General features: G+C 50.6%; 48 protein-coding genes and 1 pseudogene (2 of these 49 running past the window's edge). 25 read left to right on the top strand and 24 right to left on the bottom strand.

Annotated features, from left to right (window positions below):
- The 6 genes from ACTVJH_RS05065 to ACTVJH_RS05040 all read left to right on the top strand — a co-directional run.
- Window positions 1-1,600: the 3' portion of a tetratricopeptide repeat protein gene (locus ACTVJH_RS05065; RefSeq protein ID WP_455988114.1), read on the top strand. Its footprint begins 206 nt before the window's first position; 1,600 of the gene's 1,806 nt are visible here — the last part of the coding sequence; its start codon lies off the left edge, out of view; the stop codon is at window positions 1,598-1,600.
- Between the two features lie 81 nt (window positions 1,601-1,681).
- A complete protein-coding gene (locus ACTVJH_RS05060; protein ID WP_455988112.1) occupies window positions 1,682-2,827 on the top strand; it encodes a hypothetical protein in 1,146 nt (381 codons plus the stop codon).
- A gap of 104 nt (window positions 2,828-2,931) precedes the next feature.
- A complete protein-coding gene (locus ACTVJH_RS05055) occupies window positions 2,932-4,641 on the top strand; it encodes a uracil-xanthine permease family protein (RefSeq protein ID WP_455988110.1) in 1,710 nt (569 codons plus the stop codon).
- A gap of 395 nt (window positions 4,642-5,036) precedes the next feature.
- Entirely contained in the window at window positions 5,037-6,239 is a 1,203-nt protein-coding gene (locus tag ACTVJH_RS05050; protein ID WP_455988108.1) for an argininosuccinate synthase, read from the top strand.
- A gap of 239 nt (window positions 6,240-6,478) precedes the next feature.
- Complete coding sequence (gene argH, locus ACTVJH_RS05045; protein ID WP_455988106.1) at window positions 6,479-7,888, top strand: argininosuccinate lyase; 1,410 nt, start codon at window positions 6,479-6,481, stop codon at window positions 7,886-7,888.
- On the top strand, window positions 7,885-8,220 hold the full coding sequence (locus ACTVJH_RS05040; protein ID WP_455988104.1) for a hypothetical protein: 336 nt from the start codon (window positions 7,885-7,887) through the stop codon (window positions 8,218-8,220). Before argH ends, ACTVJH_RS05040 begins: the two co-directional genes overlap by 4 nt.
- Before the next feature lie 136 nt (window positions 8,221-8,356).
- Here the strand turns inward: ACTVJH_RS05040 and ACTVJH_RS05035 are convergent, their stop codons facing one another.
- The 7 genes from ACTVJH_RS05035 to ACTVJH_RS05005 form a co-directional block, all read right to left on the bottom strand.
- On the bottom strand, window positions 8,357-9,337 hold the full coding sequence (locus ACTVJH_RS05035) for a patatin-like phospholipase family protein (RefSeq protein WP_455988102.1): 981 nt from the start codon (window positions 9,335-9,337) through the stop codon (window positions 8,357-8,359).
- Window positions 9,338-9,520: 183 nt separating this feature from the next.
- Window positions 9,521-11,446: a PEP/pyruvate-binding domain-containing protein gene (locus ACTVJH_RS05030; protein ID WP_455988100.1), complete on the bottom strand. Its 1,926-nt coding sequence runs from the start codon at window positions 11,444-11,446 to the stop codon at window positions 9,521-9,523.
- Window positions 11,443-13,533, bottom strand: coding sequence for an ATP-binding protein (locus ACTVJH_RS05025; RefSeq protein WP_455988098.1), 2,091 nt, complete (start codon window positions 13,531-13,533; stop codon window positions 11,443-11,445). Before ACTVJH_RS05025 ends, ACTVJH_RS05030 begins: the two co-directional genes overlap by 4 nt.
- On the bottom strand, window positions 13,530-14,456 hold the full coding sequence (locus ACTVJH_RS05020; RefSeq protein ID WP_455988145.1) for a phosphate/phosphite/phosphonate ABC transporter substrate-binding protein: 927 nt from the start codon (window positions 14,454-14,456) through the stop codon (window positions 13,530-13,532). Before ACTVJH_RS05020 ends, ACTVJH_RS05025 begins: the two co-directional genes overlap by 4 nt.
- Window positions 14,457-14,604: 148 nt before the next feature.
- Window positions 14,605-15,177: a hypothetical protein gene (locus tag ACTVJH_RS05015; RefSeq protein WP_455988096.1), complete on the bottom strand. Its 573-nt coding sequence runs from the start codon at window positions 15,175-15,177 to the stop codon at window positions 14,605-14,607.
- A 135-nt stretch (window positions 15,178-15,312) separates the two neighbouring features.
- The gene (locus ACTVJH_RS05010; RefSeq protein WP_455988094.1) at window positions 15,313-16,470 is read right to left on the bottom strand and encodes a sulfite exporter TauE/SafE family protein; all 1,158 of its coding nucleotides are present in this window, start codon (window positions 16,468-16,470) and stop codon (window positions 15,313-15,315) included.
- A gap of 163 nt (window positions 16,471-16,633) precedes the next feature.
- Window positions 16,634-17,404 carry a DUF169 domain-containing protein gene (locus ACTVJH_RS05005; RefSeq protein WP_455988092.1) on the bottom strand — a complete coding sequence of 257 codons (771 nt, stop codon included), beginning with the start codon at window positions 17,402-17,404 and terminating at the stop codon, window positions 16,634-16,636.
- 536 nt (window positions 17,405-17,940) lie between these two features.
- Here ACTVJH_RS05005 and ACTVJH_RS05000 point away from each other — a divergent pair.
- The 5 genes from ACTVJH_RS05000 to ACTVJH_RS04980 all read left to right on the top strand — a co-directional run bounded on the left by ACTVJH_RS05000 (window position 17,941) and on the right by ACTVJH_RS04980 (window position 22,906).
- Window positions 17,941-18,303, top strand: coding sequence for a response regulator (locus tag ACTVJH_RS05000; protein WP_455988090.1), 363 nt, complete (start codon window positions 17,941-17,943; stop codon window positions 18,301-18,303).
- 86 nt (window positions 18,304-18,389) lie between these two features.
- Window positions 18,390-20,807 carry a PEP/pyruvate-binding domain-containing protein gene (locus ACTVJH_RS04995; RefSeq protein ID WP_455988088.1) on the top strand — a complete coding sequence of 806 codons (2,418 nt, stop codon included), beginning with the start codon at window positions 18,390-18,392 and terminating at the stop codon, window positions 20,805-20,807.
- Window positions 20,804-21,859, top strand: a complete 1,056-nt coding sequence (locus ACTVJH_RS04990) for a phosphatase domain-containing putative toxin (protein ID WP_455988086.1) — start codon at window positions 20,804-20,806, stop codon at window positions 21,857-21,859. Before ACTVJH_RS04995 ends, ACTVJH_RS04990 begins: the two co-directional genes overlap by 4 nt.
- 41 nt (window positions 21,860-21,900) lie before the next feature.
- A complete protein-coding gene (locus tag ACTVJH_RS04985) occupies window positions 21,901-22,395 on the top strand; it encodes a DUF456 domain-containing protein (protein WP_455988084.1) in 495 nt (164 codons plus the stop codon).
- Between the two features lie 34 nt (window positions 22,396-22,429).
- Window positions 22,430-22,906 carry a CinA family protein gene (locus tag ACTVJH_RS04980; protein ID WP_455988082.1) on the top strand — a complete coding sequence of 159 codons (477 nt, stop codon included), beginning with the start codon at window positions 22,430-22,432 and terminating at the stop codon, window positions 22,904-22,906.
- A 332-nt stretch (window positions 22,907-23,238) separates the two neighbouring features.
- Here ACTVJH_RS04980 and ACTVJH_RS04975 read toward each other — a convergent pair whose 3' ends face one another.
- Complete coding sequence (locus ACTVJH_RS04975) at window positions 23,239-23,721, bottom strand: hypothetical protein (RefSeq protein WP_455988080.1); 483 nt, start codon at window positions 23,719-23,721, stop codon at window positions 23,239-23,241.
- 188 nt (window positions 23,722-23,909) lie between these two features.
- Between ACTVJH_RS04975 and ACTVJH_RS04970 the strand changes: the two genes are divergently transcribed.
- Window positions 23,910-24,527, top strand: coding sequence for an L-threonylcarbamoyladenylate synthase (locus ACTVJH_RS04970; RefSeq protein WP_455988078.1), 618 nt, complete (start codon window positions 23,910-23,912; stop codon window positions 24,525-24,527).
- Window positions 24,528-24,753: 226 nt separating this feature from the next.
- Here ACTVJH_RS04970 and ACTVJH_RS04965 read toward each other — a convergent pair whose 3' ends face one another.
- Window positions 24,754-25,707, bottom strand: a complete 954-nt coding sequence (locus ACTVJH_RS04965; protein WP_455988076.1) for a glycosyltransferase family 9 protein — start codon at window positions 25,705-25,707, stop codon at window positions 24,754-24,756.
- A gap of 286 nt (window positions 25,708-25,993) precedes the next feature.
- Here ACTVJH_RS04965 and glgA point away from each other — a divergent pair, with 286 nt between their 5' ends.
- The 12 genes from glgA to ACTVJH_RS04905 all read left to right on the top strand — a co-directional run bounded on the left by glgA (window position 25,994) and on the right by ACTVJH_RS04905 (window position 41,675).
- On the top strand, window positions 25,994-27,469 hold the full coding sequence (gene glgA, locus ACTVJH_RS04960; protein ID WP_455988074.1) for a glycogen synthase GlgA: 1,476 nt from the start codon (window positions 25,994-25,996) through the stop codon (window positions 27,467-27,469).
- Between the two features lie 18 nt (window positions 27,470-27,487).
- Window positions 27,488-27,796, top strand: coding sequence for an isoamylase early set domain-containing protein (locus ACTVJH_RS04955; protein ID WP_455988072.1), 309 nt, complete (start codon window positions 27,488-27,490; stop codon window positions 27,794-27,796).
- A gap of 359 nt (window positions 27,797-28,155) precedes the next feature.
- Entirely contained in the window at window positions 28,156-28,716 is a 561-nt protein-coding gene (locus tag ACTVJH_RS04950; protein WP_455988070.1) for a helix-turn-helix domain-containing protein, read from the top strand.
- A 159-nt stretch (window positions 28,717-28,875) separates the two neighbouring features.
- Window positions 28,876-30,486 (top strand): AMP-binding protein, encoded by a 1,611-nt coding sequence (locus ACTVJH_RS04945; RefSeq protein ID WP_455988143.1) that lies wholly within the window; start codon window positions 28,876-28,878, stop codon window positions 30,484-30,486.
- Between the two features lie 399 nt (window positions 30,487-30,885).
- Window positions 30,886-32,475 (top strand): glycosyltransferase family protein, encoded by a 1,590-nt coding sequence (locus tag ACTVJH_RS04940; RefSeq protein ID WP_455988068.1) that lies wholly within the window; start codon window positions 30,886-30,888, stop codon window positions 32,473-32,475.
- A gap of 43 nt (window positions 32,476-32,518) precedes the next feature.
- The gene (glf, locus tag ACTVJH_RS04935; protein WP_455988066.1) at window positions 32,519-33,652 is read left to right on the top strand and encodes a UDP-galactopyranose mutase; all 1,134 of its coding nucleotides are present in this window, start codon (window positions 32,519-32,521) and stop codon (window positions 33,650-33,652) included.
- Between the two features lie 402 nt (window positions 33,653-34,054).
- The gene (locus ACTVJH_RS04930) at window positions 34,055-35,614 is read left to right on the top strand and encodes a glycosyltransferase (RefSeq protein WP_455988064.1); all 1,560 of its coding nucleotides are present in this window, start codon (window positions 34,055-34,057) and stop codon (window positions 35,612-35,614) included.
- A gap of 42 nt (window positions 35,615-35,656) precedes the next feature.
- Window positions 35,657-36,874: a CDP-glycerol glycerophosphotransferase family protein gene (locus tag ACTVJH_RS04925; protein ID WP_455988062.1), complete on the top strand. Its 1,218-nt coding sequence runs from the start codon at window positions 35,657-35,659 to the stop codon at window positions 36,872-36,874.
- Between the two features lie 45 nt (window positions 36,875-36,919).
- Window positions 36,920-37,594 carry a phosphocholine cytidylyltransferase family protein gene (locus tag ACTVJH_RS04920; RefSeq protein WP_455988060.1) on the top strand — a complete coding sequence of 225 codons (675 nt, stop codon included), beginning with the start codon at window positions 36,920-36,922 and terminating at the stop codon, window positions 37,592-37,594.
- A gap of 67 nt (window positions 37,595-37,661) precedes the next feature.
- Complete coding sequence (locus ACTVJH_RS04915; protein ID WP_455988058.1) at window positions 37,662-38,711, top strand: radical SAM protein; 1,050 nt, start codon at window positions 37,662-37,664, stop codon at window positions 38,709-38,711.
- Window positions 38,712-38,770: 59 nt separating this feature from the next.
- Entirely contained in the window at window positions 38,771-40,399 is a 1,629-nt protein-coding gene (locus tag ACTVJH_RS04910) for a glycosyltransferase (RefSeq protein ID WP_455988056.1), read from the top strand.
- Between the two features lie 103 nt (window positions 40,400-40,502).
- Window positions 40,503-41,675, top strand: a complete 1,173-nt coding sequence (locus ACTVJH_RS04905; protein WP_455988054.1) for a glycosyltransferase family 2 protein — start codon at window positions 40,503-40,505, stop codon at window positions 41,673-41,675.
- A 72-nt stretch (window positions 41,676-41,747) separates the two neighbouring features.
- On the opposite strand, the gene ACTVJH_RS04900 is transcribed toward ACTVJH_RS04905, so the two are convergent.
- The 10 genes from ACTVJH_RS04900 to ACTVJH_RS04855 form a co-directional block, all read right to left on the bottom strand.
- The gene (locus tag ACTVJH_RS04900; protein ID WP_455988052.1) at window positions 41,748-42,893 is read right to left on the bottom strand and encodes a tetratricopeptide repeat protein; all 1,146 of its coding nucleotides are present in this window, start codon (window positions 42,891-42,893) and stop codon (window positions 41,748-41,750) included.
- Window positions 42,894-43,127: 234 nt separating this feature from the next.
- Window positions 43,128-43,328 carry a hypothetical protein gene (locus tag ACTVJH_RS04895; protein WP_455988050.1) on the bottom strand — a complete coding sequence of 67 codons (201 nt, stop codon included), beginning with the start codon at window positions 43,326-43,328 and terminating at the stop codon, window positions 43,128-43,130.
- Window positions 43,329-43,472: 144 nt separating this feature from the next.
- Window positions 43,473-44,594 carry a hypothetical protein gene (locus ACTVJH_RS04890; protein WP_455988048.1) on the bottom strand — a complete coding sequence of 374 codons (1,122 nt, stop codon included), beginning with the start codon at window positions 44,592-44,594 and terminating at the stop codon, window positions 43,473-43,475.
- Window positions 44,594-45,547 carry an NAD-dependent epimerase/dehydratase family protein gene (locus ACTVJH_RS04885; RefSeq protein WP_455988046.1) on the bottom strand — a complete coding sequence of 318 codons (954 nt, stop codon included), beginning with the start codon at window positions 45,545-45,547 and terminating at the stop codon, window positions 44,594-44,596. The genes ACTVJH_RS04890 and ACTVJH_RS04885 overlap by 1 nt, the downstream gene beginning before the upstream one ends.
- Window positions 45,544-47,172: a lipopolysaccharide biosynthesis protein RfbH gene (rfbH, locus tag ACTVJH_RS04880; RefSeq protein ID WP_455988044.1), complete on the bottom strand. Its 1,629-nt coding sequence runs from the start codon at window positions 47,170-47,172 to the stop codon at window positions 45,544-45,546. Before rfbH ends, ACTVJH_RS04885 begins: the two co-directional genes overlap by 4 nt.
- Window positions 47,173-47,188: 16 nt before the next feature.
- Window positions 47,189-47,446, bottom strand: coding sequence for a hypothetical protein (locus ACTVJH_RS04875; protein WP_455988042.1), 258 nt, complete (start codon window positions 47,444-47,446; stop codon window positions 47,189-47,191).
- A complete protein-coding gene (gene rfbG / locus ACTVJH_RS04870; RefSeq protein WP_455988040.1) occupies window positions 47,433-48,554 on the bottom strand; it encodes a CDP-glucose 4,6-dehydratase in 1,122 nt (373 codons plus the stop codon). The genes ACTVJH_RS04875 and rfbG overlap by 14 nt, the downstream gene beginning before the upstream one ends.
- Window positions 48,555-48,600: 46 nt before the next feature.
- The gene (gene rfbF / locus ACTVJH_RS04865; RefSeq protein ID WP_455988038.1) at window positions 48,601-49,371 is read right to left on the bottom strand and encodes a glucose-1-phosphate cytidylyltransferase; all 771 of its coding nucleotides are present in this window, start codon (window positions 49,369-49,371) and stop codon (window positions 48,601-48,603) included.
- A gap of 13 nt (window positions 49,372-49,384) precedes the next feature.
- Complete coding sequence (locus ACTVJH_RS04860; protein WP_455988036.1) at window positions 49,385-51,451, bottom strand: glycosyltransferase family protein; 2,067 nt, start codon at window positions 51,449-51,451, stop codon at window positions 49,385-49,387.
- A 146-nt stretch (window positions 51,452-51,597) separates the two neighbouring features.
- Complete coding sequence (locus ACTVJH_RS04855) at window positions 51,598-53,265, bottom strand: hypothetical protein (protein WP_455988034.1); 1,668 nt, start codon at window positions 53,263-53,265, stop codon at window positions 51,598-51,600.
- Window positions 53,266-53,448: 183 nt separating this feature from the next.
- Between ACTVJH_RS04855 and ACTVJH_RS04850 the strand changes: the two are divergent.
- A pseudogene (locus tag ACTVJH_RS04850) lies at window positions 53,449-53,633 on the top strand (IS66 family transposase); the annotation flags it as partial.
- A gap of 181 nt (window positions 53,634-53,814) precedes the next feature.
- Here the strand turns inward: ACTVJH_RS04850 and ACTVJH_RS04845 are convergent.
- The 5 genes in view from ACTVJH_RS04845 to ACTVJH_RS04825 are tightly spaced (at most 44 nt apart) and all read right to left on the bottom strand, a layout consistent with a single transcriptional unit that may run on beyond the window.
- On the bottom strand, window positions 53,815-54,726 hold the full coding sequence (locus ACTVJH_RS04845) for a sulfotransferase (RefSeq protein WP_455988032.1): 912 nt from the start codon (window positions 54,724-54,726) through the stop codon (window positions 53,815-53,817).
- A 44-nt stretch (window positions 54,727-54,770) separates the two neighbouring features.
- Window positions 54,771-55,571, bottom strand: a complete 801-nt coding sequence (locus ACTVJH_RS04840; RefSeq protein ID WP_455988030.1) for an SDR family oxidoreductase — start codon at window positions 55,569-55,571, stop codon at window positions 54,771-54,773.
- On the bottom strand, window positions 55,568-56,278 hold the full coding sequence (locus ACTVJH_RS04835; protein WP_455988028.1) for an acylneuraminate cytidylyltransferase family protein: 711 nt from the start codon (window positions 56,276-56,278) through the stop codon (window positions 55,568-55,570). The genes ACTVJH_RS04840 and ACTVJH_RS04835 overlap by 4 nt, the downstream gene beginning before the upstream one ends.
- Entirely contained in the window at window positions 56,260-57,186 is a 927-nt protein-coding gene (locus tag ACTVJH_RS04830; protein WP_455988026.1) for a Gfo/Idh/MocA family protein, read from the bottom strand. Before ACTVJH_RS04830 ends, ACTVJH_RS04835 begins: the two co-directional genes overlap by 19 nt.
- Window position 57,187: 1 nt before the next feature.
- Window positions 57,188-57,671, bottom strand: the 3' portion of a protein-coding gene (locus ACTVJH_RS04825) for a nucleotidyltransferase family protein (RefSeq protein WP_455988024.1). The gene runs 581 nt beyond the window's last position; 484 of the gene's 1,065 nt are visible here — the last part of the coding sequence; the start codon falls outside the window, past its right edge — the gene reads right to left on this strand; it ends in the stop codon at window positions 57,188-57,190.

Genomic DNA, 57,671 nt, shown 5'->3' with positions numbered 1-57,671 from the left:
GGGGATCGTGCAGATGCGGCGGGGCGAACTCAGGGCGGCCTTTGCCAGTTTCACCAAGGCAGCAGAGCTCGATCCTCAGGATCAGGATGTCCAGCTCAGACTGGCGACTTTCCACATGCTGGGCAGAGATTTCTCCCGTGCCCTGGACATTCTCGACAATGTTCTTGCCAAGGAACCCGCAAACATCGAGGCCCTGTTTCTCAAAGGATCGCTCATGGTCCAGCAAAAAAAACTGCGCCAGGCCAAAACCTTGTTCAAAGAGATCATTGAACTCGATCCCTCCCAGATCCGGGCCTATCTCGCCCTGGTCAAGACCCTGGCGGTTCTCGGCGAGACTGAAGAGATCACCACCCTGCTCCATGCGGGCATGGAAAATAATCCCCATTCCCTGGATCTCAAACTGGCCCTGGTCGACCGCTATCTTGGCGAAGGCAAGATCACCGATGCCAAGGGTGTGCTCCTGGACGCGCTGCAGCACGATCCCGGCAATCCCAATCTTCAGGAGATCCTTGGCACCTTTTATTTCCGCATCGGCCAAATGGACATGGCCGAGTCGGCCTACAGGGAAGCGGTCAAACTCTCACCCATGCAGGTCGGCCCGCTCATGCATCTGGCCAGGTTTTACGATCTGATCGGCAACGAAGACAAGGCCGCCCAGTCCTATGAACGGGCCTTGAAGATCGCTCCGGACAACGTTCAGGTGCTGGACACGGTCTCCCGGTTCTACGCCCATACGGACAAGCTCGAACTGGCTGAAAAATATGTGATTCAGGCCCTGGAGGCCAACCCCTCTTTTTTGCCGTCCCGCATCCTGCAGACAGAACTGGCCCTTGAGCGCGGCGATTTTCAAACCACGCTGGACCTTTCCCAGGCCCTGCTCGATACCAACCCAAACCTGCCCAAGATCAATTATCTCAAAGGCATGGCTTTGCTGGCCACGGGCGAACTGGAAAATGCCGACAAGGCGCTCACAGCTGCTCTTGATGCCTGGCCCCGTTTTGTTCCGGCACGAATGGGCCTGGCCAGGGTGTTGCGTGATCGAGGCAACCCCGATCAGGCCCGGGCCCATGCATTGGTGGTCCTGGAACAGGCTCCCGCTGACATCGAGAGCAGATTGTTTTTGGGAACCCTTGCCGAAACCAGAGGCGATCTTGCGGCAGCCGAAAAATGGTATCGCGAGATCCTCGAGCTGGACCCGGGCTATGGACCCGCTGCCAACAATCTCGCCTATATCCTGGTCAGACAGGATGACCATCTGAGCGAGGCGCTGCAACTGGCCACCCTGGCCCTGGAAAAAATGCCCGATGATCCCCTGGTGCTGGATACCATGGGACTGATCCTGCTGCGTCAGGATAAAGCAGCCTCGGCCCTTGATTATCTCTCACGCAGTGTGGACCGGGATCCTGAAAATCCTCTTTTTCTCTATCATCTGGGACTTGCCCATTTTCAGGAACATAACCTGGACCAGGCCAGACAGGCCCTTTCCGGTGCACTGGAGTTCAATGCGACCTTTCAGGGAAAGGAACATGCCCGAGACATTCTGGATCGTCTTCAAGAAGATGACAGATCCACCCGTGGGGAGGCTGTGACCGGTGAATAGTCGTGTGTCCGAAGGGGCCTGGTTTTTGTTTCCGAGGGGGGATTGTCGCATCCGGAAAAGGGATTGCATCCGGAGGCAGGGATGAAATTTTTTCCTTTCAGAGTGCTCATTCTGTGTATCCTGCTGCCGTCGGTGTTGTACGTCGCCTCCCTGCAGGGCATCTCCTCGGGGTTGGAAAAAAAGTATCTTTCCGATCTGACCAGTGTCTATCTGGGAGACACCACAGTCCTTTTACAGGGAAAGGCCAGGCTCCGGGACATGGTCAACCGGAATATCAATGAATATTTCAGCGACAGCAATGCCCTGTACTGGGGGGTGAAACCCAATGTTCTGGTGACGACCAAGGACAATGAGATCATCTATCCGTCCTCATTTGACACCCAGGCCCGCATCACTCCCGAGGATACCCTGGATATCGCCCAGGAAAACTATGAATTGTTGAACAAGGGGCTGAGTCTGCGTGTCAATCTCTCCCTTTCCCCGGTATCTCTGGCCGGCCTTGTGTTGATGGCCCTGTATGTTTTCGTGGCTATCGGCATTCTTTTCGGCGTCTACAAGAGAGGGCTTGCGCGGGCCTTGCGCGAAGAGGCCCAGAAGGATTCCAGGATCAGGGAACTCAGGGACAAGGAGCAGCGTTTTGCCGAGCGGATCGAGGAACTCGACACCCTCAAGGGGGATCTTGAGTCCAAGGTCGATCGGGTCAAAACAGAGCTTCTTCAGGAGCGAAAACAGGCCTCGGTCAACGAGGACGGGCTTCTGGACGAGATCGTCACCCTGGAGGAGCAGCTGCACAAGACCCGGACGCTTCAGGAGAGTCAGCGGGCTGAAATCGACAAACTCCGGGAGCAGATCGACGAGCTGAGTGCAAAACCGGTCAGCAAGCCGGTCAAAAAGTCAAAAACAGGGGACAATCTGGAAAAACGGCTCCGCGTTCTGTACAAGCATCTGGACATCCATGACAAAACCATCCAGGGCATCGGCGATATGGCCGAGGATATGCGCATCAAGGCTGAAGAAGTCATCCTGCAATTGCATGTCGATCCCTCCCTGGTGACGATCAAGAGAAAGGTTTTTGGCAAGGGACGTAAGACCAAGGTGTTGGAAGTGGCCTTCGGGTACAATGGGAGACTTTATTTCCGTCACAAGCCAGGAGGCGGTATCGAGGTGCTTTGTGTGGGAACCAAAAACTCCCAGACCAAGGATCTGGAGTTTCTGGATCGGGTGTAAGGAGATACGTACGCAGTACGCAGTGCGCAGTTCGCAATGGGTTGGGCAGCAATGTGTGTATGTTCTGGAAAAAATGATGGGAGATTCAAGAGGATGAAATGGTCATGACCGAAGACCGCCTGCGGTATGACGTGGATGAGGAACCTCCGGTTCTCTTGGCCTTTGTTCTGGCATGCACCCATGTTCTGCTCATTTTCGACGCGATTATTTTTGTGCCCAATATTCTCGGCAAGGTCAGTGATGTGCCCCATGAGACGCTTCGGTTTGCCACCTTCGGGATCATTCTGATCGCAGCCCTGTTCACCTTTCTGCAGTCCCGGCATACATACCGTTTCGGGGCCGGGGCCATCCTTTTCACCGGGTCGTACAGTGCCTTTCTTGCCTGTTCCATCGATGCCGTAAACATGGGCGGAATGGGCCTGCTGGCCACCATGTCCATTCTGAGCGTTCCCATTGTCTTTTTATACACCTATTTCATCAGATTTTTTCGTCATATCATCACCCCGGCCGTGGGCGGGGTGGTCATCCTGCTCATCGCTGTCTCGCTCATCCCCTTGGCTGTTGATTTGTGGACGGGTGAGGCCGGACTCCCCAGGTCGGTGATCTCCTCCCGATTCATGGTCGGGGGGTTGACCGTGGCCGTTTTGATCGGGCTCATGTTGTTTGGCCGGGGTGCGATCCGCATGTGGAGTCCGCTCATCGGCGTTGCCAGCGGGTACGTGGCCGCGGCCAGTGTCGGACTTCTGGAACTCGACCATTCGGCCCATGCACCCTGGATCGGTCTGCCGGAATTCGCCTGGCCGGGACTGGAGATGGGGTTTTCCGGGTACCATGTACCCCTTTTTCTGGCCTTTTGCATGGCCATGCTTGCCAGTGTGATCGAAAATACCGGCAATCTGATGCTGGTGCAGCAGGTTTCCCTGCGAGATTTCAGACGGGTTTCCTACGATCGGATTCAGGGAGGGCTCTATTGCGATGGGGTCAGCAAGGTAGCGGCCGCATTGTTTGGTACGGCTGTGCCCTCGATCTATTGCGATAACATCCCCCTTATCGAGATGACCGGGGTCTCCTCGGCCCGGGTCGGTCGGATTGGAGCCCTGATCCTTCTCTGTCTGGCCTTCATGCCCAAGGTGAGCGGGTTTGTTCTGGATATGCCCGCACCGGTCATCGGGGGATTTCTGCTCGTTATCGCGGCCTTGCTGTTTCAGGCCGGACTCGGATTGGTGACCATGAATTCCTTTGGGACCCAGAACGGGCTCATCCTAGGTATTTCTCTGACTGTCGGGCTTGTTGCGGAGAGCGGCAACATTTTTCCGGAAATAGTCCCAGCATCCCTTGCCCCCGTGCTCCAGAACAGCGTGGCCATTGGGGGCTTCACCGCATTTATTCTGAGTACCTTGGCCTATATCGCTCCCAAGAAACGCCTTCAGGGGGTTTTTGCGGCCCATGCCGAGAGTTTTCACGATCTGCGGGATATGATCGACAACGGGCGGGAAAAGCTGGGCATATCCGAAGAGAAAAAATTTTCCCTCATGCTCTGCTGCGAGGAGATGTTTTTTTATATGGTCGGCAAGGGCGAAAACCATGAACGGCTGCTGAACATCCGGATAACCAGGACCGAGGAAGGTATTTTTACCGAGGCCATCTGCGGCCATCAGATGGATGACATCAATAATTTCGCCATGCCCGACAGCCTGTTTCGGGCGGGTCCCGAGGAACTCGACAATCTGGGACTGATCCTGTTTTCAAAATATGCCCGTGAGGTAAAGCATATGGAGATTTCGGGCTATTCATACATTTCTTTTTTTGTCTAAGCCGGCAGCCACGTCAAACGTGTTTTCACCCAAACGTTTGAACGCTCACGTCCGGTCAACCCTGTCGGGAGCGGATTGAAACTCCCTCGCCGGCCTCGTACCATCAAACCGTTGCTCGATACCGGCTGGAAATTCCAAAAAGGTGGCAGACAACGGCTTGATGCACGATGCCTGACTCGGTCAGACAGTCAATTCACCCCCGACAGGGCTGCCCGGCAGTGAGTACAAATCAGCTCCGGCCCGGCCGCGGCCTGCATTGACACCCCGGCTGCTTGGCAATATCGTGCTTTCTGCTGCAAACATTTGTTCCCGGCATGTCGGAAGTCTCCAACATGCCCTTTTTTTATTCGACCCTGGCTGTGATGTGACCTTCAATCAAACACGCGGAGATATATATGAGTGACATCAAGAAAGTGGTTCTCGCCTATTCCGGCGGCCTGGACACCTCTGTGATCCTCAAGTGGATCCAGACGACCTATGATTGCGAAGTGATCACCCTGACAGCAGATCTCGGTCAGGAAGAGGAGCTCGACGGGCTCGAGGAAAAGGCCCTGTCAACCGGTGCCTCCAAGGCCTATATCCTGGATCTGCAGGAAGAATTCGCCCGGGACTTCATTTTTCCGGCCTTTCGTTCCGGGGCTATCTACGAGAGTCGCTATCTGCTCGGTACCTCCATTGCCCGGCCGCTCATCTCCAAGAAGCTGGTGGAGATCGCCCGCCAGGAAGGGGCCCAGGCCCTTGCCCATGGGGCCACCGGCAAGGGAAATGACCAGGTCCGCTTCGAACTTTCGGCCATGGCCCTGGCACCGGAACTGGTGACCATTGCCCCGTGGAGGGACTGGGATCTTGGTTCGCGAACCGCTTTGATCGCCTTTGCCAAGGAACACGGCATCCCGGTTCCCGTGACCAAGGAGAAACCCTATTCCTGTGACCGCAATCTCCTGCACCTGAGTTTCGAGGGCGGTGAACTCGAAGATCCGGGCAACGAGCCCGCTTCCGGAAGCCATCAATTGTGTGTCCCCATTGAAGAGGCGCCAGACACCCCCGAGATCGTGACCATTGATTTTGAAAAGGGCGATCCCGTGGCTGTGAACGGGGAACGCATGAGCCCGGCCGTCTTGATCAAACATCTGAACAGGCTGGGCGGCAGACACGGCATCGGCCGGCTGGACATGGTCGAGAATCGTTTCGTGGGCATGAAGTCCAGAGGTGTGTACGAGACCCCCGGGGGGACGATCATCCACGCCGCGCATCAGGATCTCGAAGGGCTCTGCCTGGATCGTGAACTGGTGCATCTGCGCGATACCCTCATTCCCAGGTATGCGGAAATGGTCTACAATGGATTCTGGTACTCGCCCGAGCGCGAGGCCCTGCAGGCCTTCATGGACAAGGCCCAGGAATGTGTCACCGGCCAGGTGAGGTTGAAATTGTACAAGGGCGGTGTATGGCCCCTGTCCCGGACCTCTCCCAACTCCCTGTACAATCCGGAACTGGCCACCTTTGAAGAGGACGATGTCTACAATCAGGCCGATGCCGCCGGTTTCATCCGTCTGCAGGGACTCAGGCTCATGGCCTATAACAAGGTTCATGGGAAATAAGATTTTAGAAATTTTAGAGATTTTAGAGATTTTAGAGATTTTAGAGATTTAAGGGATTTAAGGGATTTAAGGGATTTAAGAAATTTAAGAGATTTAAGAGATTTAAGAGATTTTAGAGAGTTGAGGGGTTGAGAGATTTCAGGGAGTTTGGAAGTGCTGGGAGATGCGAATGTGGTTTTCAAGTTTTGAAATTTCTTAACGTATCCAATTTCTTCAATGAATTGATTCAAGGACGGATCATGGCAGCAGATGTGAAGACGCAGAAAAAATTGTGGGGCGGGCGGTTTGAGCAGTCCACCGCCCCCCTGGTGGAAGAATATACGGTTTCCGCAACCTATGACAGGCAGCTTTTTGCCCAGGATATCTCCGGTTCCAAGGCCCATGCCCGTATGCTGGCCAAGCAGGGGGTATTGACTTCTGAAGAGGCTGCAACCCTTGTCAGCGGCCTGGACGCGGTGGCCGGGGAAATCGAGGCCGGTACCTTTGATTGGCGGGCCGATCTCGAAGATGTGCACATGAATATCGAGAACCGTCTGACGGAAATTGTCGGACCTGTCGGCCAGAAGCTGCATACCGGTCGCAGTCGGAACGATCAGGTGGCGCTGGATTTCAGGCTCTTTGTGGTCGATCGCCTCCAGGTGTGGAAGGATGGGCTCAAGAAACTTGTCGAGTCCCTTGTCTCCCAGGCCAGGAACCATCAGGATACCATCCTGCCCGGATATACCCATATGCAACCGGCCCAGCCCGTATCCCTGGCGCACCATCTGCTCGCCTATTGCCAGATGTTTGTGCGTGATCTCGGGCGGGTGGAGGATTGTGCCAAACGGGCCTCGGTCTCTCCCCTGGGTGCGGCCGCTTTGGCCGGTACCACCTATCCCCTTGATCCCGGGTTCGTTGCCCATGAGCTTGGACTCGAAGGTGTTTTCGCCAACAGCATGGACGCTGTTTCCGACAGGGATTTCGTGCTCGAGTCGCTTTTTGTGGGCTCCCAGATCATGGCCCATCTCTCCCGCCTCTGCGAGGAGATCATCATCTGGTCCAACCCCGGATTCGGGTTCATCAAGCTCCCGGATGCCTTTGCCACGGGATCCTCCATCATGCCCCAGAAGAAGAATCCCGATGTGGCCGAACTCATGCGTGGGAAGACCGGACGGGTTTTCGGGGATCTCATGGGTATGCTCACGACAATGAAGGGGCTTCCCTTGGCCTACAACCGTGACATGCAGGAAGACAAGGAACCCTTTTTCGACACGGACAGGACCGTGTCGTTGTCCGTGGTCATCATGGGCCAGATGGTCGCTGCACTGACTTTCAATCCCGAGGCCATGCACGCTGCCCTGCGCAAGGGATTTTTGAACGCCACCGAATTGGCCGATTATCTGGTCGGCAAGGGGATTCCCTTCAGGCAGGCCCACCACATAACCGGCAATGCCGTGGCCTATGCCGAGAAAGAGAACAAGTGCCTGGAGGATTGTTCCCTCGAGGAACTCAAGGCCTTCAGCGACCTGGTTGACGAGGATGTTTTCGAGGTTCTGGCCTACGAGGCCGCGGTCAAGAGAAGGGAGGTCCCCGGCGGTACGGGTCCCCTGTCAGTGGCCGCACAAATCGAAGCCCTGGAGCAGTGGCTGGAAAAGGACGTGCAGGAATGAGTTCGTTTGCCAAGGACCGACCCGAGGTCCCCGAAGAACTCATCAAGGAAAACAAATATGTCACTGCCGAGATGAAGTCGAACCTCGAGGCCGCCCTGACCTGGATCAAGCCCCGGTGGGAGGAGCTCCTTGGTCGCGGATGGACCTGGGACAGGCTTTTTTACATGGGCAACCTGCCCTATCCCCTGGGCAAATGGGGGGTGGCCTGGTTCAGTCTGTGGAGCAAGGAGAACCGGGAGATCGATTTTTCCAGCACGGGTGATCTGGTCTGCACCCTGAATGAACCGGGCGGCACGGTGATTCAGACCATGCGCAAGGATCTCATCACCTGATCGGGCAGCCCACCGTTACGCTGTATGTGGTATCCGCAATACCGAGAGCGGGTCGATCTTGTATTCAGATACGAACGCCCACCGGGTTTATCCTGGTGGGCGTTCGTGTTGTGATCGGTCCGCAGCAACGGGCCTGTCAGCTCGCCTGGGAGTCATTGTCCTCATCGCCGATGGCCGCCATCATCCTGCGTACGCTTTGCTTGCCCGCCTCCATGGCCTCGTTGGCCAGGTGGATGTCCAGGAAGCTGATCTGCTTTGTATCCGGACGCAAAAGGATATCCGGCGGGTCTTTGGCCAGGCGGGTCTCCTTGAGGGTGTTTTCCAGGATGTCGATGGAGTTGGAGAGGATCTCGAACAGGGAAATGTCCAGGGCCGCCTGGTTGTTTCTGCGCGGGACAAGTTTGCTGAAAAACTGGGTCGGGAAAAAATCATGTTCCTCCAGGCGTGCTGCCCAGGAGGAGATAAAGGTCTGCTGACTCAAAAAACCTGTTTGGGGTTTGTTTTTAGTTTTTCCCTGGATCTTTTGTTTGATGAATTTGGAATTGACATCCACCGCAATGACCAGATCCGCGCCCATTTGGCGGCAGATATCTACCGGCAGGGGATTGACCAGGGCGCCATCGAGCAGGATCCGCCCGTTCTCCCGGGCAGGGGTGATAAAGCCCGGAACCGAGATGGTTCCCCGCAGCGCCTTGGTGATGGAGCCCGACCGGACCACGATTTCCTCGCCGCTTCGGGCATCGGTCATGATCATGGCCATGGGGATGTCGCAGTCCTCGAATGTGGGCATGTTCAAATATTCCTGAAGGAATTCGATGAACTTGCTTCCCTCGATCAGACCGGATCGGGGCAGCACAGGGTCCAGGATGTTCAGGGTGTCCTTGCGGGTCCATTGACTGAGCCGGGCGGTATAGGCGTCGAATCTTCCGGCCACGTACATGGCGCCCATGATCGCGCCGACACTTGTTCCGGCGATGCAAAAGGGTTTGATGCCCAGGGTGTCCAGGGTCTTGAGAACACCGATATGACTGATCCCCCGGGCAGCACCACTTCCAAGGGCGAGGCCGATTTTCGCGGAATCAAGATCGTCCCTGGATATATGTCGGTAGAAATGCATAGGGGTGGTTTTAGGTTTTAAGTTTTACGTTTTAGGTTTTAGGATGTGCCTGCACAAAGTATTTTTTGCAGGGGGTTTTAGTATTTTCCTCAGAATGTTCTGTTATAAAAAAAACAAGAAAATTTTATAATCGCTTGAACTTAAAGCTTAAAACCTAAAACTTAAAACTGCGGCCTGGCCGCATTAGGTTGTACGTTTTCCGGCAATCAGTCTGCCTAGAACGGCGAGTCGTTTCTGGGTCTGGGTTTCCTCATATCCTTCGCACCACGCCTCGATCATGTTTCCCAGGAGTTTGGTGGTGAAACCATGTTGGTCGAGCATGTCCTGCATACCAACGATGACTTGATCTGGTGGTGGAAAACCAGTTGATTTATAGCGGAAACCAATATGATTGCGTGTCGATTCCCGGCCGCAGACCGTATCGATCTCGGCAAAATCGGGACCGGAATGGACGCTCATGTGCAGATAGGTCCGGGAAAGGATGGCGTGACCGAAAAGGTGGGGCTGCGGACCTTCGTCGCCGGTATGGTCAAAGGCGGTTGCCGGTTCGATGGTGGATTCCATGCCGAACCACAGGGCCCACATGGGGATTGATTTGAGTTCGTTGGGACCCACAGCGTTTTTTCCCGCAGCCGTGGGAAAAAACCCGTCGGCCAGGTTGAGAATCCAGATCCTGGCGGGCGGTTCGTCCAGAATCTTGGCCCCTTCAATGCCCAGTCCGGAGCGGTTGACCAGGCTGAACATCTCCTCGACGCCCTTTTCCCTGGCAAAAGAGATCAGGTCGTACATGGATTTGATCCGCTCGGGTGATACATCTTTTTCCTGACCTGCCGGGGCCAGAGTCGATCGTCCGGTTATGGTCAGTGCCTTGTCAAAACGGCGGATTTTGGGTTGGCCTTCGAGGTTTGGAACGACCGAGGTTATCCAGTATCTGTGGCGAGTGTCCAGAACCCAGCCAATGCTGTGCGGGGTATCGAGCAGATCCTGGATGGCCAGTCCCTGGATGGTCAGTTGCTTGGCATTGCGCGGGCTCATGAACGGGGTTTCCGGGTTGAGCAGGACCCGGTGCCCTTCATCCTTTGCCAGGAGCATGGTTGTCTCTTCCTCGGGGGAAGGGGATTCAAGGGTGATGGAAACCATGTCCCTGTTCCGGGTTCGTTCGGGCAGCAGATCCACGGCGCCGGTAGGTTCGGGCCTGAAGACACCGGATGCAACATGGGCAGGGAGAACCTGAACCGTTACCACCATGGGAACCTCGCAATCGGCCAGGCCCTGGCCGATACGTTCGGCAATGGATTGCGGTCGGTATTTGGCCAGGATGCATTGCTTCCAGGCCTGGAGCGCTTTTGAAAGCGTGATTGCAGAGATTCTGATTCGATGGGCCTCGAGTCCCAGGGTGGCAGGGGTGCGTCGCGGGTCAGCCTCCATGTCCACGCTCCCCGATCCACCCACGAGATCCAGGATGGCTATCTCTATGGCATCGGCAACGCTGTCCGGAATGGGAGCCTGGAGGATGAGTTCCTGGATCTCCTGAGAAATGTGCTCGATTCCCTCTGGGTGGTGAAGATTTATTCCCCGGAGTATTTTATCCAGCCGGGGTCGCAGGTCGTTGGCCTCGATAAAATAGTGATAGGCACTCGATGAAATGACAAACCCTTGAGGCAGGGGCAGGGAGAGGGAGGCATTGGCCATGATTCGGGCCAGGGTGGCAGCGGCGTAATTGGCGTGTTTTTTTCGCGTCAAGGCCTCGCTCAAGGGAAAGACAAAGGGAGGGCTTATTTCCGGATCGTCCACGCTGACAGCCATGCGCATGTAAAAGCTGGTCTTTGAAACATAGTCCATGAGGTCCATGAATCTGACCGGATTGATCCGCTGGAGATGTTCAAGCATCTTGCGCACATGAATATCGAGTCTGTAGGTAAGGTAGAGGATTCTCGACCAGTCGGCCATGGGACGACGGGCATGGAGTTCCTCGATTTCCGCAATGATCGCCAGGCAGGTTTCATCCTCCCGGATGAGTCGGGCAAAGGCATTGTATTTGGAACGGAGAATAGCCCCGGGCGGAAAGGTCTCATAGGTCCAGTGCGCGAAGATGTTCCGCAAACTCATGACTTGTCCTTTTCGTCCACAGGCGGGTAGACACAGTATACAGATCCTGATTCCTGCTCAGGCTCCAGCGGCAGGGTGACCTTGAACACTGTTCCCGGACCGCTGTCCTCGGGCATGTCCTTGCTGAATTCTGCAGGCAGCGGACTGGTCGCCTCGATGGATCCATGGTGATCCTTGATGATCCCAAACGAGACGGACAGACCCAGGCCGGTTCCTTTGCCTGTAGGCTTGGTACTGAAAAAGGGATCAAAGATGGAATTGATCTTCTTGGCCGGGATGCCGCAGCCCGAATCGGCGATCCAGAGGGTTATGGTCATGTTTATGCTGTCGAGCAGGGTTTTGACCTTGATCACCCCGCCGTTTTCCAGGGCATCCAGGGCGTTGGACAGCAGATTCATCCATACCTGTTTGAGCTTTTCCGGATCGCCCTGGATGATGGGAAAGCGGTCGTCGAGTTCGGTGACAATCTGTACGTGTTCGATCTGAAAACTGTGCCGTACAAGATGGATGACCTCCATGATGGAGTTGTTGAAACACATGATCACCTTCTCACTCTGGCTCTGCCGGGAAAACCCGAGCATATCGGCAACGATTTTCTTGCAGAAGTGGATCTGCTTGATGATGATCTCCAGATCATTGTAGAGGGGACCGTCCTTTTCCACATCTTCCTGAAGGAGCTGGGCATATCCGAGGATGATCCCGAGCGGGGTGTTGATCTCGTGGGCCATGCCGCCTGCAAGTTTGCCCAGGGATTGGAGTTTCTGCGATTGAATGAGCTGGTCCTGATAGCTCTTGAGCATGCTGATGTCCCTGGCGGTGGAGAGCACCCCGGTGATCTTTCTGTTCTGGTCACGCATGGGCACTCTGATGACATGGAACCAGCGCGAGGATTCTCCATCGTGTTCAGGGAGAAGCTGTTCTTCGTTGATGACCGCACCGGTGAGCAAGATATCCTGGGCCTGGGCCATGCGCGATGCGGCAATTTCCTGGGGAAAGAGATCCTCATCCGTGCATCCGACAACCGTGTCCACGGTCCTGCCCACGAATTTGGCAAAGGCGGCATTGGCGGTTGTGTAAGTGTGATGGGGTCCGGTCAACCCGATGAGGTCCGGTGATACATCGAGAATGGTGCGCAGAAATTTTCGCTGCCGGGCCATGTTCTGTTCGGCCTGTTTGAGATCGTCGATGTGCGAACGCATGGTCAGAGCCATGATGTCGAAGGTCTCCATGAGTTCCTGGATCTCATCCCCGCTGCGGTTTTTAAAGACCGGACATTTACGGCATACAGCGAGTTTGTCCGGAAATGGCATGCCCTTGCATTCGGGACATTGGGTGTTGGACAGACACCAGCATCTGTATCTTTCATTCCCCCAGGCCACGCAGGATGTACGATGACAATGTCTGATCTCCCAGCATTTGGTCACGGGTCCGGGGTAATTGGGCTGTTGATCCAGGTTGCCTTTGACAATGGTCTCGGCATGTTGCTGGAGCAGGCCGATCCGTGAGGTGATCCGCCTGGAGAAAAGGGCTGCGAGAATGAACGCTGCGAACAGGGTCAGACCGGCGATCAGGACGATGGTCAGGATGAGACCGCGGATGACCTGTTGGATCTTGTTCTGGGAGAGGCCGATCCTGACCGTGCCCAGGCGTTTGCTGTCGATGGTTACAGCGGTTGCAAAATCATAGATTCTTTCCGTCCCGGTATCGACGGTCACGATCTCTGTCGTGCCGGTGGTATCGACCCGATTGGCTGTCTTGAGATCCGAGGGGAATCCCTGATTGAACGTGTGCACCAGAATACGGTCGTGTTCATCCTGGATAAAGGCGTAGGCAACATCGACATCAACGGTCATGAGTTCATCGATCATGCCTTTGAGGGCGAGCATATCCGTTGCCAGGAGCGGATCGGTGGATCGCAGGGCGAGATTGCCGGCCATGACCCTGCCCTGCTTGAGAAACTCGTCGATCAGGGCCCTGGAGGTGATCGGGGTGACGGAAAAGGTGACCACCAGGGAGGAGAACAAAACGATCAGGGCGATGCCGAAGTTGACCTTGGTCCGAACGCGCATGCGGGAAAAGGTTTTCATGAGGATCCTCCCTTGTTGTCTGTTTCCGAACAGGGGGTAACAGGGGAGGGATCGTCAAGTTTGAGACGTTCTGAAAGACGCCGGATAGGATCGTAGTCCTCGTCTTTGGTCGGGATGATTCCGGCCATGCCCGCGGTTTCCAGAATGCCGGCCTGCTCGGGATCGTCCGGGGACAGAACGAACATGGCCCTGGCAATGCGGTCCACGATCTGCTGGTCAAGGCCTTTGCGGGCCGAGTAGACCCAGCTCGGATAGGGAGGGGTGGTGGCGATGATCTTGATCGATCCCGGCTCGATCTGGTTGCTGACAACCCCGAGGGTTCCTTCCCGGATGGAGGCGATGTCGTATTTGCCGGCATAGACGGCCAAAACGGCCTTTTCCTGTTTGCCGGCCGGTCCTGGAGCGAAATCAATGCACGCGAAGCTGTTTCTCGTGATCCCGTGATCGATGAAATAGCCCAACGGAAGGAGGTAGCCTCCGGTCGAGAGCGGATCCACCGCTATCCATCGTTTTCCCACGCAGTCGGACAGACGGGAGACAAACGGGTTGTCGGCCCGGGCGATGATCTGTCCTCTGAACGTTGGTTTGCCTGAAAAGGGCTCGATGATCCGGGCGAAGGCACGGGCACCCGTTTCGGCCAGGCGGATATAGACCATGGGATTGGAAAAGGAGATATCGATTTTGCCCTGCCTGACCATTTCCAGATGTTCGTCAAAGGTGTTGGGAAAGACCTGGCGGATGGCCAGACCGGTTTCCCGGGCAAGATGGCGCACTAGAAGGTTGTGCCGTTTATAGGAGACCGTGTGGGAGTACTGGGGAAGATAGGCGTAGGTCAGGGCCGCGTCCTGCTGCGGCCGTTGAATGGTCTCCCGCTTGTCCATGTCCACGTAAACGACCTTTTCGTCCCGGTCACAACCAAACATGCTCAGGAGTGTGGACAATGCGACAAGGAACAGAAGATAGCAGCCTGTCTGTCTTGAATGACGGGCCATGAATCGGGTGCAGGTGCGTGAGCAGGTGAAAGGGGTCATGGCGGGTGCGTGGGTTTGGGGTTCTTGATGTGCGGTCGTATCAATCATTCCACGAAGTCAGGGTTTCCGAGAGTCGGGCATCTTCCTTGTGCATGGCATCGATCTTCGAGAAAACAGGGAGTCGGTACTTGATGCGTGAAAACAGGATCCGCAGCACAATATAGCCCCCGATCATGGCAAAGGGATATTCCAGTTCCCAGCCGACTCCGGGAACAGTGGCGATGGTGATCCCGGAAAAACGCTCCTGCATCCAGCCGAGCACAAAGGGCAGCGGCCACAGCGAAACAGCGAACAGGGCCGCCTGGGAAAAGAAGACCTTGCCGAAATACTCGTTGGCCCAGGAATTGGCCGCCTTGTACACGGATTTGTTTTTCTGTTTGATGGCGTCCACCGAGATGTTATGCATCCTGACCATCTCCTGATTCAACCGTGCATAATAGCTGCGGTTAAACCGATAGACCAGGGCCATGCTCAATTCCCCCAGGATGATGCAGCCAAGGGCGAGGGCCTGGGTGCCGAACCAGAAGGCCAGGTCGGGTGAAGTCGCAAAGATCCTGTAGGGTGCAATGAGCACGGGATCGAGAAAGGAAAGAATGGTGGTCCAGGTTATCATAATGGTATCGGGGTCAGTAAAAATTGAACTGGAAGAGGTGTAAATCTTCCCGCGTTTGAGGTCAAAAGAAAACGGCCCGGTTTGCCATTGCGGTGAACCGGGCCGTTTTGCATCCTTTTTAAGTCAGTCCGCCGTCTAGAACGGAGGGAGAAGGCTGAATCCCAGAAATCCCTTGGAGGTGTATCTGATACCCACGTAAAGTGCCAGGACGACGAAGAGGCGCTTGAGCCAGATGTCAGGGATGTACTTGGATGTCCGCGGACCAATGAAGGAACCCACCAGGACGCCCAAAAGCTCGATGCCGATCAGGGGCCAGAATACCGGGGTTCCCTTGACCACCATATAGGTGAAGATGGAGGTGACCATACCCACGAGCACGGCAAAGGAAGATGTCCCGGCCACCAGGTACATGGGCAGTCCGGCGATGCTGGTCAGAAAGGGAACCAGGAGAAATCCGCCGCCAACTCCGAGAAAGGAAGCCAGTCCCGCGATGACAAAGCCACCACAGATGGGGACCAGCGGATTGAAGGAGAATTCGACACCATAGAAGGTAAAGGAACAATGCTTGATACTGAAGCTGAGAACCTTGACACCCTGATCCTTGGTGGCTTCCACATTTTTGTTCTTGCCCATATTGGCTTCTTCAAAGGCCTTGGCTGCGGCGCGGGCCTTTTTCTTTCCGGCCTGTCCCTTGGGGGTGGTTTCATAAAAGAGATAACAACCCAGAAAAAGAACGAAAAGGCCAAAGTAGCCGATATAGGCTTTCAGTGAAATCTTCCCTGCAGTCAACCAGGGAATCAGATAGGAGCCGGCAATGGAGCCAGCCGCCAGGCAGAGGCCCAGAGGGAGAACCAGACGACCCATTTTATAATAGTTGAATGATCCCGAGGCAGCTGAGGTTCCCACAAGCCACTGGTTGGATACCCGGATGGAGTCGGTGACAAGCTTGTTCATGACCGGATTCGTTTTTTTGAAACCGGATGCATAGTTGCCCAGCCCGAAAATGGTGATATGACCAACACCCGCCATGATTCCGCCAAAGGCGCCAACGGTTGAGAAGATCCAGCCCACCCAGATCGCCCAGGCAAAGGCAACGATCAGGTTGATACTCGGACCTCCCGGAATGCCCAAAAATCCTGCCGGAGCAGAGGGGTCAATCTGGCCGGGATCGGTTCCCTTGGGGGTTGCGTTGATGGCATCCTGCAGGCGGTCGGCCCAGACGGGATCGAACCAGATGGCAACGGCCACCAGGGCCAGAGCAATGATGATGCAATGTTTTCTGGACGTCAGCATGGTTTCTCCTTGAAAGGTTTTATAACGTTGTAGGTGATACACTTGAGCAAGGGCACCCCCTATGGGTGTCCATCTTATACATCAACAAAGGGTGTTCGTCCACTATTGCCGTATACTTCGAGGAGTTCTCAACGGGTGCTGGTGGAGACGAACCAACCCAGGCTCATCCTTTTTTGAAAATGATCAGGGGACAGTTTTTGCAGATGTCCTGACCAGGGAAGGCGTCACCGGGTTTGGTGATGGATGCGCTGGACTGTTCGATGCGTTCGGCCAGTCGTTCCATGACCGCGGGAAATTGTTCGCCCGGAATGATCACATTGATCTCACCCCTTTCGGTCTTTCCGGCGTTGTAGCTGCCCGAACAGGCAGGCAGCATGTTGAATTCCTTGTGCATGTAACTGCTTACATTACCACCGCAGGCCGAAGAGTTCATGGTGATGGTCGGGCGCAGGGGGTGGGTGTCCGTGGCGGCCATGTAGTCAACGGCCAGGTGGTAGGCCTGCATGTTGTCGCAATAAAAATGTACGGTATCGGGTTCGAACAGGCCGTCGATGGAGCCGAGAGGTGCCACAACGATTGCCAGCAACCCTTCGGGCATCCGTGCCTTGGACTTGACGAACCGGGCTGCCTGGTCGAGGTCTTTGGTGTATTTGGCGTGACTCTTGACCTCGGCCTCATCGTAATCCTTCCAGCCAAAGTTGTACCGGGCGTTGGAGCATCCCTGGTCCTTGGCATCTCCGAAGACGATCTGACCTTTCATGCGGGCCCCGATTTCCCATTGACAAAAGGTGGTCGGTTTGACCGGGGTCACATATTCCGCCTTGCTCTTGAAGGCGTCTATTTCGTCCTGGTCATAGAAGAATTTGACGGCTATGGGGTAGTGGTAGAGCCGCATTTCCTTCATGAGCATTTCCTGCATTTCCTTGTACGTCATGGTATCCTCATCTGGTTATGGTTATCGATGCGAGTAAGACCCGGTTTGGACATGACATGAAAAGCCGTCGTGGTCATATTCTCGTACCCCTCAATGTGTTAAGGGCTCCTTTATGGATCGGGTCGTGAAAGATCAAAAATGGGAAAAAAAGAATTTTTTTGAACATGCTGCAAGGACAAAACAGGAAAAATTGAACCATTTTTTGTGATTCAATTCACAATAAATTAATATATGCCTATATATCAAATATTTAATCTAAAACGACTTAGATTGTGAATTTTTGAGCTTGAAATTAGATCCAATTGGCTGCCTTGTTTGCCGGTTGAAGGGGGGGGATTCAGCGGAAGGATACCGACAGGCAGGCGGTTGCTCCGGCTGGAACAAGGGCTCGTCCATTTTCCGGGAGGGCCGCAGCGGATTTTTCTGATCCGGGTTCAATGACCTGTATCGCCCTTGGACAATTAGTGTTTTGACCTTTTCCCGCGGGAACGATATGGATCTGACTCAGCAACTACCACAATCATGCAGGAGACACCATGGCTCATATCCTTGTACTCGACGATGTCCAGGACGCGGGGGTCCTGATTCAGCGCATTCTTTCCCGCAAGGGACATACGGTTCATGCCTTTACCGAAGAAGAGGAGTGCATCGAGTTCGTCAAAAAGAACCCGGTGGATCTGGCCATCCTGGACATGAAGCTCAAAAAGATGAGTGGGATGGATGTGCTCGAGGAGTTGAAGAACATTTCTCCACAGATCAAGGTGATGATGCTTACCGGATATCCCACCCTGGAAACGGCCCGCGAATCGCTCAATCTGGGAGCCGTGGAATACTGCGTCAAACCCATTGACAAGGACGAACTCGAAACCAAGGTGACCGAAATGTTGGGGGAAGGCTGAACAGTCCCATGAGAGAAGAGTGGTCACGGGATTTCTTTATTTTTTCATAGCGTTTCTCCCTATCATTTTACGACCGGTTTCCCTTTATGAATCATCCATCTCTTTCCCATCTCGCCCGCAAGGTCTTTATGCCGGGGACGCTCATGCGTGAGCGGTACAACGGCTTTATGGATCTGCTCCATTACGACAATATCGGGCTTGAAATCATCGCAGACCTCCAGGAGATCCGTCAGGGACACGAAAGCGCCGACTGGGCCAGGATCGTCTGGCTGGTTCGCAGGGTGCTCAAGGCAACGCGGCGGATGATCCGGGCTTACGAGGCCATGGCTCCGGGGTCGGCGCAATCCATTCTTGAGTGGCATGACCGTTTGTCCTCGGAAATTCTTGCAGCCTGCTGTATCCCGTCTCCCCGGTCCGATCCCCCGTATGTACTCCATCTTGATGGCCATCCCTTGGAGGAACAACTGGTTGGTGGCAAGGCGGCTGCGCTGTCCCGCATAATGAGCAAGGAAGGGATCAATGTCCTTCCCGGCTGTGTGGTCACCGCACGGGGGTGGCAGCTTTTTGCCGAACACAATGATCTGCGGTTCAGAATCGACCGGGCCCTGCAAAGCGTTCGACCCCATGATCATGTCAAGATAGGCAAGCTGGCCACGTACATGCAAAAACTCATTCTGGCCGGCGAGGTGCCTGAAACTCTGGCAACTGAGTTGCGAGACGGACTTGGCAGGTGTCTGGAGCAATTTCCCGGTTCACGGTTCATCTTGCGCAGCAGCGCCGTGTCCGAGGATGGTTCCTTTTCCTTTGCCGGGCAGTATGAAAGTATTCCTGACGTCTCCCTGGATGAGATTCTTGATGGATACAAACGGGTCCTGGCCGGCAAGTACAGCCCCAACGCTCTGTTTTACCGTATTCATCATGGTTTCACGGACATGGAAACCCCCATGGCGGTTCTTGTTCAGCCCATGCTCGACCCTGTTTCCAGTGGAGTGGTCTATACGCGCGATCCTGCGGGAAACGGTGATCAATTGGGAATCTATGCCGTCAGAGGCAGGGGAGAAATCCTCATGGACGGGGGGGTAACCCCCTCGACCAGATTGGTTTCCCGCAGTGACGCATCGTGTGGAGAAGGGGTGGATGGTTGTCTGGACAAGGCATCGTGTGCCGCTTTGATCCGGACCGCCTTGAAGCTCGAAGAACTCCAGGGAGCACCACAGGACATTGAATGGGCTTTTGATACGCACGGGCGGTTGTTTATTTTCCAGACCCGTCCTTTGACCGGCCTGCCCGAATCTGTGAACACTGATTCGGGCAGGCCGATCACAGGCGAACCACTGCCTCTTTCCCTCATCCGTGCTGCGCCCGGAACAGCCTATGGGCCTGTCCACAGAATCAGGGATTGCAAAGAGCCAAAAGACGTTCCTCATGGTTGCATCATAGTGGTCGCATCCCTGCGGCCCGAACTGGTCTCGGTCATGAATCGGGTACGCGGTGTTCTGGCCGAGTCGGGGTGTCGCGCCTGTCACTTTGCAGCTGTTGCCCGGGAATTCGGCATTCCGGTCCTGGTCGGCAAGGGAGTCGATACCATTGGAGATATCGCCCCCACCGTGACTGTGGATGGGAATAACGTCCGGGTCTACCCAGGACGTGAAGAGGGATTGCTGCGTGCTTTCAATGACACCAAACACCCACCCTCGCCGGTCTCAAAACGTCTTGATCTGATCATGGACAAGATCGGCGTTCTGCACCTGACAGACGCCACATCCCCTGATTTTGATCTGGAGCATTGCCATTCCCTGCACGACGTCATCCGGCTGGTTCACGAAATGGGTGTTCGGACGATGTTCGCCCTGGTCGATAAAAGAGGAAGGGGCATGGGACGGGCCAGGAATCTGGAGTCGGAACTTCCCCTGTCCATGCGCATCGTGGATCTCGGTGGAGGGCTGGCCAGGGGGAACAAACGGGCCTCGGTCAGTCCGGGAGATATCACATGTCTTCCCCTGCAGGAGCTGTGGAAGGGACTGGCCAGTCCGGACATTTTCTGGGACAGCAACATGCCGCACATGGACTGGGAGGAATTCGACCGGATAAGTGCCGGAATCTTCAGTTCCAAGAGTGCGCTTCTGGCAAGTTATGCCGTTGTTTCCAAGCAATATATGCATGTGCTTTTGCGTTTTGGATATCATTTTTCCGTGGTCGACAGCCTGTTGGCGGAAACCTCCAAAAATACCTATGTGAATTTTCGGTTCAAGGGGGGCGGGGCGGATATGGGTGGCCGGCTTCTGCGTCTGGAGTTTATTGCCCGCATCCTGGGTGAAAACGGATTCGAGGTGGCCATCAAGGGAGACCGGTTGGACGCGCATATGAACCGGTTTTCCGCGGAGGAAACCAGAACGGGACTGATCCGTCTCGGGCGTGTTCTGGCCATGACCCGGCTTATGGATATGCGTCTGGATGTCCCGGAACAGATTGAACCTCTGGTCGAGGAGTTCTACAGCGGATGACCACAAAGCGATCGTCTCTTTCCTGGGTTACCTCCCAGCTTGCCGTTGGCAGCGCACCCATGTCCCAGGTCCAGCTCGAGGCATTGCGCGAACAGGGGATAAGCGCCATTTTGAATCTTTGCGGCGAGTTTTGTGATCTGCATACCATCGAGCGGGATCATGGGTTCGAGGTCTATTACCTGCCCATTGACGATGAGGATGCACCGGATCTGGAGACCATGGAGCCTGTTCTGGAATGGTTGGACGAGGCGCTGTACCTGGGCAAGAAGGTCTATATCCATTGCCGGCACGGCATTGGCCGAACCGGGACCGTGCTCAATCTCTATCTGCTGCGCAAGGGGCTCGGGCACAAGATGGCCTCCAAGGTGCTAAAGAATCTGCGGGCCAAACCCGCCAATTTCGATCAATGGTGGACCGTACGCAAATACGGGCGCAAGGCTGGCCGGTTGACCCTGCGGGAGCCATCCCTGGAGGTCAGAAAAGGCGTGGATCTCGAACCCTTTCTGCAGGAATACGAGAATATCCGGGACGAGGTGGACAGATTGTGCGCCGGATTCAAAAAATTGTCCGCTTGCGGGAAGGATACCATTGCCTGCTGTACCACGCCCATCCGCTTGACCCTTGCCGAGGCCGAATACCTGCGCAAGGTTCTGGATGCCAAACTGCCAAGCGATGTGCGCAAACAGGTCATTGAAAGGGCATCCCAGGTGGCCCGCAAGGAGCGGGAAACCAAGGGGACCATCCTGGCCGAGGGCAGGCATTGTCTGGTGGATTCCGGAACCCTGTGTCCCTTTTCCCATGAGGGAAAATGTCTCATCTTTGACTATCGTCCCCTGCAATGCCGTACCCATGGCATGCCCATTACCGCGGCGCATGATCTCTGGGAGGAAATAGCCCCGGCCCTGGATCAGATTTCTGCGGACCTCTTCTTCGGGCTGACCGGATCCTTCCCTCCTGCGGAACTTCCCTTGTTCCCCCTTCCGGACGTGGCCTCGGGACGATATGCGTCCATGTTTTTTCATCTGATCAAAAAGAGTAACAATAAATCGTAATCAGCTTTTTCCCATAGCTTTTGATACAGGAGATGGTGTGCATGCTGGCCGTTCTTTTTGTCATCCTGCTGGTTATCTGTTTTTTGAGCCATTTTTTGAGTCTGCCGGGCAACTGGTTCATACTGGCGCTTTTCGGAATCTGGAAGTGGATACATCCCGAGGCAGACATGGGGTGGTTTTTTTTCGGGGTTCTCACCTTTCTGGCGTTGGTGGGCGAGGGGCTCGAGCATGTGACCCTGTTCTGGAGCGGCAATCGGTCCGGAGGAACCAGAAAGGGGAACATTGGTGCCCTGGTTGGCGCCCTGGTGGGCGCGGTGGTCGGCGCCCCCTTTTTCTTTGGTGCCGGAGCCATTCCGGGATGTATTGTGGGAGCCTATCTAGGCAGTCTGGGAGTGGAGCTTCTGGGCGGAATGAGCTTGCAGGCAGCCAGCCGGGCGGCGGTGGGGGCCATGTGGGGCAAGGTTTTTGGCATCATCGTCAAGATGGGCCTTGGGGGGTACATGTTGTATCTGGGTATGCCCAAACTTTTTGCCTGAGATCGGCCGGGGGAAGATGATGACGGAACAGAGTATGCAGTCTTTAGTGGTGAAACTGGGGTCGCTGTTGCGGAAAAAGGGCTGGATGATGACCACGGCCGAATCCTGTACCGGCGGGCTGGTGGGGCACGAACTGACCAATGTGGCCGGGAGTTCGGACTGGTATCTGGGCGGGATCGTCTCCTACAGCAATGCGCTCAAGATACGGCTTTTGGGCGTGGATGCGCACATCTTCGATCAGCACGGGGCCGTGAGTGAGCCCTGTGTGCTGGCAATGGTCAGGGGCGGGTGCAGGATAACCGGGGCGGATGTTGGTGTGGCCCTTTCGGGAATAGCCGGGCCCTCGGGAGGAACCCCGGAAAAACCCGTGGGCACTGTCTGGATAGGTTGGTGTCTGCCCCACAGGACCTGGGCTGCGTGTAGGCATTTTTCAGGGACCAGGAGTGCAATCAAAGAGCAGAGCGCGCGGGCGGCTATTGACGGACTGGTACGGGAACTCTGTGAGTTGTAGAGAAAAGTGCGCAGTGCGCAGGAATAAGTGCGCAGGATGCAGTGCGCAGTGCGCAGGAAAGGCGGGAAGAAACGGAGAAGGGAGACGGGAGAAGGGAAAAGTGAATGCTTGGCGAGCTTGCGAGCCTTAGCAGACCTTATGCAGAGCTGACGGGAGTCAGGAATGCAGTGAGATTGGCAGACCTTATGTGTAAGTGACGGAAAAATCCTTGAATTCTCAAAAACACTTGTCACGTCTTCAAGTTTTTCCTGCGCACTGCCTCCTGCGTACTTTCATTCTATCTTCCTTTCTCCCTTCTCCCGTCTCCGTTTTTCCTGTCTCCCTGTTTTTCCTTATCCAGCGAAATAGTCACCCCGGTTGAACTTGAAGGTCTCGGTGGTCGCGAGGATGTCCATCTCGGTGTACAGGGCATCGAGTTCTGGAGAAGATGTGCCCTGGGATTGCATGGTTTCCCGTAAACGGTCCATCTGTTGTCCTATACCCTGGAGTTCCTGATAGACATTGCGCAGATTGACGTCGGATGAGCCCAGTTTTTTTGCATACTGATCCAGTTGGTCCAAGACGCCGTCCATGGTGTTCATGATCTCCTGCTGATCGATGGAAGGATTGACCTGTTGCGTGGCAAAGAGAGGATTCAGCCCCAGAATACCGGCATGGGGGACCGCGGTCTGCTTGGCGGTGCTTGCGGCCGTGGTGCTATCCCCTTTCATCTCCTTGGCCAGAAGGTCATTAAATCCCGCACCTTCATTCGTCCCCTGGCCCTTTTTGGCCTGTTCCCTGGCAAGAAGTTGAAGTTGTTCGGTGGATATTTTCATGGTCTTCTCCTGTGTTTGCAGATGATAAGCAAATAATCTGCCAGAGGAAAATTCATTTTTTATATTAAAGAAAAACAATAGGTTGTAAAATCGGTGAGCAAAAAATGCCCATATAGACTCCCTGCATATTCCGTCCGTGAGGTCGTAGCCGGGAAATTTTTTCTCTTCCTACCAATGGGGAGTCACTTATGAGTGAATCGCTACTTCAGGCGACTCGGATTATCAAGTCGGGCGGAATCGTGGTCTATCCCACGGAAACTCTGTATGCCCTGGGATGTCTTTGTCATGACGCGCATGCCGTGGACAGGCTCTTTGGGGCCAAGAACCGGGATGTGGCCAAGTCGCTGCCCGTGATCGTGGGTTCGTGGGAGCAGTTTATCGCATGTACCCATCCCGATGAGGCGATCAGATCGGTTGTCAGTACGTTCTGGCCGGGTCCCTTGTCGGTTGTGGTCAGGCTGAAGGGAGAGGTTCCCTTCCGGGTCATGGACAGCCAGGGGCGGACATCGGTTCGATTCACTCCGCATCCCCTGGCCAGGGAACTCTGTCTGCGGGTTGCAAATCCCCTTGTGGCGACCTCTGCCAACGTAAGCGGCCGGCCCGGCCCGGCCTCGTTGGAACAGCTCGATCCGGAACTGCGAGCCCGGGTGGATTATGTGCTTGAAGACCCTCCCTTTCCCCAGGGAGGCGATCCCTCCACCCTGATCGAGGTGCTCACCCCAACCAGGGTGCGTATCCTTCGTCTAGGGGCCATCTCTGCGGCCCGTTTCGCTTCCTGCGGGATCGCGGTGGAGGAAGGGATCTGACGGGGGTACAAAAAATTATACCGGTCAGGGCTCGTTGATCGGAGGGTATAAAATTTTGAACCCGGATGCAGATCGGTTCAAAGACGATCGATCAGGATGTTCTTGTAACCTTTTTAAATTAAATGAATATTTTTTATTTTTTATTCAGGGAAATACTTGGCCTGTCGGTTGCATCATAAAATATACTTCCTCTTTTTGTCAGAGCCGGGTCATGAGAATGGGTAACTCATGACCCGGTTTTGTTTTGGGGGCAGGGGGTGATTTTGGCGAGGCAGGGCAGGAGCCGGTCAATGACCTGATCCACGGTGATCTGGGTGATGCACACGGGATCGGTGCAGGCAACCCGGGCTGTTTGGGTGCAGGGGCTGCAGGGCAGATCGAGGGTCAGGATATCCAGACCCAGCGGGCCCCATTGGCGGGGGGATGTCGGCCCAAAGATGGCCAGACCGGGGACTCCCATATATCCGGCCAGGTGCATGGGGCCGGAGTCGTTTCCGATCACAAAGGCTGCCTGTTGCAAAAGGGCGATCAGTTCCTGGATGGTGCGGGGGTAGGCAAGAGCTGTTTTTCCAAGGGGTTGTATTCCCTTTTCCTGTTCCACGGGGCCAAGGATCATGAGCGGTTGAAAGGCCTGGTCCTCGAGCCATGAACCGAGTTCAAAAAACTGAACCAGCGGCCAGTTTTTGGCCGGATTGCCGGAACCCGGGAAGAGGAGGATGGTTTTTTGGTTTGCTTGGTTTTGGCGGGGAAAAACAGTTTGAAACCTTGTTTGCCAATCAGGGTCAAAGGGGATCTCCTGTTCGCAGAGGGCTTCGGCAAAAAGCGTTCGGGGTGATGTGAAGCTGTGTTGGTTTATGCCTTTGAGAAAAAAAACATTTTCATGCTTGATCTGAAATGGTTTTTTTCTTAGGTAGAACCATATAATTCGTTCATCAGCTGTGATGTTCAGTGTGTGTGCCTCATCGAGGTAGAGCGTACGGATCTGTTTGTGCACCGATGGCGGTGCGCTGTGTATCCCCAAAGGGCGAAGCAGTGGGAGCCGCTGGGATGATCCTGCCCAGAGAATCTCGGCTTCAGGCCATGCCGCTCGCAGGCTGGCAATGGCCGGCCAGGTCATTAAAAAGTCGCCAAGGGCACCTTGCTGGACGATGATAAGGCGTTTGATTTCGTTTCCATTCATAGTATATACCATAGCTATCTTGTATCTATTCAGCAGGGTTAAAACGGATGTCGTAAGCACGTCATCCCGGCGCAGGCCGGGATCTCCAGGGCTGCGGGCAATGTATGTCGAATAAGCAGCTGCCCGGTCGTGCAAGATCCCGGATCATGTCCGGGATGACGATCAAAGAGGGCCCGTTTTTTTAGGGCAACTTCTAAATAGGTACGCTATCTTTACACGGTAACAGAAAGAGCCCCCGTCAATGGTCGTTTGATCCGATGCCGTCAAACGCAAGGAGCGGTCGTACATGCTGACCAAGGAGTCACCTCGGGTCATCTTTATCGCCTCTGAGATGTATCCCTTTTCCAAATCCGGTGGATTGGCCGATGTCGTGGGTATTCTCCCGCTGACATTGCAGCGCATGGGGATCCCCACTGCCGTTATCACCCCGCTGTATGGACGGTTGTCCACAGCATCCTTTCCCCTGCGTCTGGTCTATGAAAACTGTCCGGTGGGCTATCCCTGGCCGTTGATCTCTGCGGACATCTATCTGGCCGATTATTATGGACTACCCGTGTATTTCATCAACCGGGGCGAGTATTTCGACAGGCGCCACTACTATTGTACGGCCAAGTCGGATTACTTTGACAATTGCGAACGGTTCATTTTTTTCTGTCGGGCAGCCCTGTCCGCCATCGAGCATCTGAAGTTTCCGGTTCACATCGTTCATGCCCACGACTGGCACGCTGCCCTTGCAGCCGCCTTTGTTGATTTCTGGCGCAGGGACAAGCCGTTCTGGAAAGATGCCCGGACGGTCATGACCATCCACAATCTGGCCTTTCAGGGCAGATTCTCCAATCGCCTTTTCTGGGAGAGTGGACTGCCCCATGAAGCCTGGAACATGGACGGGGTCGAGTACTACGACAGCTTCAACCTGCTCAAGGCCGGGATTGCCTATGCCGACCTCATTTCCACGGTCAGTCCCACCTATTCCCGGGAGATTGTCACTCCCCGTTTCGGGTGCGGTCTCGAGGGTATTCTGGCCAAACGTCAGGATGATCTGGTCGGTGTTCTCAACGGGGTGGATTACACGGTGTGGAATCCTGCCAATGATAAATTTCTGGAGCAGTCCTATGATATCGATCAGATGGCGGGCAAGCAGGCGTGCAAGGAAAAACTGATCGAGATCATGCGACTTGATCCGAGCCTGAAGGACCGGCCTGTACTCGGGTTTATCGGGCGGTTACGGGGGCAAAAGGGGATCGATCTGCTGCTGGACATCATGGACGAGCTCATGAAGGAGAATGTCGGGGTGGTGGTTCTGGGCGAGGGCAAGCCCGCTCATGAGGCCCGACTGCTCGACCTGGTGGAACAATATCCCGGCAGGCTCAGCGCCCATGTGGGGTATACCGAGGAACTCGCCCACCAGATCCAGGCCGGCGCCGATATCTTTTTGATGCCCTCGCGCTATGAACCCTGCGGGCTGACCCAGTTGTACAGCCTGAGGTATGGAACGCCCCCCGTTGCAACGGATGTGGGAGGGTTGAGCGATACCATTGTTTCCCATCCCCATCCCGGATCAACAGGTTTCACCTTTGCCGAATCAACTCCGTTAAGTTTTTTGACTGCTATCCGCAAGGCCCTTGCCGCCTGGCGCAATACCATGGTCTGGAATTCGATCCGGACCAATGGGATGCGCGCCGATTTTTCCTGGGAGAAATCGGCCCGGAAATATATGCAATTGTATGCTTCGTTAGGATTTGAAACAGGGACCAAGGTTTGATCCCACAAGGAGAAGACTATGAGCATTCAGAAAAAATATCTCAAGACACGGCCGGTTTGCAAGGTAACTTTCAAAGTTCCCGCGGAAATGGCTCCCAATGCCAGGAACGTCTGCCTGGTGGGCGAATTCAACAATTGGGACGTTACCGCAACTCCCATGACCCGTCTGAAGAACGGATCCTTCAAGGCCACACTGGATCTTGAGAACGATCACGAGTATCAATTCCGCTATCTGGTCGATGAAACAGAATGGGAAAATGATCCGGATGCAGACACGTTTGTGTCCACCCCCTATGGAAACAGTGAAAATTCCGTGATCGTGCTCTAATGGCGGCATATCGTTGTATGGCCCTTACAACAGGTTGATGCCGAATCGGGACATTGTTCCGGTTCGGCTTTTTTCTGCTGGACCGGACCCGGAAGGGTTTGCAGATGGGTTTCGAGCCCTTTTTGTCAGACAATGATTGTTTTCACAGGAGATTTTCCTCCGTTCACCCGCTCCGGCTTGTCACACATGTTTGAAAGGTCCATTGTATCATGATGTTTGGTATCAGTTTTAAGCTTGATTTCCCGTGTGGGATGGACAAGTATTCCTCCCTTTGCAGGGATTTGAAGATATCCGTGAACAATGCGTTTGTATCACAGGGATATGAACAGGATACACGGCAACCGTAAAGGAGATGCGCGATGCAAGAAGCGACCCCCATTTACAAGGAGATCGCGCCACGACTCAGAGGCCTTCGTGATGCCATGGATATGTCGGTTGAGACCATGGCCGGGGATCTGGGCGTCAGTGTGGATGATGTGGAAAGATACGAATCCGGTGAGGTTGAAATTCCGGTGAGCTATCTGTTCAGGGTGGCCCAGACCTTTCATGTGGATCTGACCGTGCTCATTTCCGGGGACGAGGCCCATCTGCACAATTATTCCATGGTCAAGTCCGGCAAGGGGCTGTCCGTGGAACGGCGCAAGGATTATGACTATAAGAGCCTGGCCTATCGATTCCTGGATCGGAAGATGGAGCCCTTTTACATCAAGGTTCCGCCCAAGGACGTGGCGAGCCTCAACTACAGTCATCACGAGGGTCAGGAATTCATCTACATGCTCAAGGGGAAACTCGAGATCCATCTCGGAGACAAGGTCTTTGTTATGGAACCCGGGGACAGCTTTTATTTCGACTCCACCACGCCCCACGCCCTGCGAGGACTAGGGGAGAGTGACGCGGAATTTCTCGATGTGATTATCTAGGGAACTTTCAATACGGAAAATCCGCCGGTCGGATCGATCCTGGTGTGAAAGTTCCCGTTTCATGATGCTGTTTCATGTACACTCGGATAATTCATCAAGATACCATAGGGAGAATTCAGCGTGATTACCAAAGTACGGCCTTCATCCTATCAAGATTTCATGCAGTCCTACGAGCAGATCGCTCCAGGCAATTTCAACTTTGCCTTTGACGTTGTGGACGCAAAGGCTGCCGCGAACCCCGACCAATTGGCCATGATCCATCTGGACGATCTGGGTGTGCGCCGGGAATACGATTTCAATTTTTTTGCCACTGAATCCTCCAGGCTGGCCAACAGCCTGAAGAGCAGGGGCATCGGCAAGGGCGACACGGTCATGCTCATTCTCTACCGCAGGGTGGAGTTCTGGGTGGCCATGCTCGCTCTGCACAAAATCGGGGCCGTGGCCATTCCCTCCCCCTCCCTTCTGACCACTCACGATATTGTCGACCGGGTCAAGGTTGCCGATGTCACATGCATGATTGTGGAAGACACCATCGTTTCCCGGGTCGAGGCGGCCCGGAAGGATTGCCCGGGAATCAAGCTCTATGTCCAGGTAGCCGGCGATGCGGCCGGACAAGTGTGGGAATTGTATGACACGTTGGTGGCCGAGGGCACGGCAACCTTTGAGCGACCGGACGATTGCGCCGTGGACGACGATCCCCTGCTGATCTTTTTTTCCTCGGGCACTACCGGTCCTCCGAAAATGGTCGAACATTCCCATACCTATCCCATTGGTCATATCGTGACCGGATCCTACTGGCATGATCTCGAGCCCGGGGATATCCATCTGACCGTGGCCGATACCGGATGGGGCAAGGCGGTCTGGGGCAAGTTCTATGGCCAGTGGATGGGTGACGCGATCATCTTTGTCTATGATTTCAGGGGAAAATTTTCACCCAAGAGCCTTTTGGCAGCCATTGCCGAAAACAAGGTGTCCACCTTTTGCGCCCCTCCGACCATCTACCGGTTTTTGATCCGTGAGGATCTTTCCATATATGACCTTTCGGCCCTGCGGCATTGCACGACCGCGGGCGAATTGTTGAACTACTCGGTCTTCAATGCCTGGGAAGAGCTGGTTGGTCTGCCCATTTACGAGGGATACGGGCAAACGGAAACCTCCCTGCAGATCGCCACCTTCACCTGCATGAAGCCCAAACCCGGGTCCATCGGCAAACCCGTGCCCGGATGGGATATCGTGCTTCTCGATAGCGAGGACAATGTCTGCCCCCCCGGCGTGGAAGGGGAGATCTGCGTCAATATCGAGAACGGCAAGCCCTTTGGTCTGATGCAGGGATATCTCAAGGAGCCGGCAAAGACTGCGGATGCCATGCGCAACAACTACTACCGCACCGGCGACAAGGCCTGGATGGATGAGGATGGGTATTTCTGGTTCATGGGCCGGGTGGATGATCTGATCAAGAGTTCCGGATACCGGATCGGCCCCTTTGAAGTGGAAAGCGCCCTTGTGGCCCACGATGCCGTTGTGGAGGCGGCTGTCACCGGGCTGCCCGACCCCCTGCGCGGTCAGGCGGTCAAGGCGACCATCGTATTGGGTCCGGGGTTTGAACCTTCCGAGGAACTGACCAGGGAACTTCAAAACCATGTCAAAAAACTGACCGCGCCCTATAAATACCCCCGGGTTATCGAGTATGTCACCGACCTGCCCAAGACCATCAGTGGGAAAATCAAGCGCGCCGAGATCCGGGAGAGAGACCTGGAGAACATGAAATAGCCAGTAATGAAGTATGGTTAGAAATAAAAAAGGCCACCTTTTCCGGTTCGGGAAGGGTGGCCTTTTTGGTGCGCGGCGTTATGCAATGTACTGCTCGCATTGACAATTTACAGAAGGACCGGGAATTGCAAAGCCAGGCAGGGGGCAACGTGGGGCTCCGATTTTTCAAAATAGTATCGGCAATACTCATCTGCACGATTCGGTGAAGCATGTTGATTTTTTTTCTCGCGCAGAGGCGCAGAGGCGCGGAGAAAGGCATCATCGTTCTCAACTCCTGCTACGCGCACTCTTTCGACCGATTTTTCACTGCGCTGCAGGCCAGGAGTACGATCTTTCCCGTGTGGAGCTCATAGGTGAAACGCTGAAGCCTCCTGGGTCAGAAAAAAAGAGCAGGAAAACATGGCAAAAAAGATACTCTACGCGGGTTCGTTTCTGCGTGAGGGATTTGAAGCTCTCGGGTGGGAGGTCGTTCCCCTGGTCCTGGATGGTTCTCGGACCCTGCAGACGATTGTCGAGTCGACCTGCCCGGATGCGGATCTCGTTTGTATCGAGTTTTTTGGAAAACGCATCCTGCCCCGGGAGATGTATGCCTGTTCCTATCCCGTGTGCGCCTATTGTATCGATGCGCCGCTCAACGAGTTCTGGTTCGCGGATCTGGCCCGGTTGTTTGATTGGGTTTTTGTGGACCAGGTATCTTCCGTGACCACGCTTCGCGCCCGGGGGATCGATGCGCTCTGGCTTCCGCTGTGCGTGCCTTCCTCGGCCTTTCGGTCTGTGACCCGCAAGGAACATTTTCTGACCTTTGTCGGTCGGACAACCGTGTATCGAAAGAGGCGCAGCAATCTGCTCGCCCTGCTTCAGAAGCATTTTGATGTCACCATAGAGCAGAACATCTCTCCTGACGCCATGCAGACGCTTTTTTCCCGGTCCCATGTGGTGCTCAATGAAAATCTTTTTTCCGGGCTGACCCTGCGGGTGTTCCAGGTTCTGGCCTCGGGCTCCCTGTTGCTGACCGAGGCGGGCGGGCAGGGGGTGGAGAGGTATTTCACCCACAAAAAACATCTGCTCACCTATTCGCCGGACACGCTCCTTCCCCTGGTGGAAAAGCTGCACAAGGATATCGCTGCCTGGGACCATGTGGCCCGGGCCGGTCAGCAGGCCTGTTTGAACAATCATCAAAGTATCCATCGGGCGCAATGTGTGCTCGACCATGTTGCAAAAAAACACACAGGGCGGACCAGGAGTATCGGCCGACAGGGAAGGCAATTCAGCGAGGCCCGCAGCAAATATTTTCACGCCCGGCGATTTGGCGGATCGTATAAAGAATCGGTCAACCTGCTTGAAGGGTTGAAGCATCTGCATACCCAGGTTGGCTGTCATGCCGCCTTTATGCTGGGATCCATCCACGCCCAGAAGGGGGAACAGCAAAAGGCGAAACCCCTGCTCGCCCACGGAGCCTTTGCAAACGATTGTTTCGGGGTGATCGCCTCCATGAAACTCATGATCATGCACATGCATGACCCGGACAAATTGCAGTGGCTCGACGCGGTGCTGAAGAAAACCATGGACGTGGGTATCGACATCAAACCGTTTGCAAAACAGATCATGCAGGCGAGGCGGTCATCGCTTTTTGAACACGATGTCTATCTCCTGTTTGCGGCGATCCTCTATGAAGCCGGGCAGATAGTGAATCTGGGATTTTTGAAGCAGGATCAGGATGTTTTACCGGAAACAAGCTTCGACTATGCCGTACGCGCCTATGAAAAATTCAAGTCCATAACCGCCCTGGACGCGCTGATCGGATGCGTACATGCCGAACAGGGCGAGATGGAGATCATGCCTTTTGTGGAGGATGCCCTGCTTCACGCCGTTGCCACGGACAGGCATGTGGTTTACGCAGCTGAAGTCTATACAAAGATGTATGACTTTCGTGCGGCACGGTCGGTTCTTCATGCGTTGAAAAAGAGGAAACAAAACAAACGTTCGTGAATTGCCTCCCCAAGCGGGAGGCCCCTCAAAAAGGACAAAGAAAATGAATTTTCCCGTCTATATCATAGGTTCCGGCTTTTTTGGGGCCACTCTTGCCGAGCGGATCACTGCCGTTTATGGGCTTCCGGTTGCCATTATCGAAAAACGGTCCCATATCGGCGGCAATTGCTGGTCGGAAACATATCCGGGAACAGATATCGAATACCATAGATATGGATCACACATATTTCATACCTCTTCACAAAAGGTATGGGACTATATCAATACGTTCACGCGGTTCAATTCCTACCAGCACAAGGTGTATACGACGTATAAGGATAAAGTATACACTATGCCCATCAACCTGGAGACCATCAACAGCTACTACGGGATCAATCTCAAGCCCTGGCAGGTTGATGGTTTTCTGGAAAAGGAAAAAGAACACATTTCCGACCCGAAGAATTTCGAGGAAAAAGCCATTTCGCTCATTGGACGGCCTCTGTACGAAGCCTTTATCAGGGGATATTCGATCAAACAATGGGAAAAGGATCCCCGCGAATTGTCTGCGGCTATCATCTCCCGTCTTCCTGTGCGAAATTCGTATAACAACCGCTATTTTTCAGATACCTACGAGGGTATTCCTGTTGACGGATACGGACGTATTTTTGAAAAGATGCTTTCCAGTGAGCATATAACCATCCAGAAGAATACATCGTTCAGGGAAATTCAATCGAGTATTCCTGAAGACGCCCTGGTCGTGTACACCGGGGCGATCGATGAATTCTTCGACTATCAATTGGGACGTCTTGAATGGCGGACCGTGGATTTCGAATACGAGATCTTTGACCTTCCCGATTATCAGGGCACAAGCGTGATGAACTACGCGGACGAGGCCATCCCGTTCACCAGGATTCACGAATTCAAACACTTTCATCCGGAACGTCCGGCAACAAACAATACCGTTGTCGCACGGGAATATTCCCGGTTTGCCGCACAAAATGACGAGCCGTATTACCCGGTCAATACCCCCAGAAACATGGATCTGCTCAAGAAATACCAGGAACTCGGAGCAGCCGAGCCCCGGGTCGTCTTTGGCGGACGTCTTGGGGAGTATAAATATATGGACATGGATGTGACCATTGCATCGGCGCTTGCATGTTTTGAGCGAATTACAGCCCGATTGGCTGCGTTCAACTAGCCGGTCGACCTGAACAGTTCGTTTGATCCCTGCATCCAATTTTTTTCTGGCTCATCCGGCAAAAGGGTACTTTTCATCTCGAACCCAGCTGCCTGTAGGCATTGTGGAAACACATCTTCGGGCGCCCAAAGAGAACGAGTACATGGACGCTGTAGCCCCCCTCCCGTAGTTTAGGGAGGGGCTGGGGGAGGGTTTCAAACAGCTGGAGGAAGGGACCGATAACACGACCCGCCCTTGCCAGGGTGGGGGACCTGTTCAACGCCCCCTCGCTGGTGTTGCTTCCCAAAAGGGACTGACAACTGATGACCTGCAAGTGCGCTATTCCCGGCCGAACCTTTTTTCTGACCTTTTGTATCGCCGACATGGTCGGCACAAAGCAATCATTCAACCTTTGGGGTTTTCATGAAAGCGTATCCTTCGCATGCCGCACGATCTCTGATTCCTTCCTTTCTCCGCCAGAAGTTTCTGGCAGGAACGGTCGGGGAGTACCATCTCTCCCAGCTGGCCCTGCTCGGGTTGCAGCGCATCCAGGATGAGCCCGAACTCCTGACCGATCGGATGGCCGTGTATGCGGATATGCTCCTGGCTGCATGGGAACAGCGTTTCTCGGGCAATGTGACCAGCCTGCTCGATCTGGATCGCATGGCCCGGATTCTGGGACCGGAACAGCGAGCCCTGCTCAAGGGATACAGCGGGGCTCTGCCTCCGGGTATTGAGCTGGACAGAGACCTGATAGCACAAACCGATCTGCCTGAATGCATGAAACTGCGTCTTGAGGGGGATTGCTACAGGCTGCACCAGGATCTGGCCCAGGCTGTGAGCTTGTATGAACGATCCCTTGCCGTGACCCTGCTGCCGGAAACCCTGTACCGTCTGGCCGACGCGCACGCCTTGCAGGGAAACAGGCAAGAGGCTGTCGGTGCCTTGCGCAGGTATGTCGAACTTCGGCCGTGGTCGGTGCATGGGCTTTTGCGTCTCTATGACCTTGCTTTCGGTCGGGACGTTTCCGGCAATTCCCCGCAGGGAAAAGGCGCTTTGCTTCTCTATACCTGGAACCATGCCGCCCGGCTGGACGAGATGCTGCGCTCCCTTTCAAAAACGACATCGCCGGATTTCAGACCGCAGATCTTCGCCCTCAACAACGGCTCGACCGACGCGACAGACTCTGTCCTCGACAGGTGGAAGGATGTGTACGGGGAGCAGATGACCATCATCGATCTGCCCGTGAATATCGGGGCACCTGCGGCCCGCAACTGGCTCATGGAACTGCCCGCGGTCAAGGCCTGTGACTGGGCCGTGTATCTGGATGACGACATTCTGCTGCCTCCGGACTGGCCGGGCTATTTCGGCACTTCCATGGAGGCCTATCCCGAGGCCGATGTGTATGGAGCCCGGTTTGTGAGCATGGACAAGCCCTCGGAGATTCAAAGCGCCGACTACCATCTTTTTGAACCTGAAATGAAGCAGCCTTCCGACGATCCCTACGGCCAGATACTCATTTCCGGCCTTCAGGGACAGCTCCCCGACTATGGATATTTTACCTTCATGCGACCCTGCGCTTCGGTGACCGGTTGCGTGCATCTCTTCAGGATGAAGGCGCTCCAGGAATCAGGCGGGTTTTCCCTGGTTTTTTCGCCTTCCCAATTCGACGATTTCGAGCTCGATCTGCGTATGGATCTCAAGGGGAAGCTGCCGGTCTACAATGGTCATCTCGCCATACGCCACGTCCGGAGAAGCGCCAATGGGGACGCCTCCCGCATGGATCGAAAGCGCATCGCGCTGTTGCGCTCCCACATGGCGGCCCTGGAGAGCCTGTACTCCCCCCAGGACCTGGAAACCATCCGGGAACTCGACGCGAGAGTCGCCGAACAGGATCTGCACCGCAAGGAGGCCAAGCTGTGCAATCTGTTTCGGGATAAAGAGGGGCGAGGTGTGCTAGGTGTTGGCTTGGTTGATGCATAAATAGGATGTTTTTCTTTACCCATAGCATATCTGTGTGAGCAAATGAACAATTCAGAACAGCAGGTCGGGATGGACAGAAACGCCCTGACCGCTATTGCCCGGTTGGTTGCCACTACCCCGAGGAAAAAAAATACCGTTGTTTTTCTCGGTCGCCGTGATGGCCATTTTATTGACAATGTCAAATATGCCTTCCTGCATTGCGCGCGTCATGTTCCTGAATTGGAGTGCACATTTATCGGCTCTCATCGGGAAACCTGTCTGACCCTGCAACAGGCCGGTCTGCCGGTCCTGCGGTTGGAAAGTGATGAGGCTGTGAATTGTCTTCTCCGGGCCGGTGTGGTGGTGTGCGACGATTTCTGGTGGCGGCGCGATCCCCTTTTGGCCGCTTTGCTCAGCCCGGCCAAGGTCGTTCAATTGTGGCATGGTATTCCTTTGAAGGCCATTGGATTTCCTGAAATCGAGTCACCTGTGAACATGACCCCTGAAAAGGCTGCCTATCTGACTGAGATGTATTCAGGGTATGACACCGTGCTCTCCACCTCGCCCTTTTTCACCCAGCACGCCTTTGCCCGCGCCTTCAAGGCCACATCCTTTCCGGAAATCGGATTCCCGCGCAATGACGCGCTGCTCAGACCGCCCAACAATCTGGACATGTTGAACGTGGATTCCGCCATCTACTCCCGAATGATGAAGACCAGAAAAAAGGGAGGGAAAAGTGTCGTATTCATGCCCACCTTTCGTGACGCCGGGGGCGGACCCCTGGAAGAGGGTATGATCGACTTTTCCCGGCTGCATGCGTTCAACCAGCGTCACAACCTGCTCTTTATCTGCAAGCTGCATCCCTATGTGGCAGCACGACTCCAGGGCCGGCTTCCGGATACTGTTCTGGTGGCGGATTCCGCCACGGACGCCTATCCCCTGCTGCGCATCTCAGATGTGCTGCTCACGGACTATTCATCCGTGTATTTTGATTTTCTCCTGACCAACCGTCCCATCCTCTTTTATCCCTATGATCTGGAACGCTATGTCACCACCAGCCGTTCCCTGCTGTTCGATTATCTGGAAATGACGCCGGGATTTCACGCCCGAACAAAGGATGATTTGTTTGATTGCCTCGAGAAACTCCTTGTTCAGGGAGAAGACCCGCATAGGGCGGCACGCGAGGCCCTGGCCGAGAAGTCGTTTACCCATGGCGATGCCAACGCCTCTGCCAGGCTGGGAAGGTATCTTGTCGAGCGATTCGTGGATGATGATGCATAATGATTTTCAAGGAAGAGGGACCATTTCAAAACAAGCGAGGGTCGTATGAAAGCCGTTATTCTAGCCGCCGGCGTAGGGAGTCGCCTTGGCCGTCCGTTGCCCAAGTGTCTGTCCGTTCTGCCCACAGGAGAGACCATTCTGGGCAGACAGATCAGAATCTTCCGTGAAGTCGGCATCCGCGAGATTATCGTTGTTGTCGGTTTCAAGAAGACGCTGATCATGGAACAACATGCCAATGTCTTTTTTCGGTATAATCCGATTTTCTACATCACCAACACGTCCAAGAGTCTTTTGCATGCGGTGAGCGATCTGGATGACGATGTCCTCTGGACCAACGGAGACGTTGTTTTTGACAGCGAGGTTGTCCGTGGTGTGGTTGAGGCCAAGGCCAATGTCATTGCCGTGGATCGCAAGAAATGCGGGGATGAGGAAGTCAAGTATTGTACGGGCGATGCGGGTACGATTGTGGCTATTTCCAAGAATGTCACCAATGGAGAGGGCGAAGCCGTGGGGATCAATAAGGTTAAGGCCGAACATATCCCGAGCCTGGTAAAAAATCTAAAACTCTGCGAGGACCAGGACTATTTTGAACGCGGGCTGGAATTCATGATCCGCGAAGGCGTTGACTTCATCCCCCTGGATATCAGCAGGCATCGCTGTATTGAAGTGGATTTTCCTGAAGACTGGAATCAGGCCCAGGAGATGTTTTCCAGGAGTTGAAGCACAGAGTTGGACCGTCATAAAAAAATCTCAATGTAACAAAATATATCAGCGTTAGGAGTTACTCATGGCTAATGCTTTTGGCTGGCTGGAAGTACATGCGGTTGATCATTGCAACCATAACTGTCGATGGTGTCATAACTATTCTCCTTTTGCTCCTTCGAAAGATTATGAAGCAAAGGATTACTTCGATGGTCTTGATGTGCTGAAAAAGAAAAATATTCAGTATCATTCGCTTTCAATTATGGGAGGAGAGCCCTTCCTTCATCCTGACTTGATCCGTTTTGCTTATGCACTACTGGAGCGTTATCGTAAACCATTGATGCTGACAACGAATGGGTTTTGGCTGAGTCGTGAAGATATTCATCTGTACAAGGATTTATGGCCAATGATTACATCTCTGCGGGTATCAAGATATCCGACCATTATTCATCGATTGGGGGGAGAAGAAAATGTTGCGAGGATGCTGGGCATAATTAAAAAGTATAATAAAAATATTTATATTGATTTTTGCGACAAAGCCATATTTAACGAGCTTAAATTTTTGAATAAACCTGTTACTCCACAGGTCTATTGTGGAAATGCAGAATGTACTGCTTTGCTTCCTGATATGCGCATGGGACGGTGTGGCGCAGGAGCTTATAGCCGTTTTGCTCCAAAAGAAATGCTTTCTGATCAATTTTTGGCTAGTAAAGATATGATGTATGACCTTAGACAGTTTGATGGGAGCAGTTTTTGGCTTTGGCGGAGCAGATACCCTTTAGATGCATGTAGTTATTGTAATTTTTCTCAAAAATTACGATCACGGCCATGGAAGGTAGAACGAGGCAGAAGACCTTTTGATGAAAATATCGAGCAACAATATCATCTTCAAGCTGCAGCCAGATTCTTCAATAACGGAGATATATTATGGAGTAAAAAACGGCTGGATCATATTAAAGAAAATTATGAAATAGGTAAAGAGTACTGTAATATCGCAGGCATGGTTGAATTTTACACAGGTGAATATCAATCTGCGAGTCTGTATTTCAGGCAGGCTTTAGAGGAAGATCCGGAGTATTTACCAGCCTTGAAAAATTTAAAAGTTTTAATTCAGAATAAAAATGTAAGTGCATAAAAAATTTTGAAATATCGGTATGGATTTCAAGACTTAAGGATACCGGAGCTCATGTCTATATGAAAGACGATTTTGAATACATCCCACCTGGAATAGTTCCAGAGCTGAATGCATTGACCCTTGATGAAGTGTGTCAACATGTTGCCACGCATATCAACAATTTTATCCTGGATGAAAGTCTTGGGGCTGCGTATTTCAATCGATTGATCAGTGACAAGAATTTTCAGTCAAACAAACAGGCATTGAGCTGTTTTTTTTATATTCTCAGTAAAATGCGTCAGCTGGATCCATTCAATCCAGCCATCATCAACGTATCGCAGCAGGTGAATCCTTCACCCGAGAACAAGATCAAGTTGCAATTATTGACACATACTGTTTTGAATCAGGAGAAAATTTCTCATATCCAACAAATGTGTCAAGACGATTCGACAATCAACGCCCGTGAATATCTTATCGAATGTCTGAGAGAAAATGACAATGACATGGCGTTGGCAAACTATGCATTGCATTTTGATCTCACCTCGGGATTTGACCCTCGCGAATGGACTGCAGATTTTCATCCCCCGGAGATTTTTCTTTGCGATTGGGAATATCGCCAGCTCTATCTTCATGCCCGGTCAGGAAATACAATCGATGCACTCAAGCATTGGGAATATATCGCTGATGCTGAAAAAAATATCCCGGAGACTGCGCTTAATTATGCAGCTGTCTGCTTTGCCAAAAATAATCAAAAAGATGTGGCAATCAGTTTGTTGCAGAAGTCCTTGGAACGGGATGCATCGCAAACACCAATCAAATATATAATTGAAGAACTTCAAACTCCATTTGTGATAGATAAAGACAGTGTCAATACAAAAAATATCGTCATCGGAATATATTCCTATAACAAAGCGAATCTGTTGAAGCAAACTCTTAAAAGTCTGCGTGAATCAAACATCGGCAAGGCACAATGTTTTGTTTTGCTCAATGGATGCAGTGATGAGAGCCTGGCTGTTGTGCAGGAAGCAAAGAAACATTTTCAAGATGGTCAACTTTCACTCTTTGAAATGCCGATCAATATGGGTGCTCCGGCAGCCCGCAACTTTCTTGTGCATGAGGCCTTGAAAACGAAATGCGATTATATGGCTTTCTTGGATGATGATGTCGTCATTCCTGAGAATTGGCTCCAAAGTCTGGCAACAGCCATCCAGGAGGATCCTGAAATTGGCGTAGTGGGGTGTAAGGTTATGAATCCCCAGCCGGTTTCGACATTGCAGTATCTTTTCCGTGATGTTTCGATCATCAAGAAAGGGGTCTTCAGGCTGAGTCTGGCAGCCCCTTTTTGGGCCGCTGATCCCGGTTTCTATGCAGTCCGTCGTGATGTCGATTCCGTCATGGGATGCTGTCACTTGATAAAAAGGGAATGTCTGGAACAGGTACCAGAATTTGACATTCAATTTTCTCCCAGCCAGTTGGATGATGTCGCATTTCATCTGGATGTACGCCTCAAAGGATTCAAAATTCGCTACCTGGGGCAACTCGAGTGTATCCATTTTCGTTCTACAGGATTTCAATCACCTGAAAAAAGCAATCACGGCAGTTCATTGGGCAATGATGTCAAATTTTATTACCGATTCAAGAATATGTTTCCACTGATGCGTGCATGGCAATCCAAGCGTAATAGAGGTTTCTTGTCCGGTATGGTGTGACTTGGATGTGGTTCAATATGAAAAAAAATGAATTCATTTTGATGAAATGGTAGTAGTTTTATATTGTATCTTTTAATTTTTAATATGTATTCAGGCACAAGTGATGAAAGATATAAAAAGAAAATCAATGTGTAGATCACCAAAGATCTCAGTTGTTATACCAACATGTAATCGCGTTGAGATTCTTAAAAAATGTCTAGTTCATCTAGAAAATCAAATTATTCCGAAAAATCTTTTTGAAGTATTGGTAATAGATGATGCCTCTGAAGACCAGACAGTAAATTTTCTTTTAGGTTACACACCTGAATATTTATTTCGTTATTATGTACAGACAAAAAACAGTGGTCCAGCTGCAGCAAGAAATGTTGGCGTTTTAGCCGCACGTGGGGATATTATTGTATTCATAAATGATGATACACTTCTCGACCAAAACGCTCTCGCCGTACATTTGATAGTTCATCAAAATTTGATTGACTTGGACGTTTCAGTATTAGGTCGCTTTGATCTGCCATCATTTTTTACAAAAAGTATCTGGGGGTATACACTCCAAAATTCTGACTTGCTCTTCAGATATCCACCCATGAAGAATAATAGCATCTACTCGTATAAACATTATTGGACATGCAATATTAGCACTTCACGTAAGGCTATTCTTGAAGCAGGGCTATTTAGTGAACAATTTTGTGGAAATGCCTGGGGTGCTGAAGATCAGGAACTCGGTAAGCGCTTGTTTGATCGAGGAGTGCCTGTCCTGTTTAGGGAAGACTGCAGGTCTACACATCAACATGCACTTACGGTAGATGGGTTCATAAGGATGTCCATAATTCGGGGAGGGGGCGGCGTTTTACTGTTTTTCAAGCATAAAATGAAACCTCATTACTCTCGAATTCGCGAAGAAGATATCCGTTTTTGGCGTAATCTGCCAACTTGCTTAGTTGAACGCATGGAGCAGTTCAAACGAGTAATTTCCGCTGTAGGGAAAAAAACTCCGAAGAAAAATCTTGTACACAATCCATATTTGTACAAAGAATCGTATCCAGAAGTCCATGATACATGTTTTAGGCTTTGGTCAATTCGAACTAAGGAATTAATAAAATTGATAGAATTTTTTGAAAGTCAAATAATTCATCTCAACAACCGTTTAAATAAAAACGATATTTTTATTGAAGAAGCATCCAGCACGTATTATCCATCTTTGTTGTTTTTAAGGTTTTATTATGATACAATAGGAATTTGTGACGTTGATGAAATTAGAAAATTTTGCAGTAACATATGATTTGTAAAAAGATTAACGCTCTGAGAATATTTGCAATACACTTATTGTATCAGAGAGATTCTTTGAACTATCTTAAGAAAGTAACAAAAACGTTTCTTCTGAAGTTCGCCCCCAGTAGAAAGGATCTACAGGCGCAAAACAAGAATCCATTTGAGGCGATGTACAGAGCAGAGGCTGTGCGTGAGCTTTAGAAGCCTTATTTAACGTTTGCGCCATTGTTCCGGTGAAAAGGCGCAGATACGTGTGGCATCCAGGATCATCCACTACAAGTTTGGCCAATTCCGGGGCAAACCAGGAGAGGGCCATAGCCAGCAAGCGTGAGTTTGTTGTTCGACTCCATTGTATAGGATGGTCAACATGTAGAGCGAGAGGCGAGTAGCAAAAGGAACAGGGCAAATGACAACGTGCTATCCAGGCAGGCAAAAAAACATCCCAGGCTGGCTGTCCCATGATAAATCCTGTTCGTGGGATTCGACTCAGAAAGGAAGTCGGGAAAAAAAAGAAGTCGAATCCAGGCTCAAGGAGCGTTCCGCAACGAGCATCCATCTTTTGCACGTTGACGCGGGATCCATAGACAAATGAACGATTCGCTGCCGCAGATAGCTGATCCCAAACAGTGGATTCACCGCGCAGTATGATGTCCGCATTGATAATTCCACATAGGGGATGCCCGGTTGCTGCCAAGGCATCCAAGAGTGTGTCCAGATATTGGTAATCCTTGCCGAACTTGGCCCGGGCCGTTTCTTCACAGAGGCAAAATTCCACTTCAGGGAAATGTGGTGCTAATTGATCCCGTTCTGATGCCGTGTTGATGGACAGCACCCTTATTCCCCGATCTCGCCATGATTGAACAGCTTGTTTGCTGATTTCAAGTCCTCTTGGGGGCAGGCTGGTGGCCACCACTGGGCGAAGACTTAGGGCGGGGTTTTCACTCTGCAGTTTGTTTTGCAACCTGAGGCGCAAGGCGTGGCAATTTATTTGGGAAAAGCTGTCGGCGGGTGAGCGGCGGACGGCGTGTTTGAAGAAAGCCAGCGCTCGCGGCAAGTCTCCTTGCTGCAGGTACGCAAAACCTGACAGCTTGAGAGCCTCGAGGTTTTGAGGATTGCGATTCAGTACTTGATCCAGCACGGGCAGGGCGTTGGAAAAACTTCCCTCTGCAAGGAGCAATCGAGCGTATTCTGTGTTAATTAGGGCATGGCCTGGGCGTTGCCGTTGCATGCGTTCTGCGACCCGCAGTGCACCGGATATGCTCCCCTTGGTTAGTTGGTTTAAAATTGGAGACAGAAGTTCTTGGTAATGCTCTCGAGTGGTAAATTCGTCTGGATCTCGGGACATGGATTCTGCAAATAAGAATTCACGCCCTATGGAACCAACATTCGATGGTTGAGGCGGTTCCCAAGAACGGTGAGGGATTGTCACTGAATATACTCCTCTTTTTGATCTAAACAGCAATTATTTAGAGATGCTTTCGTAGAGTTCCAGATATCGTTTAGCCTGCAACGGCAAATTATATCCGCTCAAGGCTGTCTCTCGGCATTTAAATCCAATCTTGCTCCCTGCTTTTTTTCGCTCCATGATCCAGCGCATCCCATTAGCCAATTCCTTATCGTTTCCAATTGGTGCCAAATAGCCATTGATCTGGTGCTCGATCATGTCAGGAATACCCCCACATCAAAACCAACCACAGGGGTTCCGCATGCAAGGGACTCCAAGACTACGTTAGGCAGATTGTCTTCCTGGAAGTGAGTCTTATAAAGCCGGCTCGCAGCGGTAAGAATCATCGTAATCGACCACAGGCTAGTCGCTCTCTTCCAACAATTTCTCAATGATATTATTTAAAACATTTTTGTTATCAGCTACAAATTTATTTACCCAATCAATCTTTGGTTGATTGGAAATAATGTCCCTCTTGAGGTTTTCTCTAATTATAGCAGCAGAAGCCTGTGGGTCCTGCGGAAGTTTTAAAATGATATTGTCGGGTATTTCACTGGAAAAAGATGTTGGCTCTTCTACAACTCCAACTCTATTAGCCGCAAAAATTGATTTCACCAAAGCTCCTTCAATGGGAGCCGACCAGAGTGAAGGACAGAGTGTAATAGAAGATTGGGATATTTGATCGGCTAGGCCTTTGGACCAGTTCATATTGGAGAAATAGACATTTTCTTGTGGCATGCAGCCCATTTGATCAATCCCCTTCAAGAATGGAAACAGGAAGGAGCGGTCTCGCATGAAATTTGCCAATACACTTGCCCATATGGTGCCTTTGGCAGGATGTGAACTGCCATGAAAAACAACATCAAAATATGGTGTAAGGAAATCTCGTTTATTTTCTCGTGTTATTGGAGCAAGCAGAGCATCAAAATCTGCGGCCCACATGCCAACTTTATATACGATTGCTTCATCTCCAAAATGGGTATGCAACAACTTTTTATATGATTCGTTTTGAGCGAGTAATCCGATATGACGGGCTTGAACTTTCTTTTTTAAAAACATTAAAAATGCAAGAGCATCATCTTGTTTAGTTGGAAAAACAGGGCATTGCAGTCGTAGTGCCCAATCGAATTTGCCTTTGAGGCAGCGCAGGCAGGCTCTAGATTCCCCGGGGATATGGTTGTAGGAGCGGATACAGAAAAAGCTCGCGTCCAGGACATATATCCACGTTCGCTTTTTCCTGTGCAGCAGAAACTCCATGCACCAGCGAAAGCCAAGTGTCTGTGGATGCAAAAGCACAACATGATCAGCATTGAGGATATCAGGATTATGCAAAGTGTCGTTCAACAGGTCTTTGTTTTTTGGAGTATTGAAAAGCACGCTGACCTTGATATTATTGTGTTTTCTACCTTGCTTGATAAGGGTTTGTACTAATCGGCCTGTGCCGGAATTGTCTGCGGGAATGCCGCTGATGAAGAATATGTGCATTAATCCCTCGCAAATTTATCAGCTTTTTCAGTCTGAAAAAGCATTGTACATTCTTCGCGGACCATTTCTTCGATTCCTTGCTCCAGGGAAAGTTTTGGCTCCCAACCAATATTACGCAAACCTTTATTATCGGCCAAGGAACACATGGGCTCTCCCTCGCGGTAGGGCAACTCGCCAAATTTCAATGTGGTTGGAACCGATTTTCTCAAGACCAGTTCCACTTTATTTTTTAAAACCAAAGCAAAATTTCTAATCGTTGTGGGCTGTCCAGACCCAACATCGAATTGAACGTATCCCGGCAATTCATCAATCTTCTCAATCAATAGCATATACGCCTCAACCACGTCAGAGACATGAACGAAATCACGCTGTTGCTCTCCAGGTGTCATGGGTATTTTGGGTTCACCATGCAAAAAAGCGTGTAAAAGAGAAGAGACGAATTTGTGCGGGGCATCCCCATGGCCGTAAACATGATGGACGACCATGTTGACAACCTTCATCGATGATTCACATTGTAACAGTTTCATCCAATCATGAAAGTGTCTTTTGGATAAGGAATAGGCGGCGAGATGACTGTAATTGATATTGTTTTTGCTGAAAAATGTATCCGTATTGATAAAACATTGAACACCTTCTCGCAAAGATTTTTCAAGGATGTTGCATGCGAAAAGGATATTTGTCCTTACAAGATCACCAAGACAGTTTGTAACATTTCTTCCATATTCTGTAGCGGCATGTATGACAACATCTATTGAGTTTTCACGAAAAATTGTTTCAATTTTTACTATATCAATATCATATACTACTATATCATTTAATAAACTATCAATTCGTCGCGTGTTAGAAAATGAACGTTTCAGGGCAATGACATTGTACCCGCGTTTAACAAGGGCGGCCAGCAAGTGGCTTCCCAGGAAGCCCGTCGCTCCGGTCAGCAGGATAGTATGACTCATCTGGTCTCGACAAAAGTGTTGATGCACTTGACAACATAGTTAACCACTTCCGGGGTTATGCCAGGATAAACGCCCAGCCAGAAGGTATTGTTCATAATGCTGTCAGTTGTTTGAAGCTTCTCTGAAATTCGGTAATCGATTCCTTCTTGCAAGGCCGAAAAACAGGGATGGTGCAGCAAATTGCCCGCAAACAGATTGCGTGTTTGGATGTTGTGCTCTTCTAGGTAGGTGGTCAGGTCGTTGCGGGTAAAACCGGCATCGGCCCGCACATGCAGCATGAAACCGAACGGGCTGGGCTTCGTACGCGGGTCGATTCTGGGCAAGTGGAAATAACGGTGGAGGTGCTTAAGTCCTTCCAGCATGCGCGAAAAATTTGCATTGCGCTGGGTGATAAAAGATTCCAGCTTTTGGAGTTGAGCGCATCCTATTGCGGCCTGCATGTCAGTAGCCTTTAAATTATATCCCAAATGTGAATATACATACTTGTGATCATACCCCTTGGGCAATCTTCCAAATTTCTGGCTAAAACGTTTTTTACACGAATTATCAGCGCCCGGCGCACACCAGCAGTCTCGTCCCCAGTCTCGTAATGAATTAACAATGCGTTTCAGGTGAACATCATTGGTGTATACCGCTCCGCCCTCTCCCATGGTAATGTGATGTGGTGGATAAAAGCTGGAAGTTCCTAGATCACCGATGGTCCCTGTGTGTCGCCATGTCCCATTTATGAGACACTTGGCCCCTAATGCGTCGCAATTGTCTTCGATTAGCCATAAGTCGTGTGACTGACAAAATTTATGTACAGCCTCGATGTCAAAAGGAAACCCCAATGTATGTGCTAACATAACAGCTTTTGTCTTGGGGCTTAATGCTCTTTCAAGATGCTGCACGTTAACATTTGCATCTGGTATGCGAACATCAACAAATACAGGAACAGCTTTAGCCTGCAGAATTGGAGTGACAGTGGTTGGAAATGCTGCAGCCACAGTGATAACTTCATCACCAGGACATATTCTGCATTTGCCAAGTTTGGGAGATGTAAGCGACATAAGCGCCAAAAGATTGGCGGAGGATCCTGAATTGACCAGGGAACAGTGCTTCACGTCCAGATATTTGGAAAGTTCATACTCAAAACGTTGAGTGTAGGTTCCAGAAGTAAGCCAGAAATCCAGAGCGCTGTCCATCAGGTTATGCATTTCCCGTTCGTCGAACACACGGCCGGCATAGTTGATCCGGCTTGTGCCGGGAATAAAATCAGACTGCAGCAGGGGTTTATGGATCGCCTGAAAAGAGGACCTGGCCAGCGCATATGCGGCGGTTTTAAGCAACATTCTTAGTTTTTGCGTATTCAACCTGGCCACATTGGCCCGTCTGCAGATTGACGGGGCAATCGTAATGAGCTTGTCGGTACGGACAACGCTGGCCATTTTCAGGATGCCGTAAGCTAGGTCCTGCTGCTCGATAAGTACGGCGTGAGGGCTGTATGCATACCTGTCCACTTCAGTGGTCATGTAGGCGACCGTGATGTCCGAATTGCCGCCATGTTGTTCCGCATGATCATGCAGGATCATCGCTGGGCGGACCTTGGATCCGCACGCATTGGTGTAGGGAAAGTCCAAAAGCACTATTTCTCCAACCCTGCTATTTGAGCCCAAGACAATCCTCCCAGTCTACGTTTGCATCGTCTGTATCGTTGAAAAAAACAGCCAGGCTCAGATTTTTGAAATCTTCTTCACTGGTAGATTCTCGGCAAATATATTCTTGCGAGGGAAAATATTTTTGATCATCAGTTTCCACGGGTAGCACCACAACATTTAATTCCGCCTCGTGAATACTCACTGGCAAGGGTTCCAATAGGGTAATCTTGCCGTCTTTGTAATGTCCTTTAACAGCGAGCATCTCGAGCCTCCACGGTTTTTTCTGCAGTTCTTCGTTTCACTTCGGACTGGTAGTCCAGCAGATCTTGCTGGGTTTCCAGTACGCCGTCCAAATAAAATCTCTTATACCAATGGACCGTTTTTTTGAGGGACATCTGGCTGTCCCATATCGGAGACCATCCCAGTATTTGTCTGGCCTTGGAACAATCTAAACGCAACATTGTAGCTTCGTGGGGCTGATGTGCTTCGGGCTCAAATCTGAAGGCAAGGTCATCCCAGATTTTATTAAACTCTTGAACAAGCTGTCTTACGGACAAACAATCTTCGTGGCGAGGTCCAAAATTCCAGGCGTCCGCAGATTTCGTGTCGCCCTGCAAAAGCCTTTGTCCTAAAAGCAGGTAACCGCTCAATGGGTCCAGTACATGCTGCCATGGTCGAACAGCTTCGGGGTGACGGATACGCGCCGGCTTTCCGCTCTCCGCTGCGCGGACAAGGTCTGGAATCAATCGATCCTCTCCCCAATCCCCGCCGCCTATTACATTCCCGGCCCGCGCGCTGGCCACTAAAGTCTGGTGAGTTATTTCATATTGGTCAACGGGAAAAAAAGAATTGCGCCAGCTTGAGGTGACCAGTTCGGCGCATCCCTTGGATGCACTGTAAGGATCATGGCCGCCCATGGGGTCAATCTCCCGGTACCCCCAGGCCCATTCCCGGTTGGCATAGCATTTGTCGCTGGTAATTATCACAACGGCACGAATACCGCCAGACAGCTTGGATGCTTCCAGAACATTGGCTGTTCCCAGGACGTTGGTCGCCAGGGTGGCTAAAGGCTCCTTATAGGATCTTCTGACAAGCGGTTGTGCAGCAAGATGAAAAATGATCTCCGGCTTTGCTGATTTAAATAGTTTCGCCAAAGAGTCGAAGCTGCGAACATCGCCCTGAACGGAATCCATTTCCATGTTGAGCAGAGAAAAATGGTCCGGCGAACTTGGCGGTTCCAGGGAATATCCTGTCACCTTAGCACCCAATGCGCTCAACCAGTAGCTGAGCCAGGAGCCCTTAAAACCGGTGTGTCCAGTGACAAGAACCCGTTTCCCTTGGTAGAAGGCAAAAGGATGTTTATTTATCATGGGTTACAAACTCTCCCCAACAATGTCGTTAAGGATATTGGTAAATCTACCAGATACGCCACTTGGCTTGTCCAGTGTTCCAGAGCTCATCCAGAGTATTCTTGTCCCGCAGGGTGTCCATGGCCTGCCAGAAGCCTGTATGCCGGTATGCACTGAGCTGTCCATCACGAGCTAGATTTGCCATGGGCTGGGCTTCAAAAGGGATATGATCGCCGTCAATATACTCCAGGACTTGCGGGGAAAGAACAAAAAAGCCGCCATTGATCCATCCGCCGTCACCTTTGGGTTTTTCTGCAAAAGCGGATATTTCTGTACCCTTGATTTCCAGCGCGCCAAAACGGCCTGGAGGCTGGACTGCGGTGACCGTTGCCAAGCGTTTTTCCTGTTGATGAAAAGCTATCAGAGCTGCAATGTCCACGTTTGCAAGGCCGTCGCCATACGTCATGCAAAAATCACCATCCTGGACATATTTGCCGATACGCCTGAGGCGTCCACCAGTCATTGATTCTTGCCCTGTATCCACGAGGGTTATCCGCCATGGTTCGCAGTTGTTTTGGTGAACCTGAAGTTCAGATCGGTTGGAAAGATCAATGGTTACGTCCGACATGTGTAGGAAATAATTAGCAAAATACTCCTTGATTATATATCCTTTATAACCCAGGCAAATAATAAAGTCATTAATCCCGTAGTGGGAATAAATTTTTAAAATATGCCAAAGGATAGGACGCTCACCTATCTCCACCATGGGCTTTGGTTTTACCACGGTTTCCTCGCTGAGCCGAGTTCCAAATCCGCCGGCCAGAATTACTGCTTTCACAATACGTTCCTTTTTATTTTGTTGCCTTAGCGTAGGGATTTCTGGGCAAATCACTAATCACCCATCCGCGTGAGTTAAATTCATTACGTTCTTGCTTACACATTGGTTGCTTGAAGATTCCAGCCATAAGCAATTCATAATCGTTGTCACCACTAGCGCAACGTTCGTTTTCGTGGGCAATGTGTGTGAGAATATTTCTAAAAATTTCAGATGATTCTGGGTCGGCAGGCTCGAACTCACACCCTTGAATGTAGTGGTCGTTCAACCCTTTATATACAACCTGGGGATAGTTCAGGCCTAAAGTAATCTTTTCCAGTTCGCGTGGCGAAATCGAAAAGACATAGTTCCCGCTTTCTTCCCAGCTTGGATTTTTCGGCTGCTGAAATCGAGCCTTGCCATGCTGTTCGAATTCACGCACAAACTGAAGAATATTTTTCAGTACGGGGCGTTTGTCGTTCGGCTCAATTAAAAAAACAGCTATCCTGGCCACGCGGAGCATTTCATAGAGTGCTACATAGGGCCTCGGGAAATGGTGCAAAGACTCTTTGCACAACACAAAGTCAAAGCTCGCTTCGTCAAAACTCAGGTCTTCCGCATTTTGCACTGCATATTTTTCAATATAGCCATGTGCATGTGACGCTTTAAGCAAATGTTCGCTGATGTCCGAGGGCAAAACATTTGTGTATCCCTTGTTTCGCAACCGGACCGAATCCAAACCCCATCTGCCGTCGCCAACTGTTAACCAGTTTGAATTACGACGTCCAACTAGGCAATCGGCAAATTCGTACATTCTTTCATGTCGCCAATAGTCGGCCGTGGAAGTGTTAAACCAGCTCCTGGAAATGGCGATCCGTTTTTCATCGACCAGATCCCTGGCAAAGTGTGCCGCATGCTGTTGGTAGCTTTGGTGTGAAAAATCCGTTTCAATATTTCGATCAGCATCCATCTCGTGGTTCTTCAGAGCAAGATGCTTGCGAATAATTAGATCCAGCTCCTGTACCCTCCGATCCATGGAATGGTCTTTTAAGCACCTCGCCTGTCCTTGGGCTGCGATCTCCTCCCTCTTTTCAGAATGGGCCAGATAGTAGTCAATTTTCTCAACCAATTCTTTGCGATCAGCAAATGTTTCGATTTCTCTTCCCACATCAAAGTATTGGGTAACATTGGGAAAATGTTCCGTAAGCAGGAAAACGCCGCTGCCCGTCGCCTCGAAGATGCGCATGTTAGCGGTGTCTTCTCCGCCGATATCAATTTTTGAATTCTTTTCCGGATCAAGAATGAAATGATCTGCCCTTGCATCAAAGGCAATTCTGCCTTGACGCAAGGCTTTGTGCATTTCCAGACCGTATACCGGCGGTGAAAGATACTGTTTTAGAACAGCCGGCACCTGGCTTTGATTCCCTGTCAGATGCAGTGCGCATTTATATCCTTTGGCATTTGCCGTCTTGGCGATTTCCCGTAAGTAATATCCCCGCTTGGCATGCTGGCTTGGAGTATACTGGCCAGTAAAGACAATATCATTGGAAACGGTTGTTTCCTTGATTCGTTCGGCAATATTTACAGGAAAGCCGGGTGTAAACACTTCGCCATGCCTGACTCCACGCTGGACTGCTAAATCCAGAAGCGGCCTCAGACTGGATAACATAACGTCAAAGCCGGACCAGTCGATATTGTGCGGGAAGGTAGCTGCCCTCCAACCAAGAACCAATTTCGGTTTATGAGTGAGTTTGCGAACAAACCTGCCATCAAATCCTATCGGATGTGAAAGATAAAGAATATCCGGTTCAAACTCCTCCACCTGTTTGCGGACAATTTCCTCAATCCAGTTTTCCGTGTGCAAACCGTAACTGCTGTTTTCCTTCAGCCACTGATTTTGCGCTTGATGGCAGTTGGCAATGACAAGACGGGATTCATACCCTACTTGGGACATATAAGGCGCGATCATATGTACTGCACTGAAAGCATCAGAAACCAGAACATCTATCTGTTCCTGAAAGGATGCCTTGTGAAGATATTTGAATCTGGAATAAAGAGATTCAAGATATTGAGGATAAAATGTATGTATTTGAAGAAATCGCATAATAATATTTGATTTTAGTCCTAAATTTAATTTTCCTTCATAGTGAATTCGGCACTAACGGATCCAAAATCCTCTTTGAAAGAATGGATTGAAAAAAAAATTTGTTTCGATTACTAACTATAATCATTAAATATTCCCATTAGTATTTATTGATGATCCGTTTTAGAGCCTTGAACATGTATTTTATTTAAAAGAAGTGTCGAAAAGGAAACTGCATCATTGTTTGAAGGATCAGCCATAAGAGAAAGCTGGCATAACCTTAATGCCTTTGCAAGGTTGCCAAAATTGTAAGATTTATAGCATGCTACCAGTAGCTCCATCGATCTATCTCGATTAGGATTCGAATTTTTTACTACTGGATGAACTTTTTTTGATATAAATTTATCACCTTCATGCAGCCTTACCCACCACTCTAATTTATTGTTATTATTAAGTCGGTTACAAAAAACATGCTCCATTGGCTCTCCAAATTCACGAAACCAATATCCAAGGCGAAGTATATCATTTACAGGCTTAGGTTGCAGATCAGAAAGCAACAGATTACGTGCTTCTTCTACACTAAAAGCTGGATATATACTTTCCTGAAAAAGATGTGCGATTTGTCCATAAATTACAAGAGGTAAGCCATTAATAGCCGCAATATAGCCAACGGTTGAACCTGTTGAAAGCACCACAGAAGCCTTCTTTAGAATAGCATACGTATTTACATTTGAACATGGCAAATAGTGTTTAATATTGTTTGAATTTTTAGCTAAATCGTATATTTTGTCATTGTCATATGCAATCTCTTCGCCAGACAAAACACCCTTTATACGTCCAGCGGGATGCCATCTCATAATAACTTTATATTTTTTGTAAATATCATTATGATTTACAATATCGATCAGAGTTTCATATGGTTTATCATGAAAATATCTAAAATATTCTCTGGTATGAACATGCTCTCGCGGACTAGAAGTTACAACAAGAAGAATCGGCTTGTTATCATGGATGTCATCAACAATTTCTTGTGGATCATCATATAAGTTACATTCTTTCCTAAAATTTCTATAACCTACCTGATCAAGTGTCCCTTCGAGATATTCATTGAAATACTGTCTTCCCTTTTTAAAGATTTCACTTTTCTTAACATTTTGAGTCTTGCGCTGAAAATCATTTTTTCTAGCATGAATATCTTGAGGGGAAAAACTATTCATAATGTGTATAAATCCAGTTTTGCCACCAGCAATATAGCAAAAGAATTTTATCCCAATTTCAGATGCAGCGTACAACGCAGGTCCATCAGATGGCCTCCGCCCATTCCATGCATAAACCTCGTCAATGTTATGACTTTTAATTACATCTTTCACGGCATTCTTTAGCGCGATAGCATTTGCTGTCAAAATAATGGCACGTTCTTTGGTCTTTGGATTTTTAAAATTTAAGTATACACCACGTGTGTCATCAGCAATTTGAGAAGCAACCATGGCTCCAACTGGCATGCTCTCAGAATTTATATTTAATAATGACTTCATATTTGAAAAATATTTATTATCTAATACTATATTCTTTTCATATTGTTTCAGTTTAATAAATTCATAATCAACTTTTTTATGAAATAATTTTTCTATAGTATACTTTGTTATATTAACGCAGGTATTACACTTGTTTATATCGTGAAGGGGGTTTGCTGGACAAGATTTTAGATCTCCATCGCAGGATAAAACCAACACTTTGTTGCCATTTTGTATATTTCTAGATATTATTTCTAATGTATCCGCATGATGCTGTTCCCAAAGAGGAACGGTTGAAAATACAAGAACATTTTTTTTCATTTCATACTTTCTTTTTTTTAAAAATAATATTTTTTAACTACTACATATTGCCCATTTTTGAAAATAGAACAAAGTCAAGGCTGAGTACTTCCAATGGAAACGTGAAATCTCTGGATTGACCTATGCACAAAATGCGCCACCCTCGGCAATAATGTATACGGCTATACGGAAAACGAAATCCGTAGACCAGATAACAATCTAGCCGAAAATGCCATCAGACCCTTGGCGGTGGGGAGGAAAAACTGGTTATTTGCAGAGTCCCCACGTGGAGTCCAAGCCAGTGCAATATTTTTTCCTTCATTGAAACAGTTGAAGTCAATGGCTTGGAGCCCTATGCGTACCTCAGCCACCTTTTGGAGAAGCTTCCTCATACAAACGGGATCGGTGATCTCAAAAAAACTCCTGCCTAAGCACTTTAAGCCACAGCCCCTGCCGAGCTACAAATGATAACGCCTCACAAATCCTTGATCTCAAGCCTGTCTCGCCTATACGCGAGGCAGGCTTTTTCATTCTTACCACAACTTGAGATCAGTTTATCAGGTGGGTCGGCTAGACGATTGCACAACCAATTGACTTTTCGGAATAAAATTCAACCAATTTTGCAAAGTTTGGGCTGATTTTTTCCATGATAGCAAAATCTTTTTTGGCAGTGGTTGGCTTTATTTGGTTTATAATTTCGTCCGTTTTTTCACCATACTCCAATGAAAGTTTTTCGGACAATTTTTGAACTACCTTTCCAGGATCTGCGACCAGATTATTATAACAAATTTCTATTTTGTTCTGTATTCTCTCAGCACCTTCATTAATCCGTATGTAGTAGTAGGCGCATCTATCAATTTCTGACATTTCCAACCATTTTTTATCATCTTTTTCTTTCACCCAATATGGGATGTGTACATTCTTATAAATTCTGAACGGCCAAATTACATTCATTTTGAGACTTTCATCATGAAACCATTTTTTCAACAATAATGAACTTATCGTGTTAACAGCATCTCTTTTAACGATAACTACACGTGTATCAGGATAATACTTTACGAGTTTTGGAAGAAAAGGAGTTACATTAGGAATTTTATAAGAAATTCTGTATTGATTTGCAAGTAACTCTACATCATTTTTTCTTATTGATTGATTGAGCCTTGATTGAATTTCATAATATGATTTAACTTTATAAATAGAGCTGTCATCAGCTCTATTGCAATTGATACTTCTCCCGCACAATGAGTTTATTAGTAATTCTTCATAAAGGTATGTTTCATAAAGCAACATCCAGTGATATTTAGACATTTCTTCAATAAGCGGAAACAACATAACTAGCATAGGGGGTTCAAAAAAAAATTCAACTCTTTTCAAACTATGAATAATCTTGCCAACTATTGTTGTACCACTTCTTGCAGATCCAGATATAAATATCGCATTTGCAATTTTTTGTTGCGAATTTTCTGAAATATTTAATTTCATAATACACATTATTTTTTAAAAAATTGATTTATAGTTCAGCATAATTACCAGGCAGTCCATCCACCATCCACCATCAAATTCTGCCCTGTAACATATCGCGACAAATCACTTGCCAAGTACACTAATGCCCCAACCATATCCTCTTCCGTCCCCATACGCTGCAATGGAGTTTTCTTCTCATAGCGTTTCACAAAAACTTCCGGCTGATTTCGCCAGATACCACCTGGGGAAATTGCGTTGACTCGTATTTCCGGAGCAAGGGTGGTTGAAAGCCAGCGGGTCAATTGAATGAGCCCTCCCTTGCTTGCGGCGTAAGCTGCGGGATTCCCCATTTCAGTTCCTTCATACAAACTCCAATCCGGAGCAACTACGCCATAGGTGGAGGCAATATTGACAACCGAAGCATGCCCGGATTCCTTCAAATAGGGTAAAGCAGACTGAACAAGCTCAAAACAAGCGGTCAGGTTGACCTCCAGAGCTGCTCGCCAGGTATCCGTTGTCTGATTTTCAAAAGGAGTAACCCAGCCTGTAAGGCCAGAGGTTCCGACAAATGCTGCAGAGTTAACGATAATATCAAGATTTCCGAATTCTTGAACAACTTTTTCAGGAAGAGCACGAACAGAAATTTCATTTCCCATATCAGCCACAAAGCCTTTAGCCTTGCTTCCACTGGCTTCAATTTCCTGCACAGCAGAAATTAGCTGATTTTCGGCAATATCAACAATAGCAACCTCTGCTCCACATTCGACCAGTGCCTTGCAACAAGCTTTGCCAATATTTCCTGCTCCACCCGTCACCAGGGCAACTCTTCCACTCAGGTCCATCAATTCTTTTATTGTCTTCATATTCTTTTTCCGTATTCTTCCCGAGCAATCAAAAACTCGGCAAACTTAAAATCCAGAGGGGTATCTATATCAAGGGCTCGCTCTTCGGGAATAACTACAGCCCTAACCACGCCTTCAAAAAGAGACCGCTTGCTCATAATAAATTCAGGATCCACTACATAGGCCACAGTTGTCATATCATATGCCGCAGGTGCATCCTGTCGTCTGAAAACATTTTCGGAGAGGGGCATGAGCAGACTTGCCTTATTCTCATTATCAAGGCTGATCATATTAAATGAGGGGTGCCTTGCTGCCGGGCGGCAGGTAATAACAGCATCGCAGGAATTTTGTTTGTACATTTCAATGCATGCGACAATGTCTTCAGGGGCTCTTAGTGGTGCAGTTGCAGGAAGCGAGACAAAAACATCGAAGGGTGGAAGTGAGCTGATGGCATGACGCCAGGCATCCCATTCAGCGCTTGTATCACCAGCCAATTCCCTGGGCCGAAGGAAAGGAACTTCCGCACCATATTCCAGGGCAACATCCGCAATTCGCTGGTCGTCTGTGGAGACGATAATCCGTTCCAATACGCCACTTTTCAAGCCAGTCTCAATGGCGTGGGCTATCAAAGGTTTCCCAGCCAGGCTTTTGATATTTTTGCCGGGAACCCCTTTTGAGCCACCGCGAGCAAAAATGAATCCCCAAGTCTTTAACTGTTTTGTATCCATACCCCATCCCGGGCTGCATTTTCTGCAGCATCAATGAGTTTCATGACATCGAGTCCTTGAGCATAGGAGCACATCGTATCAGTCTTGCCGCTCACCAGTGCATCGAGTTGGGCAGCATAGGTATGGTCTCGTGCGACGTCATGCTCCTCGACATCATCATTGACGACAAGTCTTCCGGAAACAAAATCCGCCTGAACGCTGACTCCTTCGGCGTTGATGATCATCTCCCTTCTCGGCTTCAGGTCCAGATAATTCACCTGAACCGAGACAGCCGGACAGTTCGCTGTTTCCAACAGCAAGCAAAAGACATCATCAGAGTCAATTTCGAGATCGCTGTATTTCCCACCCAGAGCCGAAACACGCTTCCACGAACCCGTCAGCCACTGCGCAAGATCAAGTTCATGAGATAGATCCTTGAGGGCTCCACCCCCTTGTGAGGCGTGGGCGGAATAGCATTGGCGATAATCAGTTCCCGGTCTCCAGAGCGGGAGATATTGCCCGACATAAAACTGGGCAGAATACAGTTTTTTCCCGGCAATAATCTCTCTCACTTTGCGAATGATTGGGTGAAATCTCAAATTGTAGGCTACATAAACTCCCTCTGGGGAGGGGCAAACAGTTTCCGGCACACTATCGAACAGCGGTTTCTCAACCAGAATCGATCCCTGAAAACCGCATGACGCAAGATGGCCCAGGGCTGCCCGGTGCGAACTGGTAGCATTCGTTACCAGCACATGATCGGGCGCAAAAGCTTCCAGCCCGGCCAGCAGAGCTTGAAATGTCACAAAGGGAACATCTGTTCTTCTGCTGACAACAGCTACCTCATGCCCCTTTTCATTCAATAACCGGCAATGCCTTTCCCCAATAGAGCCGTAGCCAACAACCAGCACTTTCTTCCTGGATTCCATGTTAATTCTGGTCTCCATTCGCAAAGTGCACACAATACTCCCCATTAGCCCGCTCAAAATCCTTCATCTGCCCGATATCCATCCAATACTCTCTCACCGGAAAAACAGTCGTCTTTATTTTTTTCTTCCCCAAAACATCAAAAAGAGATGGCATGTCGAAAAATTGATCTTTAGGGATACAATCAAGGCTTTCTGGTGAAAGGGCATATATTCCCGCATTGACAAAAAACTTATGAATCGGCTTTTCATCAATAGCCTTGAGATTCACCCCTTCGAAACGAACCACGCCATAAGGGATTTGATAATCGTACTGGCGTACGCACATGGTAGCGGCCGTCTCATGCTCTGAATGAAACTCGATCAGCTTTTCAAAATCAATCTTGGTCAATAAATCGCCGTTCATGACAAAAAATGGAAGCTCAGGGCGTACGGGAAGAAGGCTGAGAGCGCCAGCTGTCCCTAGAGGCTCAGTTTCTTCAATATAC

The organism is Desulfoplanes sp. PS50 (assembly GCF_053851535.1).
The sequence above is the reverse complement of the archived record's forward strand: the minus strand, read 5'-3'. Positions and strand labels throughout refer to the sequence as shown.

Coding starts and splice junctions, on each gene's coding strand:
- ACTVJH_RS05015 (WP_455988096.1), bottom strand. CDS start 15,177: ATGATAACCTGGACCACCATTCTTTCCTTTCTCGATCCCGTGCTCATT.
- ACTVJH_RS04890 (WP_455988048.1), bottom strand. CDS start 44,594: ATGCACATATTCTTCATCAGCGGCATTCCCGCAGACAATTCCGGCACA.
- ACTVJH_RS04900 (WP_455988052.1), bottom strand. CDS start 42,893: ATGCAACGGCAACGCCCAGGCCATGCCCTAATTAACACAGAATACGCT.
- ACTVJH_RS05035 (WP_455988102.1), bottom strand. CDS start 9,337: ATGCATTTCTACCGACATATATCCAGGGACGATCTTGATTCCGCGAAA.
- ACTVJH_RS04830 (WP_455988026.1), bottom strand. CDS start 57,186: ATGGAATCCAGGAAGAAAGTGCTGGTTGTTGGCTACGGCTCTATTGGG.
- ACTVJH_RS04925 (WP_455988062.1), top strand. CDS start 35,657: ATGAACAATTCAGAACAGCAGGTCGGGATGGACAGAAACGCCCTGACC.
- ACTVJH_RS04855 (WP_455988034.1), bottom strand. CDS start 53,265: ATGAAAAAAAATGTTCTTGTATTTTCAACCGTTCCTCTTTGGGAACAG.
- ACTVJH_RS04905 (WP_455988054.1), top strand. CDS start 40,503: ATGAAAGATATAAAAAGAAAATCAATGTGTAGATCACCAAAGATCTCA.
- ACTVJH_RS04975 (WP_455988080.1), bottom strand. CDS start 23,721: ATGAAAATATCCACCGAACAACTTCAACTTCTTGCCAGGGAACAGGCC.
- ACTVJH_RS04875 (WP_455988042.1), bottom strand. CDS start 47,446: ATGCTCGCTGTTAAAGGACATTACAAAGACGGCAAGATTACCCTATTG.
- ACTVJH_RS05060 (WP_455988112.1), top strand. CDS start 1,682: ATGAAATTTTTTCCTTTCAGAGTGCTCATTCTGTGTATCCTGCTGCCG.
- ACTVJH_RS05000 (WP_455988090.1), top strand. CDS start 17,941: ATGGCTCATATCCTTGTACTCGACGATGTCCAGGACGCGGGGGTCCTG.
- ACTVJH_RS04955 (WP_455988072.1), top strand. CDS start 27,488: ATGAGCATTCAGAAAAAATATCTCAAGACACGGCCGGTTTGCAAGGTA.
- glf (WP_455988066.1), top strand. CDS start 32,519: ATGAATTTTCCCGTCTATATCATAGGTTCCGGCTTTTTTGGGGCCACT.
- ACTVJH_RS05040 (WP_455988104.1), top strand. CDS start 7,885: ATGAGTTCGTTTGCCAAGGACCGACCCGAGGTCCCCGAAGAACTCATC.
- ACTVJH_RS04940 (WP_455988068.1), top strand. CDS start 30,886: ATGGCAAAAAAGATACTCTACGCGGGTTCGTTTCTGCGTGAGGGATTT.
- ACTVJH_RS05050 (WP_455988108.1), top strand. CDS start 5,037: ATGAGTGACATCAAGAAAGTGGTTCTCGCCTATTCCGGCGGCCTGGAC.
- ACTVJH_RS05005 (WP_455988092.1), bottom strand. CDS start 17,404: ATGACGTACAAGGAAATGCAGGAAATGCTCATGAAGGAAATGCGGCTC.
- ACTVJH_RS05030 (WP_455988100.1), bottom strand. CDS start 11,446: ATGAGTTTGCGGAACATCTTCGCGCACTGGACCTATGAGACCTTTCCG.
- ACTVJH_RS04910 (WP_455988056.1), top strand. CDS start 38,771: ATGAAAGACGATTTTGAATACATCCCACCTGGAATAGTTCCAGAGCTG.
- ACTVJH_RS04845 (WP_455988032.1), bottom strand. CDS start 54,726: ATGAAATTAAATATTTCAGAAAATTCGCAACAAAAAATTGCAAATGCG.
- ACTVJH_RS04990 (WP_455988086.1), top strand. CDS start 20,804: ATGACCACAAAGCGATCGTCTCTTTCCTGGGTTACCTCCCAGCTTGCC.
- ACTVJH_RS04920 (WP_455988060.1), top strand. CDS start 36,920: ATGAAAGCCGTTATTCTAGCCGCCGGCGTAGGGAGTCGCCTTGGCCGT.
- ACTVJH_RS04985 (WP_455988084.1), top strand. CDS start 21,901: ATGCTGGCCGTTCTTTTTGTCATCCTGCTGGTTATCTGTTTTTTGAGC.
- argH (WP_455988106.1), top strand. CDS start 6,479: ATGGCAGCAGATGTGAAGACGCAGAAAAAATTGTGGGGCGGGCGGTTT.
- ACTVJH_RS04885 (WP_455988046.1), bottom strand. CDS start 45,547: ATGAGTCATACTATCCTGCTGACCGGAGCGACGGGCTTCCTGGGAAGC.
- glgA (WP_455988074.1), top strand. CDS start 25,994: ATGCTGACCAAGGAGTCACCTCGGGTCATCTTTATCGCCTCTGAGATG.
- ACTVJH_RS04970 (WP_455988078.1), top strand. CDS start 23,910: ATGAGTGAATCGCTACTTCAGGCGACTCGGATTATCAAGTCGGGCGGA.
- ACTVJH_RS04915 (WP_455988058.1), top strand. CDS start 37,662: ATGGCTAATGCTTTTGGCTGGCTGGAAGTACATGCGGTTGATCATTGC.
- ACTVJH_RS05010 (WP_455988094.1), bottom strand. CDS start 16,470: ATGCTGACGTCCAGAAAACATTGCATCATCATTGCTCTGGCCCTGGTG.
- ACTVJH_RS04995 (WP_455988088.1), top strand. CDS start 18,390: ATGAATCATCCATCTCTTTCCCATCTCGCCCGCAAGGTCTTTATGCCG.
- ACTVJH_RS04980 (WP_455988082.1), top strand. CDS start 22,430: ATGCAGTCTTTAGTGGTGAAACTGGGGTCGCTGTTGCGGAAAAAGGGC.
- ACTVJH_RS04840 (WP_455988030.1), bottom strand. CDS start 55,571: ATGAAGACAATAAAAGAATTGATGGACCTGAGTGGAAGAGTTGCCCTG.
- ACTVJH_RS04950 (WP_455988070.1), top strand. CDS start 28,156: ATGCAAGAAGCGACCCCCATTTACAAGGAGATCGCGCCACGACTCAGA.
- ACTVJH_RS04930 (WP_455988064.1), top strand. CDS start 34,055: ATGAAAGCGTATCCTTCGCATGCCGCACGATCTCTGATTCCTTCCTTT.
- ACTVJH_RS04835 (WP_455988028.1), bottom strand. CDS start 56,278: ATGGATACAAAACAGTTAAAGACTTGGGGATTCATTTTTGCTCGCGGT.
- ACTVJH_RS05025 (WP_455988098.1), bottom strand. CDS start 13,533: ATGAAAACCTTTTCCCGCATGCGCGTTCGGACCAAGGTCAACTTCGGC.
- ACTVJH_RS05020 (WP_455988145.1), bottom strand. CDS start 14,456: ATGTTTGGTTGTGACCGGGACGAAAAGGTCGTTTACGTGGACATGGAC.
- ACTVJH_RS04895 (WP_455988050.1), bottom strand. CDS start 43,328: ATGATCGAGCACCAGATCAATGGCTATTTGGCACCAATTGGAAACGAT.
- ACTVJH_RS05055 (WP_455988110.1), top strand. CDS start 2,932: ATGACCGAAGACCGCCTGCGGTATGACGTGGATGAGGAACCTCCGGTT.
- ACTVJH_RS04860 (WP_455988036.1), bottom strand. CDS start 51,451: ATGCGATTTCTTCAAATACATACATTTTATCCTCAATATCTTGAATCT.
- ACTVJH_RS04945 (WP_455988143.1), top strand. CDS start 28,876: ATGCAGTCCTACGAGCAGATCGCTCCAGGCAATTTCAACTTTGCCTTT.
- ACTVJH_RS04965 (WP_455988076.1), bottom strand. CDS start 25,707: ATGAATGGAAACGAAATCAAACGCCTTATCATCGTCCAGCAAGGTGCC.
- rfbG (WP_455988040.1), bottom strand. CDS start 48,554: ATGATAAATAAACATCCTTTTGCCTTCTACCAAGGGAAACGGGTTCTT.